Origin of the sequence: Rhodococcus sp. NPDC056743 (assembly GCF_042790355.1) — a bacterium.
In the GTDB taxonomy this organism is placed as follows: Bacteria; Actinomycetota; Actinomycetes; order Mycobacteriales; family Mycobacteriaceae; genus Rhodococcus_F.
On sequence record NZ_JBHTZI010000004.1, the window covers coordinates 113,648 to 170,810 of the forward strand.

52 protein-coding genes (2 of these 52 cut by a window edge) are annotated in these 57,163 nt (G+C 61.7%); 20 read left to right on the forward strand and 32 right to left on the reverse strand.

Annotated elements, in window-relative coordinates:
- Positions 1–287 carry the 5' portion of a mycobilin-forming heme oxygenase MhuD gene (gene mhuD, locus ACFRFQ_RS10565; RefSeq protein WP_138871712.1) on the reverse strand. The gene continues 22 nt to the left of window position 1, outside the view, so the window shows 287 of its 309 coding nt (coding positions 1–287); its start codon is at positions 285–287; the stop codon falls past the left edge of the window.
- A 44-nt stretch (positions 288–331) separates the two neighbouring features.
- Here mhuD and ACFRFQ_RS10570 point away from each other — a divergent pair, with 44 nt between their 5' ends.
- Positions 332–1,069 (forward strand): alpha/beta fold hydrolase, encoded by a 738-nt coding sequence (locus ACFRFQ_RS10570; protein ID WP_378656605.1) that lies wholly within the window; start codon positions 332–334, stop codon positions 1,067–1,069.
- On the opposite strand, the gene ACFRFQ_RS10575 is transcribed toward ACFRFQ_RS10570, so the two are convergent.
- The 7 genes from ACFRFQ_RS10575 to ACFRFQ_RS10605 form a co-directional block, all read right to left on the reverse strand.
- Positions 1,060–1,476, reverse strand: coding sequence for an HIT family protein (locus tag ACFRFQ_RS10575; RefSeq protein ID WP_378656608.1), 417 nt, complete (start codon positions 1,474–1,476; stop codon positions 1,060–1,062). The genes ACFRFQ_RS10570 and ACFRFQ_RS10575 overlap by 10 nt on opposite strands.
- A 69-nt stretch (positions 1,477–1,545) precedes the next feature.
- Positions 1,546–4,146, reverse strand: a complete 2,601-nt coding sequence (locus tag ACFRFQ_RS10580) for a LuxR C-terminal-related transcriptional regulator (protein WP_378656611.1) — start codon at positions 4,144–4,146, stop codon at positions 1,546–1,548.
- A 285-nt stretch (positions 4,147–4,431) separates the two neighbouring features.
- Positions 4,432–5,313 carry an A/G-specific adenine glycosylase gene (locus ACFRFQ_RS10585; RefSeq protein ID WP_378656613.1) on the reverse strand — a complete coding sequence of 294 codons (882 nt, stop codon included), beginning with the start codon at positions 5,311–5,313 and terminating at the stop codon, positions 4,432–4,434.
- A 189-nt stretch (positions 5,314–5,502) separates the two neighbouring features.
- Positions 5,503–6,861: an MFS transporter gene (locus ACFRFQ_RS10590; protein WP_378656616.1), complete on the reverse strand. Its 1,359-nt coding sequence runs from the start codon at positions 6,859–6,861 to the stop codon at positions 5,503–5,505.
- 25 nt (positions 6,862–6,886) lie between these two features.
- Positions 6,887–8,113 carry an acyl-CoA dehydrogenase family protein gene (locus ACFRFQ_RS10595; protein WP_378656619.1) on the reverse strand — a complete coding sequence of 409 codons (1,227 nt, stop codon included), beginning with the start codon at positions 8,111–8,113 and terminating at the stop codon, positions 6,887–6,889.
- Positions 8,114–8,152: 39 nt separating this feature from the next.
- Positions 8,153–9,232, reverse strand: a complete 1,080-nt coding sequence (locus ACFRFQ_RS10600; RefSeq protein WP_378656622.1) for a phosphotransferase family protein — start codon at positions 9,230–9,232, stop codon at positions 8,153–8,155.
- A 260-nt stretch (positions 9,233–9,492) separates the two neighbouring features.
- Positions 9,493–10,080, reverse strand: coding sequence for a TetR/AcrR family transcriptional regulator (locus ACFRFQ_RS10605; protein WP_138871719.1), 588 nt, complete (start codon positions 10,078–10,080; stop codon positions 9,493–9,495).
- 156 nt (positions 10,081–10,236) lie between these two features.
- Here ACFRFQ_RS10605 and ACFRFQ_RS10610 point away from each other — a divergent pair, with 156 nt between their 5' ends.
- Positions 10,237–11,103, forward strand: coding sequence for a crotonase/enoyl-CoA hydratase family protein (locus ACFRFQ_RS10610; protein WP_378656624.1), 867 nt, complete (start codon positions 10,237–10,239; stop codon positions 11,101–11,103).
- 56 nt (positions 11,104–11,159) lie between these two features.
- Here ACFRFQ_RS10610 and ACFRFQ_RS10615 read toward each other — a convergent pair whose 3' ends face one another.
- Complete coding sequence (locus ACFRFQ_RS10615) at positions 11,160–11,966, reverse strand: crotonase/enoyl-CoA hydratase family protein (RefSeq protein ID WP_378656627.1); 807 nt, start codon at positions 11,964–11,966, stop codon at positions 11,160–11,162.
- 104 nt (positions 11,967–12,070) lie between these two features.
- Here ACFRFQ_RS10615 and ACFRFQ_RS10620 point away from each other — a divergent pair, with 104 nt between their 5' ends.
- The 3 genes from ACFRFQ_RS10620 to ACFRFQ_RS10630 are packed head-to-tail and all read left to right on the forward strand — an operon-like array spanning position 12,071 to position 15,738.
- Positions 12,071–13,039 carry an NADPH:quinone oxidoreductase family protein gene (locus ACFRFQ_RS10620; protein WP_378656630.1) on the forward strand — a complete coding sequence of 323 codons (969 nt, stop codon included), beginning with the start codon at positions 12,071–12,073 and terminating at the stop codon, positions 13,037–13,039.
- 45 nt (positions 13,040–13,084) lie between these two features.
- Positions 13,085–14,647 (forward strand): acyl-CoA synthetase, encoded by a 1,563-nt coding sequence (locus ACFRFQ_RS10625; protein WP_378656633.1) that lies wholly within the window; start codon positions 13,085–13,087, stop codon positions 14,645–14,647.
- A complete protein-coding gene (locus ACFRFQ_RS10630) occupies positions 14,644–15,738 on the forward strand; it encodes a CaiB/BaiF CoA transferase family protein (RefSeq protein ID WP_378656636.1) in 1,095 nt (364 codons plus the stop codon). The genes ACFRFQ_RS10625 and ACFRFQ_RS10630 overlap by 4 nt, the downstream gene beginning before the upstream one ends.
- A gap of 349 nt (positions 15,739–16,087) precedes the next feature.
- Here the strand turns inward: ACFRFQ_RS10630 and ACFRFQ_RS10635 are convergent, their stop codons facing one another.
- The gene (locus ACFRFQ_RS10635) at positions 16,088–17,098 is read right to left on the reverse strand and encodes an NADP-dependent oxidoreductase (protein WP_378656638.1); all 1,011 of its coding nucleotides are present in this window, start codon (positions 17,096–17,098) and stop codon (positions 16,088–16,090) included.
- 174 nt (positions 17,099–17,272) lie between these two features.
- On the opposite strand from ACFRFQ_RS10635, the gene ACFRFQ_RS10640 reads away from it, so the two are divergent.
- A complete protein-coding gene (locus ACFRFQ_RS10640) occupies positions 17,273–18,835 on the forward strand; it encodes an MFS transporter (RefSeq protein WP_378656640.1) in 1,563 nt (520 codons plus the stop codon).
- Between the two features lie 74 nt (positions 18,836–18,909).
- Here ACFRFQ_RS10640 and ACFRFQ_RS10645 read toward each other — a convergent pair whose 3' ends face one another.
- Positions 18,910–19,698 carry an SDR family NAD(P)-dependent oxidoreductase gene (locus ACFRFQ_RS10645; RefSeq protein WP_378656642.1) on the reverse strand — a complete coding sequence of 263 codons (789 nt, stop codon included), beginning with the start codon at positions 19,696–19,698 and terminating at the stop codon, positions 18,910–18,912.
- An 88-nt stretch (positions 19,699–19,786) separates the two neighbouring features.
- Positions 19,787–20,821 carry an ABC transporter substrate-binding protein gene (locus ACFRFQ_RS10650; protein ID WP_378656645.1) on the reverse strand — a complete coding sequence of 345 codons (1,035 nt, stop codon included), beginning with the start codon at positions 20,819–20,821 and terminating at the stop codon, positions 19,787–19,789.
- Positions 20,822–21,025: 204 nt separating this feature from the next.
- On the opposite strand from ACFRFQ_RS10650, the gene ACFRFQ_RS10655 reads away from it, so the two are divergent.
- The 6 genes from ACFRFQ_RS10655 (at position 21,026) to ACFRFQ_RS10680 (ending at position 28,175) form a co-directional block, all read left to right on the forward strand.
- On the forward strand, positions 21,026–22,348 hold the full coding sequence (locus ACFRFQ_RS10655) for an FAD-binding protein (protein ID WP_378656648.1): 1,323 nt from the start codon (positions 21,026–21,028) through the stop codon (positions 22,346–22,348).
- Between the two features lie 290 nt (positions 22,349–22,638).
- A complete protein-coding gene (locus ACFRFQ_RS10660) occupies positions 22,639–23,673 on the forward strand; it encodes an ABC transporter substrate-binding protein (protein WP_378656650.1) in 1,035 nt (344 codons plus the stop codon).
- Between the two features lie 77 nt (positions 23,674–23,750).
- Positions 23,751–24,512, forward strand: a complete 762-nt coding sequence (locus ACFRFQ_RS10665) for an SDR family NAD(P)-dependent oxidoreductase (protein WP_378657402.1) — start codon at positions 23,751–23,753, stop codon at positions 24,510–24,512.
- A 2-nt stretch (positions 24,513–24,514) separates the two neighbouring features.
- Positions 24,515–25,678 carry an ABC transporter ATP-binding protein gene (locus tag ACFRFQ_RS10670; RefSeq protein ID WP_378656653.1) on the forward strand — a complete coding sequence of 388 codons (1,164 nt, stop codon included), beginning with the start codon at positions 24,515–24,517 and terminating at the stop codon, positions 25,676–25,678.
- A complete protein-coding gene (locus ACFRFQ_RS10675; protein WP_378656655.1) occupies positions 25,678–27,390 on the forward strand; it encodes an ABC transporter permease in 1,713 nt (570 codons plus the stop codon). The genes ACFRFQ_RS10670 and ACFRFQ_RS10675 overlap by 1 nt, the downstream gene beginning before the upstream one ends.
- Before the next feature lie 20 nt (positions 27,391–27,410).
- On the forward strand, positions 27,411–28,175 hold the full coding sequence (locus tag ACFRFQ_RS10680) for an SDR family NAD(P)-dependent oxidoreductase (protein WP_378656657.1): 765 nt from the start codon (positions 27,411–27,413) through the stop codon (positions 28,173–28,175).
- A gap of 27 nt (positions 28,176–28,202) precedes the next feature.
- Here the strand turns inward: ACFRFQ_RS10680 and ACFRFQ_RS10685 are convergent, their stop codons facing one another.
- The 14 genes from ACFRFQ_RS10685 to ACFRFQ_RS10750 all read right to left on the reverse strand — a co-directional run bounded on the left by ACFRFQ_RS10685 (position 28,203) and on the right by ACFRFQ_RS10750 (position 41,528).
- Positions 28,203–29,219, reverse strand: coding sequence for an MBL fold metallo-hydrolase (locus ACFRFQ_RS10685; RefSeq protein ID WP_378656660.1), 1,017 nt, complete (start codon positions 29,217–29,219; stop codon positions 28,203–28,205).
- Positions 29,216–29,551, reverse strand: a complete 336-nt coding sequence (locus ACFRFQ_RS10690; RefSeq protein ID WP_045064307.1) for an EthD family reductase — start codon at positions 29,549–29,551, stop codon at positions 29,216–29,218. The genes ACFRFQ_RS10685 and ACFRFQ_RS10690 overlap by 4 nt, the downstream gene beginning before the upstream one ends.
- Positions 29,552–29,623: 72 nt before the next feature.
- The gene (locus tag ACFRFQ_RS10695) at positions 29,624–30,247 is read right to left on the reverse strand and encodes a TetR/AcrR family transcriptional regulator (RefSeq protein WP_045064306.1); all 624 of its coding nucleotides are present in this window, start codon (positions 30,245–30,247) and stop codon (positions 29,624–29,626) included.
- A gap of 41 nt (positions 30,248–30,288) precedes the next feature.
- Positions 30,289–31,785: a class I adenylate-forming enzyme family protein gene (locus ACFRFQ_RS10700; RefSeq protein WP_378657405.1), complete on the reverse strand. Its 1,497-nt coding sequence runs from the start codon at positions 31,783–31,785 to the stop codon at positions 30,289–30,291.
- Between the two features lie 67 nt (positions 31,786–31,852).
- Positions 31,853–32,914 carry an NAD(P)-dependent alcohol dehydrogenase gene (locus ACFRFQ_RS10705; protein WP_378656665.1) on the reverse strand — a complete coding sequence of 354 codons (1,062 nt, stop codon included), beginning with the start codon at positions 32,912–32,914 and terminating at the stop codon, positions 31,853–31,855.
- Complete coding sequence (locus ACFRFQ_RS10710) at positions 32,914–33,702, reverse strand: SDR family NAD(P)-dependent oxidoreductase (protein ID WP_021333770.1); 789 nt, start codon at positions 33,700–33,702, stop codon at positions 32,914–32,916. Before ACFRFQ_RS10710 ends, ACFRFQ_RS10705 begins: the two co-directional genes overlap by 1 nt.
- 31 nt (positions 33,703–33,733) lie before the next feature.
- The gene (locus ACFRFQ_RS10715; RefSeq protein WP_378656668.1) at positions 33,734–34,492 is read right to left on the reverse strand and encodes an SDR family NAD(P)-dependent oxidoreductase; all 759 of its coding nucleotides are present in this window, start codon (positions 34,490–34,492) and stop codon (positions 33,734–33,736) included.
- Positions 34,489–35,691 (reverse strand): acyl-CoA dehydrogenase family protein, encoded by a 1,203-nt coding sequence (locus ACFRFQ_RS10720; RefSeq protein ID WP_021333772.1) that lies wholly within the window; start codon positions 35,689–35,691, stop codon positions 34,489–34,491. Before ACFRFQ_RS10720 ends, ACFRFQ_RS10715 begins: the two co-directional genes overlap by 4 nt.
- 55 nt (positions 35,692–35,746) lie before the next feature.
- Positions 35,747–36,706: a phosphotransferase family protein gene (locus ACFRFQ_RS10725; protein ID WP_378656671.1), complete on the reverse strand. Its 960-nt coding sequence runs from the start codon at positions 36,704–36,706 to the stop codon at positions 35,747–35,749.
- Complete coding sequence (locus tag ACFRFQ_RS10730; protein ID WP_378657408.1) at positions 36,703–37,896, reverse strand: acyl-CoA dehydrogenase family protein; 1,194 nt, start codon at positions 37,894–37,896, stop codon at positions 36,703–36,705. The genes ACFRFQ_RS10725 and ACFRFQ_RS10730 overlap by 4 nt, the downstream gene beginning before the upstream one ends.
- A 43-nt stretch (positions 37,897–37,939) precedes the next feature.
- Positions 37,940–39,091 carry a thiolase family protein gene (locus ACFRFQ_RS10735; RefSeq protein ID WP_021333775.1) on the reverse strand — a complete coding sequence of 384 codons (1,152 nt, stop codon included), beginning with the start codon at positions 39,089–39,091 and terminating at the stop codon, positions 37,940–37,942.
- Positions 39,088–39,465, reverse strand: a complete 378-nt coding sequence (locus ACFRFQ_RS10740) for a Zn-ribbon domain-containing OB-fold protein (RefSeq protein ID WP_378656674.1) — start codon at positions 39,463–39,465, stop codon at positions 39,088–39,090. Before ACFRFQ_RS10740 ends, ACFRFQ_RS10735 begins: the two co-directional genes overlap by 4 nt.
- A gap of 32 nt (positions 39,466–39,497) precedes the next feature.
- Positions 39,498–40,286, reverse strand: a complete 789-nt coding sequence (locus ACFRFQ_RS10745; RefSeq protein ID WP_212633806.1) for an enoyl-CoA hydratase/isomerase family protein — start codon at positions 40,284–40,286, stop codon at positions 39,498–39,500.
- A gap of 102 nt (positions 40,287–40,388) precedes the next feature.
- Positions 40,389–41,528: an acyl-CoA dehydrogenase family protein gene (locus ACFRFQ_RS10750; protein ID WP_378656676.1), complete on the reverse strand. Its 1,140-nt coding sequence runs from the start codon at positions 41,526–41,528 to the stop codon at positions 40,389–40,391.
- 95 nt (positions 41,529–41,623) lie between these two features.
- On the opposite strand from ACFRFQ_RS10750, the gene ACFRFQ_RS10755 reads away from it, so the two are divergent.
- The 4 genes from ACFRFQ_RS10755 (at position 41,624) to ACFRFQ_RS10770 (ending at position 46,012) form a co-directional block, all read left to right on the forward strand.
- Positions 41,624–42,004, forward strand: a complete 381-nt coding sequence (locus ACFRFQ_RS10755; RefSeq protein WP_045064290.1) for a nuclear transport factor 2 family protein — start codon at positions 41,624–41,626, stop codon at positions 42,002–42,004.
- Positions 42,004–42,378 (forward strand): hypothetical protein, encoded by a 375-nt coding sequence (locus tag ACFRFQ_RS10760; RefSeq protein ID WP_021333780.1) that lies wholly within the window; start codon positions 42,004–42,006, stop codon positions 42,376–42,378. The genes ACFRFQ_RS10755 and ACFRFQ_RS10760 overlap by 1 nt, the downstream gene beginning before the upstream one ends.
- Positions 42,379–42,567: 189 nt before the next feature.
- The gene (locus ACFRFQ_RS10765; RefSeq protein WP_378656680.1) at positions 42,568–43,779 is read left to right on the forward strand and encodes an acetyl-CoA C-acetyltransferase; all 1,212 of its coding nucleotides are present in this window, start codon (positions 42,568–42,570) and stop codon (positions 43,777–43,779) included.
- Positions 43,780–43,834: 55 nt separating this feature from the next.
- On the forward strand, positions 43,835–46,012 hold the full coding sequence (locus ACFRFQ_RS10770) for a 3-hydroxyacyl-CoA dehydrogenase NAD-binding domain-containing protein (RefSeq protein ID WP_378656683.1): 2,178 nt from the start codon (positions 43,835–43,837) through the stop codon (positions 46,010–46,012).
- Between the two features lie 55 nt (positions 46,013–46,067).
- On the opposite strand, the gene ACFRFQ_RS10775 is transcribed toward ACFRFQ_RS10770, so the two are convergent.
- Complete coding sequence (locus ACFRFQ_RS10775; protein ID WP_378656686.1) at positions 46,068–47,108, reverse strand: ABC transporter substrate-binding protein; 1,041 nt, start codon at positions 47,106–47,108, stop codon at positions 46,068–46,070.
- Positions 47,109–47,384: 276 nt separating this feature from the next.
- On the opposite strand from ACFRFQ_RS10775, the gene ACFRFQ_RS10780 reads away from it, so the two are divergent.
- Entirely contained in the window at positions 47,385–49,319 is a 1,935-nt protein-coding gene (locus ACFRFQ_RS10780; protein WP_378656689.1) for an FAD-dependent oxidoreductase, read from the forward strand.
- Positions 49,320–49,757: 438 nt separating this feature from the next.
- Here the strand turns inward: ACFRFQ_RS10780 and ACFRFQ_RS10785 are convergent, their stop codons facing one another.
- Entirely contained in the window at positions 49,758–50,564 is an 807-nt protein-coding gene (locus tag ACFRFQ_RS10785) for an enoyl-CoA hydratase/isomerase family protein (RefSeq protein WP_378656692.1), read from the reverse strand.
- A gap of 106 nt (positions 50,565–50,670) precedes the next feature.
- Here ACFRFQ_RS10785 and ACFRFQ_RS10790 point away from each other — a divergent pair, with 106 nt between their 5' ends.
- The 3 genes from ACFRFQ_RS10790 (at position 50,671) to ACFRFQ_RS10800 (ending at position 52,637) form a co-directional block, all read left to right on the forward strand.
- Positions 50,671–51,450, forward strand: a complete 780-nt coding sequence (locus ACFRFQ_RS10790; protein WP_378656694.1) for an enoyl-CoA hydratase — start codon at positions 50,671–50,673, stop codon at positions 51,448–51,450.
- 373 nt (positions 51,451–51,823) lie between these two features.
- Complete coding sequence (locus tag ACFRFQ_RS10795; RefSeq protein WP_378656697.1) at positions 51,824–52,363, forward strand: HNH endonuclease; 540 nt, start codon at positions 51,824–51,826, stop codon at positions 52,361–52,363.
- 25 nt (positions 52,364–52,388) lie between these two features.
- Positions 52,389–52,637: a WhiB family transcriptional regulator gene (locus ACFRFQ_RS10800; RefSeq protein ID WP_378656700.1), complete on the forward strand. Its 249-nt coding sequence runs from the start codon at positions 52,389–52,391 to the stop codon at positions 52,635–52,637.
- A 73-nt stretch (positions 52,638–52,710) separates the two neighbouring features.
- Here the strand turns inward: ACFRFQ_RS10800 and ACFRFQ_RS10805 are convergent, their stop codons facing one another.
- From ACFRFQ_RS10805 to ACFRFQ_RS10820, 4 genes are all read right to left on the reverse strand, one after another.
- Positions 52,711–53,862, reverse strand: coding sequence for an acyl-CoA dehydrogenase family protein (locus tag ACFRFQ_RS10805; RefSeq protein WP_378656702.1), 1,152 nt, complete (start codon positions 53,860–53,862; stop codon positions 52,711–52,713).
- A gap of 16 nt (positions 53,863–53,878) precedes the next feature.
- Positions 53,879–54,862, reverse strand: coding sequence for a nitronate monooxygenase family protein (locus ACFRFQ_RS10810; protein ID WP_138871730.1), 984 nt, complete (start codon positions 54,860–54,862; stop codon positions 53,879–53,881).
- Between the two features lie 33 nt (positions 54,863–54,895).
- A complete protein-coding gene (locus ACFRFQ_RS10815) occupies positions 54,896–56,302 on the reverse strand; it encodes a 4-hydroxyphenylacetate 3-hydroxylase N-terminal domain-containing protein (RefSeq protein WP_378656705.1) in 1,407 nt (468 codons plus the stop codon).
- 66 nt (positions 56,303–56,368) lie between these two features.
- Positions 56,369–57,163, reverse strand: partial view of an IclR family transcriptional regulator gene (locus tag ACFRFQ_RS10820; RefSeq protein WP_378656708.1) — the 3' portion only. The gene runs 141 nt beyond the window's last position; the window shows 795 of its 936 coding nt (coding positions 142–936); its start codon lies off the right edge, out of view — the gene reads right to left on this strand; the stop codon is at positions 56,369–56,371.

Sequence of the window (57,163 nt, forward strand, 5' to 3'; positions counted from 1 at the left end):
AGAACTACTTCGAACTCGAGCAGCGACGCACCTGAGGCGACGGGCTTGGCGCGCTCACCGGAGTGCGCTGCGCGGGCCGGGCCGTCACGCCAGTCGGCGAACGCCTCTTCGGTTTCCCACTGCGTGACCACGAAGTAGCGGTTCTCGCCGGCGGTGGGGCGCAGGAGCTGGAATCCGAGGAATCCGGGAGAGTTCTCCACGGCATGAGCGCGTGCTGCGAAGCGCTTTTCCAGTTCGGGGCCGGCGCCCTCGGGGATTTCGATTGCATTGATCTTCACGACTGCCATGTAGCCGACATTACCGCGCCGCTCCACCGCGTACGGTGACATTCGTGTTGCATGACGAAGGTGGTACCGGCCGGCCGATTCTGCTGTTGCACGGCCTCATGGGCAGTGCCAGGACGTGGCGACGGCACGTGCCCTGGCTTCGGGAGTTCGGCCATGTCTACACGTTCGACGCGGCCGGTCACGGACGCCCGGCGCCCGCAGAATTGACGACCGAGGCATTTGTCGAGGACCTTGCGTCGGCTGTGGCAGGGATCGACGCGCCGATGATTGTGATCGGTCACTCGATGGGTGCCCTTCACGCGTGGTGTTTTGCCGCCGCACATCCGGACCGAGTGCGCGCGTTGGTTCTCGAGGACATGGCACCGGATTTCCGCGGGCGCACTGCGGAGAACTGGGCTCAGATGGTGTCGTCGTGGCCGAGGCCGTTTGTCACCGAGGACGCCGTGAAGGAGTTTTTCGGTCCGGTTGCGGGACAATACTTTCTGGATTCCTTCGACCGCCGCGACGACGGGTGGTACCTGCACGGCGACGTGTCGACCTTCCGCGATATCTCGGAAGAATGGGGCACACGACATTTCTGGGATCAGTGGGGAGCGATCAAGGTGCCCGCCCTGCTCATCGAGGGTGAGTTCACGATTACCCCGCAAGGCCAGATGCTCGACATGGCAGAGCGTCCGGGGACTCGGTATGTGCGTATTGCCGACGCCGGTCACCTTGTCCACGACGATCAGCCGGAGCGGTACCGCGACGAGGTGACTGCGTTCCTCGTTGATCAGAGTTGACTACGGATCGACGCTCCCACTTCCTCGAGTTCGACGGCCCGCCTCGCCAGGAGTCCGGCCGCAAATTTGGCTTTGTCCCCGCTGTGCCGCGGCACGACGTGCAGATGTGAGTGAAAGACGGTTTGACCGGCGGCGCGGCCGTCGTTGACCAGAATGTTGACGCCGTCTGCGGCGATGTCGCACCGCCGTAGCGCGCCGGCGATGAGTGTGCCAACCCGGAACATCTCTGCGCCCTCGTGGTTTTCGAGTCCCCCCAAGTCGGTGGCGTGGCGTTTGGGCACGACAAGGGTGTGTCCGCGGCTGACCGGGCGCGCGTCGAGAAAGGCGAGGACGGTTTCGGTTTCGAAGACACGAATGGCGGGCTCGTCTGCCGTGATGATGTTGCAGAAGACGCAGGTATGGCTCATGACTACAGAATGTATCGCGACAGTGAATCAAAGCGGACGGATCGAAGCGGTCGGATCCAAGCAGACGGATCAGAGTAGACGTAGCTCCCGGGCACGCGCGAGTGCTTCGCGTCGATTGTGGACCTCGAGTTTTCGGTACAGCGTGCGTACCTGCGTCTTGACCGTGTTGACGGAGGTGAAGAGTGCGTGTGCCATCTCGGTCACACTGGCGTTGGATGCGATCAGATCAAGGACCTGTCTTTCTCTCTCAGTCAGAGTGACCAGGTTCAATTCGTGCGGAAACATCTCGCCTGGAGCAAGTTTCAGAAATCGGGCGAGCGCGCTCGATCCGGTGTCTGCGAGGGATTCGAGGTGCTCGACATCGCGTAGAGAGATGGTCGAGAACGATCGCAGATTGCCGGTCTGGTCAGCGATGCTGCACGCATTGGACCAGGCCTCGGCGGCGCGACGCGGCTCGTCCCCCCGAGAATGCGCGACGGCTTGAATCAGGAGGGCTTCCATCTGCGGACGTGGGTACGACTGAGCCGCCCAATCGAATTGGTGGCACAGAGCGATAGCGGACTCGTTCTGACCAGCCCGTTGATACAGGCGAGCGACGGAAACCAGCGTCCAGGGGTTGGCGGCTGGTTCGGTGATGGACGAGGACAAAGACATTGCCAAGTTTCCGTCCCCGAGTGCGAGGGCGAGATCGATTTTGGTGGAGCGCAACAACGGTAGCGCAAACGAACCGGGTTTCAACTTTGTAGGGTTGTCGGAAATTGCTTTGCGCAGCAATGCGATAGCCGTTGCTTCTTCCCGGCAGGCGAGTGCGTACTGGCAGTGCGTGTAGAGAACAAATGCCCACAGTTCGTCGTTGGCGTTGGGTTCTCCGAGGGCTGCGACGGCCTCATGTGCGTCGTCGAGGTCGAGGGTGCAGAGTGCAGTCAACGCGCGGGCGATCAGGCCTGGCGTTCGCACCATCGAGTGGAGCCACCCAAATGTATTCGGATGCTTGCGCTCGAGCCGCGACCATCCCTGGGACAAGGTAGGTTCCCCGACGATCGCCCAGTTCATTGCCACACCTCCCGCGGCATTGCGGGCGATGAAGTCGATGTTCTGCGATTCACCGCCCCAGTACGCCATGCGCATCTCGGTGGTGGATTCTGCGAACTGTCCGCTCAGTTGAAACGTGATTCCCCATTGCACACGCATCACCGGGAGTTGTGGGCTGACGTCGTCGGGGTTGGTCTCGAGAGCGCTTCTGCTGATCTGAGCCAGGCGGCGGGTCGTTTCGGCTGCCAGTCCGTAGTTTCCGGCGACGCGCAGCATGATCGAGTGAACGCAGCCGACATTGAGGACGTCTCGTGCGTCTCGGCTTGCTCCGATCGCTCGAAGTTCTTCGGCTGAGCGCGGCAGTGAGGTGATGGGCTTGGGGTTCTCACCCGGATGCATTGTGAACAGATCACGCCCGGCCAATGCGACCGAACTCGTCTTCGCCGCTGCGGCCGGGATCTGTTGCAATGAGCGGCGTACGGTGTCGAAACTTTCGGAAAGCATTGCAATCCAGTGGTTTTCGATAATGCTGATGGCAAGTTCCCAATCGCGGCTTTCGGTAGCGTACTTCAATGCCGACGCGTGGTGGCCGGAATCGAGCCGAAAGTGCGCCAGTGATGACAATTGCCGTGTCGAATCAAGGCCGAGCTGTGGCTGAGTTGCCATCAGTGACATGCGAACTGCCGATGGAAGTTCCCAGGTTCCGTCGGCTCCGGTCTCGGTGCGCGAGAGTATCCCGGCCGACTCCAGCGCCAGTAGGCGTTCACGAATCCGATCGTGGGGTTCGGGCGGTGTGGAAAGGTGGGCTGCCGTGCTCACGTCGATGGTTCGTGCAGTCGAGCAGGAGACGAGGAAGTTGCGATGGTCGGCGATGTCTGTGTTGTCGAGGATCGTGCGCCGGGTGTAGTCGTCGACCGCGTGTTGCAGGTTCCGTTCGAGGAGTTGCTCTCGATCATTCTGTGCGGGAAGCGCTTTGACGACCTTGATTGCGGAGCGTACGAGAGCGGGTAGACCGCCGGTCATAGTGATGATCTTGTCGGCGTCGCCGGGAAGTGGGTTCGCCGCGGCGAGCGTCAGAAGGTTGGTGGTGTCGACCGAACTGAAGAGTAGTTCCTCGGCGCGGATCAGTTCATGATCTATTTCGAGGAAGTACGGCTCGGCGAACAGGGAGAGTCCCGACAACGTCACGACTATGTCCAACTGGTGGCAACGGGTCACCAGTTCGACAAGTTGATCTTCGAGATCGAGATTCGAGATGAGATCCGGCCGAATCAGTACCAGGAGAACCGGATTCGTGACGGCGGAGAATGTGTCGACAAGGTCGGCGAACGGATCGGCGGACGAGCCTGGGACAGCCAGGCCGGACTTCGTGCACTGATGGAGGATGGTGTTGAGGTATTCCGAGGCGCTCGAAGTCAGCTGTGGCGGGGGTACCCACACGAGGTCGTGGTCCGAGGTGTCGGAAGCATCGCGCCAGGATGTCAGGAGATCGGATTTACCGTATCCGCTCGGGGCGCGCACGATTGTCAGTGGGGTTCGGCGATCCAACTTCGCAAAGAGTGCTTGGCGGGGGAGCGGTGTGGCAATCGCAGAGTGATCGCCGTCGTCGACAGTTACGTCCCCCTCCCGCCCCAACATCCGTGTGTCTCAATCCCCGCTGTGTTCGTGCTTGCAATCTTCGGACCGACAGGCACGGAGAAATTGGGCGAAATGTCCAATTTGCCGTGCGCTTCCGAAATAGTAACTGGTGTGGAGCATTGATGCCCGAATTGGGGCAATTCAGGCAGAACTTCTCTCGGGAGATGCAAACACGACGCCGACAATTCGGTCTCGACATGGGGTTTTGTGCCGAAGCGTGAAGACGTTGGACCATAGCTCGAGATTCGCCGGCGCTGTCGCCGTGAGTGAGCGTCCAATCTGCCGTCAGCGGTTGCCTTCGCCTGCCAGCGCAAATAGGCCGTCGTCGGTTTGTTCCACCAACCCGTCGACCAGCAGCGAATGCAGTGCGCGGTCGCGTTGACCAGGGTCGGTGAGCCAGACGATGTCGAGGCGCGCACGTTCCACGGGGTGGTGACTCTCTCGGAGTACGGCCATCAACTTGCCGCGGACCTGGCGATCGGTGCCGGCGAATTTCTGCACCTTCTTCGGCGGACCGGTATGCGCAGGTTTTCCGGAGGCGACCCACGCGCAGTTGGGTAGCGGACAGCTGTCGCAGCTGGGCGTCCGTGCTGTGCAGATCACAGCGCCGAGTTCCATGAGCGCAGCACTGTAGGTTGCCGCACGGGCGCGCGTACGAGGCAACAGTGCTGCGACGTCTGCAAGGTCGCGAGTGTTGGACGGATTGCCTGGCTCTGCATTGCCGTGCACAGCACGGGCAACGACGCGGCGAACGTTGGTGTCGACGACGGGAACTCGCTGTCCGTAAGCAAAGCACGCCACAGCGCGCGCGGTGTAGGAGCCGATACCCGGCAGCGACAGCAAAGTATCGACGTCGTTCGGGACCACGTCGCCGTGTTCCGTGGCCAGGACGCCGGCGCACTCGTGCAGGCGCAGAGCGCGTCGTGGGTAACCGAGCTTGCCCCACGCCCGCAGTACCTCGGCCTGGCTCGACGCAGCCATCGCCGACGGAACCGGCCAGCGCCTGACCCACTCCTCCCAGATCGGCGCAACGCGCACCACTGGCGTCTGCTGGAGCATGATTTCGCTCATCAGGATCTGCCAGGCACTGACCCCGTCGCGTCGCCACGGAAGATCACGGGCCGTATCGGCATACCACTTCAGCAGCACCGAAGATTCCACTGCCACTTGACCGACACACTCCTCGAACCTGGATTATCTGGTCGACGACCGCGCGCCGATCAATTCCTGGTCGGCGACTGCGCGCCGACACTCGACATGACCTTATCGCTACACCCCGACATCCACGACGCGCACCGGTCACAGAAAAAGGTGGGTGAACGGTATCAAGAACCGTCCACCCACCTTTGCTGTCGATCAGGACGCGTACTGTGCATCCGTTCGCGTTGCGGTCGACGCGGGCGTCGACGTTCCCGAGTATCGACGAACAATGACGTAGAGGCAGATCAGTCCGATCGCTCCGGCAGCGGCAAGGAATGAACCGACTTTCCACGCATTGTCCGGATTGCCGTTGATGAGCATCACCATGATCATCGGAGCAAAGCCACCGATGATCGCCGAGATCTGATAGCCGAGCGAGGCTCCCGAGAATCGGATCTCCGGCGGGAACAGTTCTGCGAAGAGTGTTCCCTGAGTGCCGGTTTGGAGCGACATTGCGATGACGCCGACAATCACGGCTACCGCGAACGGCCAGATCGTGTCCGGACTGGAACCGGCGATCATCAGCCACATCGGGATGCCCCACAGCATCATCGCAGCGGTACCGAGACCGAAGACGAGCTTGCGGCCGTACAGATCGGAGAGGTAACCGGCCAGCGGAACCAGAGGAATCTGAATGGCGCAGGCAATCAGGATGTACGTCAGTACCGTTGATCGGGGAATATCCAGATACGTCGTCGCGAACTGTACCGACCCGGTGATCATCGTGTAGAAGAAGATCACACCGATGGCATTGGCGCCTGCCGCGGCGAGAACCGTGCCCGGGTTCTTCTTGAGGACCTCGAGAATGGGGGACTTGCGGACTACCGGTGATTCTGCGAGCTTCTCGGCAATCGCCTTGAATTCAGGTGTCTCCTCGAGATAGCGGTGAATGAGGAAGGCGACCGGGAGCATCACCAAACTGATCCAGAACGGGATGCGCCAGCCCCAGGCGAGGAATGAATCCGCGGCGAGAGTAGCTGTGAGAATGAGGAATACGATATTTCCGAGTACAACGCCGATCGGAACACCCAGTTGCGCAAAGCTTCCGAACAGTCCACGGCGGTCGGCCGGGGCGTTCTCGGTTGCCAGCAGCACCGCACCGCCCCACTGCGCGCCAACGGCCAAGCCCTGGCAGATTCGCAGAGTGACCAGTATGGCGGGGGCTAGCCAGATCACGTTGGTGTTGGGGACGAAGCCGACAAGTGACGTGGCGATAGCCATCAGGACAACCGCGGCCACCAATACCGGCTTGCGGCCGTAGCGGTCACCGAAATGTCCGGCGAGGACACCGCCGATGGGACGGGCGATGAAGCCGACTGCGACGGTGGCAAACGAACTCATTGCCGCAACCACCTCGCTGTCGGTGGCGAAGAACGTCGAGTTGAACACGAGTGCCGCAGCAGTCGCGTAGATGAAGAAGTCGTACCACTCCAGCGACGTGGAGATAGCGGCTGCGAAGGACGCGCGCCGAGACCTACCCTTGCGCTGCACCACGGATTCGGTGTTGTTGGTCATCACGATTCACTCTCTGTGGGATCGTTCATTTGGGTTCGTTGAGGACTGGAGTTGCGGCGAATTCGGCGCGAGCGAGTGAGCGACGGTGAACCTCGTCGGGGCCGTCCGCGATCTGCAGGAAGCGTGCCTGCGCATACAGGACGGGAAGAATGGTGTCCTGCGACAGACCGGCGCCGCCGAACACCTGAATGGCGTTGTCGATGATGTCCTTGACTGTCAGAGGAACCAGAACCTTGGCTGCTGCAATGTCATGGCGCGCAGCCTTGTTTCCTTCGACGTCCATCCGCCACGCGGCACGCAGAACGAGCAGTCGGGCGGCGTCCAGCTTGATCCTGGAATCCGCAAGGTTGGCCTGCACAACTCCGAGATCGGCGAGTGGAGACCCGAAAGCAACTCTGGTCCTTGCTCGTTCGGTCAGCAATGCGATTGCGCGCTCTGCCATGCCGATCAAACGCATGCAGTGATGAATGCGTCCTGGACCCAAGCGCGCCTGAGCGACTGCAAAACCCCGGCCGCGGGGGCCGAGGAGGTTTTCCTTGGGCACCCGAACACCGTCGAACACAATTTCGCCGTGTCCGCCCTCATGGCGATCGTCGAAGCCGAGAACCGTTGTGGAACGGACGATGTCAAGGCCTGGGGTGTCCATGGGAACCAGTACGATGCTGTGGCGGCTACCGATCGGAGCATGCGGGTCGGTGACGCCCATGACCATGGCAACCTGGCAGTCTCCGCGCAGAGCGGCGGTGGACCACCATTTGCGTCCCGTCAGGACCCACTGGTCGCCGTCCTCTGCGATGTCGAGACACACGTTGTTGGCGTCGGAACTTGCGACCTCGGGTTCGGTCATCGAGAAGCACGATCGGAAGTCGCCGTTGAGAAGTGGGGTCAGCCATTCGGCTTTCTGTTGCTCGGTGCCGTAGAGATGGAGCAGTTCCATGTTCCCGGTGTCCGGGGGATTGCAGTTGACGGCTTCGGGACCGATCAACGGACTCCACCCCGTCAATTCCGCCAATGGCGCGTATTCGAGGTTACTCAGACCGGCGCCCTCGCGGGCCGGAAGGAAGAGATTCCACAGGCCTGATTCCTTGGCCGTGGCCTTGAGTTCGGCCATGACCGGTGGCGCGCCCCAGTGACTGGGATCGGCTGCCAGTTGCTGCGCTGCAACAGCTTCGGCGGGCAGGACGTGCTCTTGCATGAAAGCTGTCAGCTTTTGTTGCAGCTCTTTGACTTTCGGGCTGTATTCGAAATCCACGTCGGTGGTTCCAATCTGGGGACGCGTCGCGCAGGAAGGTCAGCGACGCAGTTCGTGAACAGAGGAGGTGCAGGTCAGGTCGAGCGCACGCTGTAGGAGCGGGCCGACCATGTCGGCGACGTCGTCGAATCCTTCGCCGACAGTGTCGCCTTGCGCGTGCCTGGCGTTGATGCCTTCGAGGATGACGGCAATCTTGAAGTCGGCGAACACCGTGTACCAGTCGATATCCGGGAGATCAGTGCCTCGACGTTCGGCATATCGTTCGAGTAGCGCAGCGCGGCTGGGGAATCCGTCCAACCGGGCGAGTCCGCGAGTGATCGGGTTGTCGACGGTTCCGGGTTGGTCCCAGAAGCTGAGCATGATGCCGACGTCGGCGAGTGTGTCTCCGAGCGTTGCCATCTCCCAGTCGAGGACGGCAACGATCTTGCCGGGGTCGGAACGGGAGTAGAGAACGTTGTCGAGTTTGACGTCGCCGTGAACGATCCCGGGCAGGCGCGTGGTGGGAACGGCCCGGCGAAGCTTGTCGAGGAGTACCGCGACTTCGGGGCGGTCGGTGGTCCGAGAAGCGTCCCATTGCCTCGACCATCTGCCGAGTTGCCGCTCGAGGTATCCGTTGGTTCTTCCGAAGGCGTTGAGACCCACGGAATTCGGATTCACCGAGTGGAGGTCTGCGAGAGTATCGGCAAAGGCGAGGCCGGCGCGTTCTCGATCGGCGGGAGGCAGTACGGCGGCAGATTCCGGGGTCCCGATGGAAGTGCCGTCGATCAGCTCCATGAGGTAGAACGGCGCGCCGAGTACATCTTCGTCCTGGCAGAGGAGAACTGCCTCCGGTACCGGAACTGACGTGGACGCGAGAGCATCGATGACGGTGAATTCCCGGACCATGTCATGAGCGCTCGGAAGAACGTGCCCGAATGGGGGACGGCGAAGTACCCAGGTGTTCGAGCCGTCGTCGACGCGGTAGGTGGGGTTGGATCGCCCACCGCTGATGAGCGAAGCTGCGAGCTCGCCGTCGATCCCACCTTCGAGATGCGTCGACAGGTATGTGGAGAGTGCGCCGAGGTCGAGTCCGGAGACGATGCGGCCTGTGTCGGCAGTGGTCGATGAGGCAGCGGACATTCGATGCACGCTCCTTCCAGTTGAAACACAGCCGAACGATCGTTCGGCTGCGAATCATCATCAACCGAACGATTGCCAAATGTCAACCACGAAAAAATACGGAACTTACTGCGAACATGCGCGAAATGGAGAGGGTGAGGAAGCTGCTTGCCAAACGATTGTTCGCCTGACAAGATAGGCCTGTCGTGACGCAGGTCTCACAAGTGGCGGAGGAGTGGATTCCGGTGAAACGCGCGCAGAGGCAGGATTGTTCGCGCTGGTCAGGCCGGTTCGACCATCGCGGTGGCCAAAGTGCAATAGCGATCCGCAAGGTCCTGCGCACTCAGCGGGCCGTCAGCACGCCACCACACACAGACCTGTTGCCCCATGTTGATGATGGCGCGAACGGCGTCTCGTGGGTATTCGGTGCGGAAGGCGCCTTCTTCCACTCCGCGCTCGATAACGTCCCGGAAGATGTTTTCCTGCTCGTCGCGCAGTGCGACAACCAAGCGATGCCCCGACTCGTCGAGGCTACGCAGCTCGGTTGCTCCGACCAGTGCGTCTTCGCGCCGCGTCGTGTGAAACATGACCCACGCGCGAACCAGTGCTTGCAGTTGGTCTTTCGGCTCTCCACCCGAGCGCAGCAGTGCACCACGCGTCATGCCGTGCGCATCTCGCAGTGCCTGGAGCATTATTTCCTGCAGAATTTCCTGCTTGGATTTGAAGTGGTGGTAGATGGATGCGACTGTCAGATCGGCACCGGCGGCGATGTCGCGCATGGATGTGCCGTGATAGCCGCGTTCGTTCATGTTTCGGACGGCAGAATCGAGAATGAGCTGCCGGACTGCGGCAGTTTTTGCCACGCTCATTTTTCGATGCCCTCTCGTTCTGCGCGCTTGTCGGTATCCGGACACAGCGTAGTAGCCGAACGATCAAGAGGTTCGACGGGCAGCAAATCTGAGCCGTGAACAGTGAAAATCCGAATTTCGTGAGCTTATCGTTCGTTAATAAGAGGAGAATTGCCTGTGCAGCACATATCGCTAACCGTGGACGACGGCATCGCTGTCATCACGCTTGACAGACCCGACAAACTCAACGCTTTCACCACGATCATGGAAAACGAGCTGATCGAGGCGTTCGACCGCACCGACGCGGACGATTCAGTACGTGCCGTGATTCTGACCGGAGCAGGACGAGCGTTCTGTGCGGGCGCGGATCTGTCCTCCGGGCCGGACACCTTTACCGACTGGAGCGCCGAGCAGAACGGCGCGGAGGGGGACGGCGGCAGCGAACGCCGAGACGGCGGTGGTCGCGTTGTTCTGCGGATGTTCGATTCGCTGAAGCCGATTATCGCGGCGATCAACGGGCCTGCGGTCGGAGTCGGCATCACCATGACTCTCGCTGCGGACTTCCGACTGGCGGCTGACGACGCCCGGATGGGGTTTGTCTTCAATCGACGTGGTCTTGTGCCGGAATCGTGTTCCTCGTGGTTGCTGCCGAAATTGGTCCCGCTGCAGCGGGCTCTCGACTGGATTTACTCCGGACGGATCTTCCCGGCCACCGAGGCGCACGCCGCAGGATTGGTCTATCAGCTCTACCCCGCCGAGGATCTACACGCTGAGGCAATTACTCTCGCGCGCAGCCTTACTCGACACAGTGCTCCGGTTTCCGTTGCGCTCTCGCGTCAGATGGTCTGGCGACTGCTTGGCGCCCCACACCCCATGGTCGCCCATCGGATCGAGAGTCTCGGAATCAATGCCAGAGGGGCGCAGGACGACGTTCGGGAGGGCATCAGCGCCTTTCTCGAAAAGCGCGACGCGAATTTCCCGGATCGGTGCAACGACGTGATGCCGGACTTGTTCTCGGAACATCTCCCGCGACCACAGTGGTGACGGAAATCCCTACCCGCCACCGGAACCGAGGGTTCCGGTGGCGCAAAGGATCCGGCTCAGCGGCCGGTCCACACCGCCGGGCGCTTCTGGGCGAAGGCCAATGGCCCTTCCTGGGCGTCGGCGCTGGTGAAGACCACCTTCATGGCGTCGGCGTTGGCCGCCCACACATCCGGCTCCCAATCCGATGCCGTTGCGGTGCGATGAATCATCGACTTCGACTCCTGCACCGACAGCGGTGCGTTTGCCGCAATCTGCTCCGCCAATTCGAGCGCGATGTCCAATGCAGTTCCGGCCGGTGCCACGCGGTTTACCAGGCCGAGTTCTTTGCCCTGGGCGGCGGTGATCGGTTCACCGGTCAGCGCGATTTCGAGTGCCACCTTCCGCGGGACTTGTTGCTGCAGACGAATTACGCCGCCGGCAGCGGCGAACAGTCCGCGCTTGACTTCGGGGAGTCCGAGCTGCGCATTCTCGTCGACAACCGCAAGATCGCTGGCGAGCACCAGTTCGGTGCCACCGCCCAGGGCAAATCCGTTGACCGCAGCAATGGTCGGCTTGCTGATCCAATGCTGCACGTAGCCGGCGAAACCCCATTCCGGGTGTCCGTCTGCGTCGGTACTTTCTCCCGCCGACAGAGCTTTGAGGTCTGCGCCGGCGCAGAACGCGCGGCCGGACCCGGTGATCACGACGACGCGCACGTCGGCGTCGGCTTCGGCCTGCTCGAGCAAGGTGCCGACCGCGGTCGACAGGGCTGCGTTCACCGCGTTCAGGGCTCGTGGTCGATTCAGGGTGATGATCGCAACCTGCCCACGAATCTCGTACAGTGCTGCCGCTTCGGATGTCTCGTGCTCCGGCGTGATTGCCATGGACTGCCTCTCGTCGTAAAGTCTTACCTAGCGCTCGTTAAACTGTTACCACGGGCGCACCCGAGCAGTCAACGAAGGCAACCGGTTCACCAGGAGGAGCGCGAATGCACGCAGTCCAGCTAGCCGAGCTGATCGGACCCGAAGGTCTGCGTTTGGTGGATATCGCCGAACCGGCCGACCCGACGCGGGTGACGGTCGATCTGCATGCCGCCGGAGTGTGTTTTCCGGACCTTCTTCAGACCACTGGCAGCTACCAGATGGCGCGTGAGTTGCCGTGTGTTCTCGGGCTGGAAGGCGCCGGAGTGGTTCGTAGTGTGCCGGCTGGGTCGGATCTGTCTCCAGGTGATCGTGTCGCAGTGTTGTCCACGGCGGACGGATCCTGGCAGCGTACTGTAGCCGTGCCGACGTCCTCGGTCTTCCCACTCCCTGATTCTGTTTCTCTCACAGCGGGATCCGGATTTCTCGTCAACTACCTGACGGTGCACTTTGCACTGGACGAAAGAGCTCGGTATCGAGCTGGTGAGACGGTGCTGATTCACGGCGCAGCAGGTGGCGTCGGTATTGCCGGATTGCATGTCGCCGCCGCGCTTGGACTCGAAACCATTGCGGTGGTGAGCACGTCGGAGAAAGCTGCACTGGCTGCCGAGTCGGGAGCATCGCACGTTGTTCTCGTCGACGGCTGGAAGGATCAAGTCCGGGAGATCACGAACGGTCGCGGCGTCGACATCATTCTCGACCCCGTCGGTGGTGATCGTTTCACGGACAGCTTGCGCAGTCTGGCTCCCAACGGTCGTCTGATCGTCTTGGGTTTCACCGGCGGTGAGATACCGACTGTCAAGGTCAATCGACTTCTGCTGAACAATATTTCGGTGATGGGTGCAGGATGGGGCGAGTATCTGCGAACCGATCCCGGATACCTTGCACGCCAATGGAATGTGCTTTACCCTTTGCTCGAGACCGGTGCGCTGCGAGTGCCCGAACCAACTCTGTATCCGTCAGAACGCGCAGTGGATGCTGTGACATCCCTGAAAGACCGCTCTGCTATCGGAAAAGTGGCTCTGTCCTTCGGATGAGCTGGAACCATCTATCTTTCGTGAACGAAACCTTGGAGTGAACCCATGTACCCCGGAGCCTATGCCACAACAACCCCGGACAAAGCTGCTGTCATTGTCGCGGAGACCGGTGCGGTGGTGACGTTTGCGGAGTTGGAAGCGAATTCGATTCGTGTCGCGCGTGTTCTGCACGAATTGGGTTTGCGGCGCGGCGACAATCTGGCGGTGCTCGCGACCAACAATGTTCAGGTTTTCGACATCTACTGGGCTGCGATGCGATCAGGTGTCTATCTCACGATGGTGAACTGGCATTTGACTGCCCCCGAGGGGGCGTACATTGTCGAGGATTGTGACGCGAAGGTGGTCATTGTAGATTCGGCGTTGCCGGAATTGGCGGCGGCACTGGCCGATCTCATTCCGGCGGAGGTGATTCGGTTGTCCTTCGATGGCGAGCTCGACGGGTATGCCTCGCTCGACGCGGCGGCGGCGTCGGAGTCCGATGTGCCGTTGCCGGATCAGCCGCGCGGTGCCGACATGCTGTACTCGTCGGGAACCACGGGTCGGCCCAAGGGGATCAAGCCGGTGTTGCCGGATCGGCAGATTCAGGATGCCGGTGATCAGATGACTGTGATGAACCAGAGCGCGTGGGGCGTTACCGACACCGACGTGTATCTCTCACCTGCTCCGCTGTATCACGCTGCGCCGCTTCGTACCTGTGCGTCGGTGCAGGCGTTGGGCGGAACCGTCGTGGTGATGGATCGGTTCAACGAGGAGAAGGCGCTCGAATACATCGAGAAGTATCGTGTCACCTACAGCCAGTGGGTTCCGACGATGTTCGTTCGCATGCTCAAACTTCCGCAGGAGACGCGGGATCGTTACGATATTTCGTCGTTGCGACTGGCGGTGCATGCTGCGGCGCCGTGTCCGGTTGACGTGAAGCGTCGGATGATCGAGTGGTGGGGCCCGATTCTGGACGAGTACTACTCGTCAACGGAGTTGAACGGTATGACCATCGTTCATTCGGACGAATGGTTGCGTAAGCCGGGAACGGTGGGCCGGGCAGCTTTGGGTGTTCTGCATATTTGCGGTGAGAACGGTGAGGATCTGCCTGCGGGAGAGGTGGGTACGCTGTACTTCGAACGTGATGTGTTGCCGTTCAATTATCACAATGCTCCCGAAAAGACCCGTGAGGCGCAGCATCGCGCGCATCCGACGTGGACGACGACGGGTGATGTCGGGTACGTCGACGAGGACGGATATCTGTTCCTGACGGATCGTAAGTCGTTCATGATTATTTCCGGTGGGGTGAACATCTATCCGCAGGAAATCGAGAATGCGCTGATCGAGCATCCGTCGGTGTTGGATGCGGCGGTGATCGGTGTTCCGGACGACGAGATGGGCGAGATCGTGATGGCGGTGGTGGAGCCTGTTCCCGGTGTGGAAGCCGGTGATGCGCTTCGTGACGAACTTCTTGATCATCTGCGTGGGCAGATTGCGAAGTACAAGTTGCCGAAGCGACTTGTCTTCAGTACCGATCTTCCGCGTACTCCTACCGGAAAACTTGTCAAAGGCAAACTACGCGACCGCTATTCGGATGCGCGCCTCTCGGACAAGGCTGTCACTCGATGAGCGGCCCGTTGGACGGCGTGCGTGTGCTCGAGTTTGCCGGTCTCGGACCGGGACCGCACGCTGCGATGATGCTGGCCGATCTCGGAGCCGACGTCGTGCGCATCGAACGGCCGTCGGGCGGGCTGGAAATCTCGCCCAAGGACCAGGACCAATTGCTGCGTGGTCGACGCTCGATCGAGGCTGATCTCAAGACCGAAGCCGGGCGCGAACTCGTCAGAGCGCTTGTTGCGAAAACTGATGTGCTGGTAGAAGGTTTCCGTCCCGGTGTCACGGAACGGCTGGGGTTCGGGCCCGCCGACTGTTTGGAGATCAACGACCGACTGGTGTACGCGCGCATGACGGGGTGGGGTCAGGACGGCCCCCTTGCTCAGCGCGCGGGACACGACATCACCTATCTTGCGTTGACCGGTGTCCTCCATACGATCGGGCCGGCCGAGAAGCCCGTGGTCCCGTTGAATCTCGTGGGCGACTTCGGTGGTGGCTCGATGTTCTTGATCCTGGGAATCGTCTCCGCGCTGTACGAGCGCGAGAAGTCGGGTAAAGGCCAGGTGATCGACGCAGCCATCGTCGACGGAACATCGGTACTGGCACAGATGGTCTGGTCGCTGCGCGGCAGCGGGCAGTGGAGTGATTCTCGCGCAACCAATCTGCTGGACGGATCGACTCCGTTCTACGACACGTATCGTTGCTCGGACGACAAGTTCGTTGCTGTCGGTGCACTCGAGCCACAGTTCTACCGAGAGCTACTGGGCGGTCTGGGATTCGATCCCGAGTCCTTGCCTGAACAGATGGATCAAAAGGGTTGGCCGGAACTGCGCGAGCGATTCACGGAAGCTTTCCTCACGCGTACACGTGACGAGTGGGCGACGCTCTTCGAGTCGACCGATGCATGCGTTGCACCGGTTTTGAGTCCGGCGGAAGCTGCAACTCATCCGCACCTGGCGCACCGTGGAACTCTGGTCGAAGCCGACGGAATCGTCCAGTCGGCACCGGCGCCGCGATTTTCTCGGACAGTAACGACTCAGCCCGCAGGTGCACCCAAACCCGGCGTGGACACTGCCGCTGTGATGCGGGACTGGCTGGGATCCTGAAGTCGGATACTCCAGATCGTCAGCGCCGCCGGTAGGTCGGAGATTCGCGGGCAACCGGCATCTCATGGGCACGCCGGCTTGCACGGTTTAGTGTGCGGTCGTAATCTGCATGAACGCCAGCACAGTTCAGATCACCGATGGCAGTCGTCCCTTGCGTGCACGAGATCAGGTGCCGCTTCCTGGTTGGCAGCCGACCGACGCAGACATGAATTTCGTCGAGCAGCAGTAGTTCGCCAAGATGCATCGACTTGCGAGACCTTGACCAGATTCCCGGGCGGCCACTAGCGCTTAATGGTGGCCGGCGGCACCGCCCGACTGTATGCCGTTTTAGGTGCGCGGGCCGAAGGACCTACAGTCGGCACAGGGTCTTTCCGGTGTTATTGCCATTGAGCATTCCAACGAGCGCGGCGGGAGCTAGGTCGAGCCCCTCGAATACTGTCTCCTGGTACGTCATCATGCCTTTGGCGAGGTAGCCGCCGACCTCCTTGCGTAAGTCCGCATACAGTCCGTTATACGCCCCGGCTCGGAACCCTTTTATTTGCAGACTCTTTGCGGTGATCTGGAAGAGATTGGTTGGCCCGGGCGCGGGGGAAGATGTGTCGTAGGTCGAGACGGCCCCACACATCGCGATGCGCCCGCCTGGCCGGAGGTGATCGAGGGCCGCGCCCAGATGATCGCCACCGACGTTGTCGAAGTAGGCGTCGATACCGCCGGGGACGGCTTCGGTCAGTTGCGTCTTCAAATCGCCCGCGCGGTAATCGATTGCATGGGAGACGCCTAGTACATTCCTGAGGTATTCGACTTTCTCCGGGCCCCCTGAGGAAGCTACAACCGTGTTACCTCGTAGCACTGCCAATTGCACCGCAATACTTCCGACGGCGCCGGCTGCTGCGGAAACCCAGAGTACATCATTGTTTTTGAGCTCGAGGATCTCGAAAAGCCCTACGTAGGCGGTCAAGCCAGCACTGCCTAATGGCCCAAGGTACCACTGCGGGGGAAAGTCGCCCGGAGTGATCTTCGTCAGCCCGCCTGCACCACCGAGCGTTTCGCCGTCTGCGGTAACCACCGCGTAATTGCGATATCCGAACATGTGGGAAACCATCTCGCCAGCAGTGAATCCCGGACTTCGAGATTCGACGACAGTGCCGATGGCCAGGCCGACCAGTGGATCTCCGGGAGCCAGGGGTCGTAGATATCCCGAAGGCGTTGTGGCGCTGAGCCGCAATCGAATCGACGGATCTATCGAAAGCCAGGTGTTTCGGATCAGGACCTCACCCGGCGACAAGGTAGGCACGTCGGCATCGATGATCGTGAAATGTTCCGGTGCTAGAGGGCCGGACGGACGTGTGGTCAGGCACACAACTCGATTGTGAATGGCGATGATCCTTCCGGATAGCTGGGATCTTGTACGGACCGGCAAGGGAACCCAGTGCAAGGCAAATATTGCGGAAACTTTCACGGCGGATTCTAAACTGAATTAAGTTCAGTATAGCATTTGTTGATCGAGAGGAACGCTATGGATAGCGATCGGCCAGTGAGTATCTTTGCGCCACTGCGCATCAGGCGACTCCGCATGATGCTTGGCTTTCAACTGTGCGCAAGCGTCGGAGTATGGATTCTGGTACTTGCAGTGCAGTGGACGTTCACCGAAACCGGGGAGTCTGCGACGACTGTGTCGATGGTTCAGTTCGCCGCCAGCTTGCCGTTCTTCCTGTTGGCGTTGCCGATCGGCGCGATGGCCGAGTTCGTCAGCCATCGGCTACTGCTCGTCGGTACCGCAATGGTGTTGACTGCATCGACGACCGTGCTGGCGCTACTGCAGCAATTGGGCTTGGCGAAAACTCCGATTTTGATGCTCGCGGTCTTCGTCGCCGGGGCAGGTCTGGCGTCCGTCGCTATTGTCTGGCAGGCGTTGTTGCCCAACATGGTCAGCCGCGAAATGATGGCGGTGGTTCCCGCGATCGACGGCGCCGTCTTCAATGGCGCTCGCGCGGTCGGGCCGGTTATCGGCGGTGCCGTTCTCGCCGGCTGGGGATCGACTTCGGCTTTCGCCTTGACTGCCGCTCTGTTCGCCGTCTGCGTCTTCGTCGCGGCGCGGACGGTACCCGCATCGACCGGGCGGGTCGAAGCGCACAATTCGATTGGCCAGGCGGTGGCAGGAAGCGTGCGCTTCATTCGCCATTCCCGCTGGACCAGGCGATTGCTGCTGCGACTGACCATGTTCGGGATCCCGGCGAGTTGTCTGTGGGGGCTTCTGCCGCTGGTCGCGCATGCTCGGTTGCAGGTGAGTACGTTCGGGTTCGGAATCCTCTCCGGCGCAATCGGAATCGGCGCCGTGCTCGGTACGATCCTGCTGATGCCGCTGCGCGCGCGGATGAGTTGGAATCACTTCGTGGCGCTAGGCTCGGGTGCATATGCGCTCGTTCTGGTCGGTTTGGTCGTGATCCCGTGGGTCAGCGCGATGTTTGCCGTTCTTGTAGTGGTTGGCGCCGCGTGGGTTGGGGTTCAGAGCACCTGGATGATCGCCGCTCATGCCGTGGTTCCCCGATGGATCAAGGCGCGTGTTATCGCCTTCGTCATGTTGATGTTTCAGGGGAGCCAGGCGATCGGCGCCCTGTTGTGGGGCGTCCTTGCCGACTCGCTCGGCCTCGTTCCCGCCGTGCTACTGGCCGCGCTGTTGATGTTCGTCTCGGTGTTCGAGACACTTCGCCGCGGGATCATGCCGAGTGAGGCGATTGCCCCCGAACTGACCGGGGCACCGGATCCCTTGGCCCCTAATGCCGAATACTCCGGTCTGCGCGTGATCGTCGAGACCACCTATCACGTGCTCCCGGGCCGTACGGAAGAATTTCTCGACAACGTGCACGAACTCAAACTCTCCCGGCGGCGTCTTGGTGCACTGCGCTGGAGCGTGTCGCGATCGGCAAACGAGCCCGACATCTACGTTGAACACTGCACGTTCCGTGATTGGTCTGAGTACCTCGCTCAGGAGACCGAGCGACTGACCGTTCCCGAGAACCGGGTGCGGACGAAATTGGCCGAATATCTTGTCTTAGCGCCGCAAACCCGAGTACTTGTCGAGCCGAAGCTATTTTGACAAAGCACGATGCCCGGTTTTGCACGTCTTCGGAAGACGTGCAAAACCGGGCATTTCTACGGAACTGACCCCGATCAGACGGTGAATCTACCACCGTTGCTCAGTAGTACGGCCCCGACGACGTTGGCGGCACCCGGCGACGCCAGGTACAGGATGTTATCTGCCAATTCCTCGGCGGTTGCGTAACCGCGGAATCCGTCCTGTGTCATCGCAGCGCGAAGGTTGGCCGGAGTGCGACTGGCCATTCCCGTGTCGACCGGTCCCGGAGCGATCGTGTTAACCCGGATGCCAAAGGGTGCAACCTCTTTAGCTACAGCCTGGCTTACCGCGTGAACTCCGGCCTTCGAAGCTGAGTAGTGTGGGTAGCCGACAAGCGTGTCGAACGCCGAGGACGAGCCGACCGTCACGATGGCGCCGCTGCGGGCTGGTTTCATCGTCCGGACTGCTTCGCGGAGTATGAAGAACGTACCGTCGAGGTTGATCGACATGACGCGTCGCCAATCTTCGTCCTCGAGGTGAGTGAGAATGTCTACCGGTTCATTACGCTCAGCTGCCTCGTAGATGCGCTGTTTACTCTTCGGGTCGTCGACGCCGGCGGCATGGACGACGACGTCAACCCGCCCCTGCTCGGCGATCACTCTCGTGAAAGCCTGGGTCACCTGCGCCGAATTGCCGACATCCAAACCGATGGCCTGGCCACCGACCACAGACGCTGCTACCTCGGTTACCGCAGCTTCGTTGACGTCGCACAGATACACCGCCACGGCGCCACGGTCAGCGAGCAGACGCGCTGTGGCAGCGCCGATTCCGGAACCTGCGCCGGTTACCACTGCGACCTGGCCCTCGAACTGCCGATCAGACATCGAATACACCTTTCAGTCCCGTCGATCCGCTTGGCGGCCGCGGGTATTACGAGTAGAACACGTGCACATGGAACGGTTGTCAAGCAGTTCAGTTGAACAGGGCTTCGAGCTCGTCGCGGTAACGCGCGGCGCCGTCACCCGTGGTCACCTCGGTGTTCTGATCGGGAACCTCTTGAGCATTCGCGATCGAACCTTCGATGTCGGGCAACACCGAGCTGTAACCGACCGACGTGGCCTCCTGGCCGGGTCGGGTGACCATGAAGTCGGCCAATACCTGCGCGGCATTGGGATGCGGCGACGAGCCGAGAGTCAGACCGTACCAACGCGCTCCCCAGATATGTTCTCCGGCAGACCATTCAACCGGTGCCCCGGACTCCTTGGATGCCAACATCGGATCGGCCATTAAACCGGCGGCGATCTCACCGGAAGCGAGTGCCTGAGCGAGCGGCTGATTGCTCGGGTAGATGCGCGGGTTCTGGTCGGCAAGCTTCTTTAGATACTCCCCGCCGCCGTAGTACTTCTCGATGTGGGAGTAGAAGTCCAGGTATGTCGGTGACGTTGACGGACTGACGATTCCGACCTTGCCTTTAAGCTCAGGAGCGAGAAGATCTGCCGGGGAAGAGACACCGCCGGGCAGCTGGTCGGTGTTCCAGCCGAATCCCAGGATCACTGCCCCTTCGAGGAAGTACTTGTCCGAGACGATGCTTGTATCCCGGCGATAGTCCGGGTTGTCGAAACTCGGCCCGATCGGCTTGGTCGCCTTGTCTGTATCCTTAACAGTATTCATCCACGACACGTCGGTGATCACCGCGAGGTCTCCGATTCCCTTGCCGGACTTGCTTTCGGCATCGATCTTGGAAAGCAGATCCGAATCGACTCCGCGGACCACCTCGAGATCGATTGCGGGGTAGGCGCTTTCGAAGGCAGTTTCCAGGGCCGCGAGTCGGGGCGCCGCCTGGGTCGAGTAAATCGTGACCTTTCCCTCGTTGTTGGCCGCAGAAACGACGTCGTCCCACGAACCTGAAACCGGCTCTGACGGGGCAGCGGGAGCGTTGCTACACGCCGTCAACGCGAGCGCCACCGCGGCGAGTGCCACGGTTGTTCTGAAAACCTGAGGGATCATGCGAGCTGCTCCGTTTCTGGTACTTGCCGACACAAAATCAAACCTAATTCAGTTCATATTAGAGTGACTCAGCCCACAACGCAAGCGTCATGTCGGCAGTGACACCGATTGACTCACTCCTCGCTACGCTTCTACTGTAATCAAATTGAGGTCAGTTCAATTAGAACGGAAGGCGCTCACCGGCGCCGGACAATTGGAGTCAAGTTGAGTAGCAATGAATACGATCTGCTGGTAATCGGTGCGGGAATGGCCGGATTGACTGCTGGGGCAAAAGCTTCCGCAGCAGGCAGGCGAGTGTGCTTGATCGAGATCAGCACCGACGTCGGAGGTTCCGCGCGATTCGCTGGATACGCCTGGACTGCACCCAATCACGACGTCATGGCCGAACAGAACCCGAGGGGTGACGAAGCGCTCAAGCGCCACCTCGTCGACAGCTTTGATGTCGGCGTCGAGTGGATCCGCTCGATTGGCATTGATGTCGACCCGGCGCAGCCCATTCTAAGCTTCGGCAGCGGGCACAAATTCGACACCAACCACTACGTCGACACCTGCAAGCGGATCGTCCTCGACGCCGGCGGATCGGTCGTGTTCGATACTGCGACCGAAGCGCTCCTGTACGAGGACGGTGCCGTCCGCGGCGCCGTGGTACGTACGGGTACCGAGCCTACGCGCGAGATTCGCGCCGGCCAGATTCTCCTGGCAACCGGCGGATTCCAAGGCAACAAGGAATTGCTCGCTCAGCACATCCACCCGGACGCAGGCCGGATGGCCTTGCGCTCGAACCCCCACAGTTGCGGCGAAGGTTACCGCCTCGCGGTCGAGGTCGGCGCGTCGACCGGCGTCGAGAACGCCGGCTTCTACGGGCATCTGATTCCGAGCGGTGTGGATCTCGCCGATCCCGCAGACTTTGTCGACATGTCGCTGTACTACAGCGAGCATGCTCTTCTCTTCAGTCTTGACAACGAACGGTTCGTCGACGAAACGCTCGGCGATCACCTCACCACGATGGCTCTCCTCGATCAGCCGCTGGGCCGAGGCCTGCTGATAGCCGACGCGCGCGTGCACCGTGACTGGATGGTCGCATCGTACGTCGAAGGTGCTGTGGCCGTTGATAAATTCGAACTTGCCAGCAAGCGTGGCGGCAGGGTTGGTCTGGCTGAGGACCTCGAGGAACTCGAGTATTTACCGGAGGAATGGGGATACGATGGAGCGGCGATCGCTGCGGCGATCGCGAAGTTCAACGAGGCGGCCACCCAGGGTGCAGAACTGGTCCCGGGTCGTAAACTCGATCACGCTCCCTTGCTCGAGGGGCCCTACTACGTGATCGAAGCGGTTCCCGCAATTACATTCCCGTTTCACGGGATTCGGATCGACACGCAAGCCCGAGTTCTGGACGCTGCCGGACTACCCATCCCGGGACTGCTTGCGGCCGGCTCCGACACCGGCGGGTTGTGGAACCGGGCGTACGCCGGTGGCCTCGCCTCGGCCCTGGTATTCGGTCTGTCTGCCGCGGCCGCCGTCATCTGAACCGTTCAGCCTGACGATGTCGGCAGTTGCCAGCTTGCTCAAAACATTTTCCGGGTCTGACGTGTTCGTGATTGACATCACAAGAGTTGAGTACTACCTTCGAACTGACATCAGTTCAGTTTGCAGGCGTGGCGGCTCCCGATTCGGCAACCGTTCCGCCCGAGACCAAGACGCGATGACATACCGCGCGCAGGGTCAGCTGCAGAACTGTCGACGCGAGAACATCTCTCACTGGAGTGCCAACGACATGTCGATCCGTCGACGCCCGACGGCAGGCCCGAAAGGAAGTCATGAAGTCATTCGTCCGCACCCTGGTAGCGCTGAGCGCCGCCGCAGTCATGGTCGGCATCTCGGGATGTGGCGGTAGTGAACCCGCATCCGCTGCCGTCGACGGCAGTTGGGAAGATGTAGTCGCTGCAGCGAACGAAGAGGGCAAGGTGATGCTCTACTCGAGCCAGAAGCCGGCCAACCTCGACGCACTCAAGGCTGCATTCCACGCCGAGTATCCGCAAATCGAACTGGAATACGTCCGCGGCACCGATCCGGACATCAATCCCCGGGTCGAGACCGAACACAAGATCGGCAAGGGCACCGCCGACGTCCACATGCTCACCGACTCGGCATGGATTCAGAATGCCGCCAAGTCCGGTACCTATTCCGCCGAACTGGTCGGGCCCGCACTCGACGCCCCCGAATTCGATCCAGCGGCAAGCGTGCTCGACAACCGGTTCTTCCTCACCAGCGCGGCCGTCTTCTCGCTCGGCTGGAATACCGACGCGGTACCGAACGGCTTGACGACACCGCAGGACATCCTCAATCCGGCGTACCGGGGCAAGATCGGCATCGTCAACCCGGTGGGCATCGCCTCGTACGTCGACATGTACCGGCACTTCGCGAGCACGTACGGCGAGGACTACTGGAACAAGCTTGCCGAGCTGCAGCCCCGCATCTACCCAAGCGCACTCGGTGTGGCTCAGGCCCTGACGTCCGGCGAGATCGTCGTCAGCCCTTCGGTACAGCCGCTGGTGACCGAAGTGAACTCTGGCGCGCCCGTCGACTGGGCGCTGCCGCAGCAGCCGTGGGGAACTCCCTGGTACTCCCACGTTTTGAATACCGCGCCGCATCCGAACGCAGCTCAGGTGTTGGCCAACTTCATGGTAACTGTCGCAGGTCAGACCGCCCTCAACGACGGATACGCCGCCGCACTCCCGAATATCCCCGGGGCTGTCGCCCGGGCCCAGGACATCGCGCTGCCCAATCCCGAAGATCTGACACCGGAGAAGGTCGAGCAGTACTCCCAGCAGTGGCAGAAGCTCTTCCAGTAACACCGAAAGATGGCTCCGCAGAACATAAGCGCCAATCAACAAGTGGAAGGCTGACCTTGAACTACCTCACAGATTCGATGCGGGGAACGAACGTTCTCGTCACGGGAGCATCCGGAGGCATTGGCGGAGCCTGCGCCGAACTGTTCGCCACACACGGCGCGACCGTGTACCTCACCGATGTCAACGACGACACCGGGCGCGCATTCACGGCGACGTTGGGCGCGAACGCGTACTACCGCCATCTCGACGTGACGAGCGAAACTGACTGGGCCGAAGCAACAGCCGCGATGGCGGCGGCCGGCCACGACATCACGGTACTGGTCAACAGCGCCGGAGCTGCGATGAAGGCAACTCTGGCAGATACGACGCTCGACCAGTTTCGCCGGATGATCGACCTGAATCTCGTCGGTACTTTCCTCGGGCTGAAGGCCGCGGCCGCATCGATGGCGGATGGCGGGTCCGTCATCAATCTCGCGTCATTGCGTGGCGTGCTGGCAACGGCCGAGTTGGGTGCATACGGCGCAGCGAAATTCGGTGTCCGTGCACTGACCAAGGTGGCAGCACTCGAGCTTGCCGACCGCGGTATCCGAGTCAACTCCGTCTGCCCGGGCAGCATCGAAACCGAAATCACGTCGGTATCGGACTTCGCAAACGACGACGTCGAGGCGTACGTACGGAGTATCCCGATGCAACGCCGTGGCGCGCCGGAAGAGGTTGCCAAGGTCATTCGCTTCCTCGCGGCCGACGACAGCAGCTACGTAACCGGAACGGATCTCCTCGTGGACGGCGGCCAGGCAGCCGGCGTCCGCACCCCCAAAATTTCGAACGAGAAAGTATAGAGATGGCATCACAATTCGCAGTTACAGGTCTCACGAAGACCTACGGATCGAACGTGGTGGTCGATCAACTCGATCTCGAAATCGAGCAGGGCGAGTTCCTTGTCCTGCTCGGTCCGAGTGGTTGCGGCAAGACCACGACGCTGCGGTGCCTGGCAGGATTGGAAACCCCTCAGGGCGGCTCGATCTCCTTCGGGGGGAGACAGGTATTCGACGCCTCCACCAAAACCGATGTCCCCGCACACAAGCGGAACATCGGCATGGTGTTCCAGTCGTATGCGCTCTGGCCGCACATGACGGTCCGGGACAACATCCGATACCCGCTCAAGGTCCGCAAGCTCAAACAGGCCATCGCCGACGGTGCGGTGGAGAAGGCTGCCGAGATGGTCGATTGCGGCGCGCTGCTCGATCGGTACCCGTCGCAGCTCAGTGGTGGGCAGCAACAGCGAGTTGCTGTGGCCCGTGGCCTCGTTGCGCAACCGGATCTGGTCTTGTTCGACGAACCCCTGAGCAACTTGGACGCACGCCTTCGAGACCAGGTGCGCTCCCAGATCCATCAGCTGCATCAAAGCCTCGGTTTCACCGCCGTTTTCGTCACGCACGATCAGGCCGAGGCTTTCGCTCTTGCCGATCGGATCGCAATCATGAAGTCCGGCAAGATCGAACAGTACGACGCGCCGGAACACGTGTTCGAGAATCCGGTGTCCGAGTACGTCGCCGCATTCATCGGCATGGGTAATCGGCTGGAGCTGCGCCGCGGCCACGACGGTTGGATCACCAGCGCCAACGACGTCATCGATCTCAGCAACGCCGTCGTACGCGATCGGGCCGATGAAGGCAACGCCGCAGTGGCACGATTCCGCCCGGACGACGTGCAGATGCACTCATCGATGGACGAGGTGCCGGCCGGAAACGTTGCACTGCACGCCGAACTGGTGACGTACGAGTACGCCGGACGACACTTCGACGTATTGGTCAAGACCGGTAGCGAGGAACTGTCGTTGCGCGCCGGTGCCGCTAAGCACAGCGCCACGTTGCGCAGCAGTGCGCCCGGAATGCCGATGGTGATCAGTTTCTCGCCCTCGAGCCTGAGGGTGTACACGCATCCAGACGGAGCTGAAGCGGTGATTCCCGAGTTGGTCGCGCAGGGTGCAGGAGAGCGATCCTGATGGCCACCGCAACCGCAACCGCCACGGCCGGCGGATCCGTCAAGTCGTTCTCGATTTCACGGCAGTGGCAGGCGCGCATCGGCTACGCGATTCTGATCGCGGTTCTTGCGTATCTCGTAGTGCTGCCGATGATTCGGCTTCAGGTGCTGGCGTTCGAGGACGGTGCCGCGGGTTACCGTACTCAGTACGGACGGTACGACGTTGCCGAGGCCATCTGGACGACGATCGCCCTGGCACTCGGCTCACTGGTGATCGCGATGGTCCTCGGTACCGTCCTGGCCTTCGCCGCCAGCCGACTCCCGGAGAAACTGGGATGGCTTCGCATCGTCCCCATTCTCCCGATCGTCATGCCTGCCGTCGCAAACATCGTCGGCTGGGCATTTCTGCTCTCGCCCGGTCCCGGCTACCTCAATGTGCTCCTGCGCAAGCTCCCCTGGTGGAGCGGGACCGACACCGGACCCATCGACGTGTACACCATTCCGTGGATCGTGATCCTCACCGGTTTCGGACTCACCTCGTTCGTCTACCTGTTCGTCAGCTCCGGCATGCAGAACATCAGCTCGGAACATCTCGAAGCCGCTCAGGTGAGCGGATCGTCAACGGTCGGAATCTTCTTCAAGATCGTGCTGCCGTTGCTGCGGCCTTCACTCATCTACGGCGGCGGAATCGCATTGCTGCTCGGCCTGGGACAGTTCACCGGTCCGTTACTGCTGGGCCAGAATTCGGGCGTCAAGGTCCTGACCACGGAGATGTACCGCCGAGTGTCCGAGTCCCCTTCGGATTTCGCTGCCGCGGCAGCTGCCGGTTCACCACTGGTGATCTTCGGTTTGGTGCTCGTCCTGGTACAGAAGGTCCTGCTGGGCAACCAGACTCGGTTTGTCACGCACGGCGGTAAGGCATTTGCCTCGTCCACCGGGCGGGCCACCTGGGCGACGGCCACCGTGGTGATCTTTTCGATGTTCGCACTGGTCATTCCGCTGATCGGGCTGATCATCGTCTCGCTGACGCCGTACTGGTCCGGATCGCTGTCGTGGGGTCTACTGACCCTGGATAACTTCCGGGAACTGTGGTCGACCAATGCGATCACCGAATCCGTTGTTACCAGCGTACTTACCTCACTGGGTGCGGTGATCATCTGTATTCCGATCGGGTACGCGCTGGCCAACCTCCTGGTCCGCGGGCGCCGCTTCAAGATCCTGGCCTTGCTGGCCGATCTGATGACCGCCTTGCCGCTCGGCATCCCCGCGGTGATCTTCGGCGTCGGCTTCCTGCTGACGTACACCGAACCGCCGCTCATCCTGTACGGCACCCGCACGGTCATCATCCTGGTCTACATCGTTCTGATGTTGCCGTTCGCTACACGAATGCAGATGACAGCCATGCTCGCGCTCGGAAACACATACAACGAGGCTTCGGCCACCAGTGGCGCGTCCCCCTTCGTCACTACGCTGCGAATCATGTTGCCGCTCATGCGCCCGACGATTCTCAGTGCCGTCGCGTTGATGTTCATTCTCCTGACGCACGAGTTCGCTGCTTCGCTGCTGGTGCGCGCTTCCACCACTCAGGTTATGGGAACACTGCTGTTCGACATGTGGCAGAACGGTTCGTATCCGATGGTGGCGGCTATGGCGTTGCTGATGACCGCGGTGACCACGATCGGCGTTGCCATCGCCATGCTTGTCGGCGGTCGTAACGTCCTGAGCAAGCTGTGACAGAAAGAGAAGCTGAAACGATGTCGGTAGGCAATACGCGTTTGCGCGAGAAGGTAGTACTGGTGACCGGAGCCACAGGTGGTATCGGCGTCGATATCGTCGGCCGACTCGCGGCCGAAGGTGCTTCGGTGATCGTCACCGACATCAGTGGTGACGCGTGCGCCGAACTGGTCGCGAAGCAGGATCAGCCCGATGGACATCAGGCGCTCGCTCTCGACATCGCTCGAGAAGAGCAATGGCAGAGCGTCATCGAGGCCGTCGCCGAGCGGTATTCGCGACTCGACGCCGTGGTGAACAACGGTGCAATCGGTAGTCTGGCTTCCGTTGTCGACGAAGACCTCGATCGGTACAAGAAAGTCATCGAGGTCAGTCAGACCGGAACCTGGCTCGGCATGAAGTACGCCGGGGCCTACATCGAAAGCACCGGTGGCGGTTCGGTCGTCAACATCTGTTCGATCCTCGGCACGGTCGGCGGGCTGGGTAACAGCTTCGCCTACGCGGCCGCCAAGGGTGCGGTCCGCACGATGACAAAGAACGCCGCATTGCATTGGGCTACAAAAGGTGTGCGCGTGAATTCGGTGCATCCTGGATTTATCGAGACCCAGCAACTGCTGCAGCGCTACGAGGGTAGTGAGCGGCATCAGGCAATGATTGCGAATACGCCGATGGGCCGACTCGGCACGGCCTCAGAAGTTGCTGCCGCCGTTGCTTTCCTGGCGGGCGACGACTCGACGTTCATCACCGGCACCGAGCTTTATGTCGACGGCGGTTGGACCTGCGCCTGAGACCCGCGACAATGGTGGTGGATCTCTTCAGTTCGAACTGAAGAGATCCACCCCGTTCTTGTTCTGCACGGACAACTGCCCACGGTCGACGAGCACGTCGAGGTGGGCAAGCGTCTCGCACGTGGCTACCATCTGGTTGAACGTATCGAGAGAATCGAAGCCGCGTTCGCGCCGGGTCCAGGTCAGCACCTGCGCCACTTGCAGACCTGAGGCCTCGCGCAGTTCGACTACCGCAGAAGCGGTCTGATTTAGCCGATAAGCGTGGTGCGCCAACAACTCCCGGCACCGCGCGTGCAGACTGGCGCCTGTGCCGCCATGCGCCGGCATCATGATCCGGTCCCGGTCGTCGAGCATCATCTCCAGCGAGCGGAGGTACGCTCCGAGTGGCAGTTCCCAATCGCCGAGCTCGAATCCGATCGACGGCGTGATCGTCGGCAATACGTGGTCTCCGGTGAAAGAGACGTCGCGTTCGAGGTCATGAAAAACCATGTGCCCCTTGGTGTGTCCGGGAGTGTGTACCGCGAAGAAACGATGGCCCGGAATATCGAGGGCGCCGGGGGAGAGCCAGTGATCGGGAGCCTCCCAGTCCGAGGGCTCGAACGGTTCGTCGACCGAGTCCCGGTAGACCTGCTCGGCGATTGTCACCGCGCCGGATCGGTGCAGCTGAAGAATTGAGCTCTCCGGAACATTGTTGCCCAGCTTGGTGATTGCGGCAATCCCGGGAGATTCGGCTGCGCCGAGGTGGATTCGCGAACCATGCCGTCGACGCAGCTCAACGGCAAACGTGTAGTGGTCACGGTGGACATGCGTGACATAGATGTCGTGAATCTCCGCCGGGCTACGACCGATCAGCGCCAGGGCGTCGGACAGCTCGGCGTGCGTGCTGTTGCGATGCCAACCGCCGTCGACCAGCGCCAGTCCGTGCGTGGTCTCGAGCGCGTAGACGTTTATTGCACGCAGGCCGTCCTGCGGCATCTGCAGTGGGATCCGGAAAACACCGTCGGCGACGCGATAGCAACCGGGTTGATCCCAAGAATCGGTCATTCTCCGCTGTCGACGAGCGGCACCATGGTCTTTTCGTCGCCGTACCACATCATCCGGCGGCCACCCATGGTGCCGACGTGATCAACGGCGGCCTGCCATTGTGGACTCGCCAGCGCGGCTTCGAGTGCCTCCCGCGATTCGAAACTCAAGACGGACAGGCCATCCCACCCCTCCGACTTGCTGCCGAAGGCTTCGAGCAATTCGGTGTGCTGCCATCGCAGCAGACCGGGAAGGGGATAGGTGACGTCCGCGTGTTCGCCGCGCCACCATGTGATGAACTGCTCATGGGTCCAGTCGGCGGGCCGGGATGCGACGAGAACGAGATTGTACATGTCAACTCCTAATTGAATTCACTTTGGTTTAGATGGGCAGGCCGAACGGCTACGCACCGCGCTCGGAGCGACCTACGCGCGCACCATCCGCAGAGCCGCATCGGTGACTCGCTCGGCGATCTCGGTCAGGCTGAGTTTGCCGTCCGGCCGGTACCAACGCCAAACACTGATCACGAGGGCCAATACGAGTCGGCCCATCAAGCGAGGATCGGAATCGGCGAAGACGCCTTCCTTGATTCCGCTCGCGATCAGATCCGTCCACTGCTGCTCAATTTCTTGGACGAGTTCGCGTGACTTGAGACGCTCGGCTTCTTCGTTCGCGGACTGGCGCTCAGTGGCCAGGAGATCCATATGATTTTGCAGGATCCGACGCTGCAGCGCGTCGCGCGGCGAGGCTGCGAGCGAGGCCATCACGGCGGTACGCAACGCTTCCTCCGGCGGAGATACACCCTCGGTAGCGTCGACGAACCGCTCGAGCGAGTCGGCAAGCTCCAGCCGCATGATAGTGAGCAAGCAGTGTGCCTTGGACTCGAAATAGTGATAGAGCGCAGTCTGGCCGATACCGACCTCGTCCGCTATCGACGCCCATTTGGTGTGCTCGTATCCAACCTTGCCGAATTGATCGACGGCGACAGAAAGGATGAGCGTCCGCTTCGACCGCGGGCCTTCGCGGCGCGCCTGGGCATCTGTAGTCATGAAGGTCCTCTATGGTACGACAACTGTTAGTTCGTCAAACCTTACCCGGCTTGAGGTGAATTCGGATCAGTTTGCGTGGCCAAACCGGACGCGATCCGCACCGCATCGAGCCGCGACAACTTCCCTACACGATTTTGTGGAAGGTCATCGACGGAGAAGAGGTACTCAGGCCACTTGAACTTCGGGAAGCCTTTTTCTCCAAGTTGAGTAGTCGCCTCCGCCAGCGTCAGCGGCGCACCACCCGTGACGACGAGGGCCGCCGCCCGTTCGCCCAGAAGGTCGTCCGGCACCGGCACCACGCAAACCTGAACCACTGCGGGCAACGACGCGATCGCCGATTCCATTTCGTTGATGTCGATATTGCGGCCGCCGCGGATGATGATTTGCTTCTGGCGTCCCATGACGCAGATCGATCCGTCTTCACCGACTTCGACCAGATCGCCCGTCGGCAGGAAGCCGTCCGCGGTGAGCTCGGCCAGTACCGGAGCACCGCCGCGCGCATAACCGACGAACAGCGACGGTCCCTTCACCTGGGCGTCACCGATCTCGCCTGCGGTGAGCGGCGCCCCGGCGGTGTCGACCGCTCGAACGACGGTGCCGGGGAACGGACGTCCGTCCCGCCCCAGTCGGACTGCCGGCGGATCGTCCAGACGTGGGGTCGTGTGGCCCAGGCATTCGGACATGCCGAATACTCGAAGAAAGGTGGTACCCAGGACGGTTTCGGCGTTCCCGAGTGTGCGCTCGTTCATCGGACCGCCACCAACCGTCAGGGCGCGCATCGCCGAGAGCTTACCGTCAGCCCTTTCGGTAACCGAGAGCTGCAGGGCCATGGTCGGTACCAACATCGTCCAGGCGACCCGGTGCTTCGCCATCGCCTCCAGTGCTACCGCAGGCGACCACTTGGCGATCGAAACCATCTGTCCGCCAAGGTAAGCAGGCAGATACATCCCGAAACAGAAAGCTGCGACGGACGACAGCGGCACAAAAGCGCCGACCGCCTCACCCTGTTGCAATCCGACAGTATCGATGGTGCTCCGGCACGCGTAGCGGATTGCCTCCTCGGACTGGACGACACACTTCGGGCGACCGGTCGAACCGGAAGTCATCGCGATCGCGGTGCCGCCGCGCCAGCGCTCGACCGAGGCGAAATCCCCCTGCCGAGACCGGAGCACTCGGGTTCCGAAAGCGGCTACCGAACCGGCAAACTGGTCGTCCTTGATCCCCCAGCGGGTCAGTGCGTCGGCATCGGCCACCACGAGATCCGGGTCGATGTCGTCGATCGCCATCTCGAACTCGGATTCGGTGGCGTGTGGACTGAAGACCGCCACTACGCCGCCGCGAAGTCCGATCGCGAGGGCGGTAGCCACCGTCTGCCACGTATTGTCGGCCTGAATGAGCGCAGTCGGCGCCCCGCCGTCGAGCGAAGCGATGGTATCGGCCAGCGAGCGAGCCGCCTCGACGATCGAACCGATTGTGTGAGAACCTAACTCGTCGATCACCGCAATCTCGGCCGGATTGCCTTCCGCCCGGACGAGCATCTCCTGTGCCAGCAACTTCACTGCGGCGTCCCTCTTCCGTCTTCGAGTTCGATTGTTTGTTGGATGTTTACAGCGATGAAGGGGCTGTGGGAACCAGTACGGCGCGGCCGGACAGATCGCCTGAACGCAGGCGATCGTATGCCTTCAGTGCGCTGTCGAACGGGAACGCGGTCACCTCGGCATGCAGCTTTCCTGCACCGGCGAGCGCGACAACCTGACGCAGGTCCTCGATCGTGCCCCAGAACGGCGCCCGAACCTGCCAGCCGTTGACCAAACCAAGGCTTTTGCCGACGGTCAGTTGCCCGCCCGCACTTCCCACGACGACAACTCGGCCGCCGGGAGCGAGAAGCGCCGGAGCGGGTTCGACCGTTGCCTGAGCCCCGACAAAGTCGAAGACCACGTCGGCACCGCCGAGGCTCGCCACAGCCTCTGCCGCTTCTGCGAGCGTCGCAAAACACGCGAGTGCTCCCGATTCGAGCGCGAGAGCGTGTGTCTGGGTTCTTGTCTCGACGGCGATGATGTCTGTGACGCCGAAAGAGCGCAGGATCTGCACCGCCAGATGGCCGAGACCGCCGATTCCTATCACCAAAGCCACAGTGTCCGAGTCGATGAGGTCGCTGTTGGTCCGGATCGCATGATATGCGGTCAGGCCGGCGTCGGCGAGCGGAGCGGCCTGTTCGGGGCTCAGTGAACCGACGCGAACGAGAACCGCTTCCGAGGGCACCAGCAGGTATTCGGCCAGCCCGCCCGGATGGCCCAACCCGTTTCCGATCGGACTGAGTCGGCCGTCCCCGCGCGGGACCTTCTCCAAGCAGTAGTTCTCGCGCTCGCGCCGGCAGTTACGGCACCGGCCACATGGCCAAACACCATGAATGACAACATTTTCACCGATCCACGCGTGATCGGCCAGCGGTCCCGCACCGACGACGGTACCGGCAACCTCATGGCCGAGTGTGAGCGGCAACGGGTAATCGAAACGTCCGGCGGGCGAATCCATGACGTGCAGATCCGAGCGGCACAGACCAGCGGCGCCGACTTTGATCAACAGTTGCCCCTCAGCGGGCTCGGGTACGGGGATCTCACGCACCTGCGGAGGCTGACCCCACGCCGTCAGCTGGACTGCCAACATCAGCGCGCCGTCCAACCGCCGTCGACAACCAGCGCCTGGCCGGTCATGTACGAGGAGGCATCCGAGGCCAGGAACAGCACTGCGCCGTTTATCTCACCTTCGACGCCGCCGCGGCCGAGCATGGTGTTCTTACGCACCCACCCCGCCGATTTGTCATTGCTGAACAGTCCGTCGGTCATCTCCGTATCGAACCACCCAGGCACGACGGAGTTCACGCGGATCCCCCTGCGTCCCCACTGACCGGCCAATTCCCGGGTCAAGCCGAGTGCTCCGGCCTTGGAGGCCGCATAGCTCGCGCCACCGATCGGGGCCGTGGACACCAGCCCGATCACCGAGGAGATGTTGATGTACGACGCGCGTTCGTTCTCCGGAAGTCGGGTCGAGGCGTAGGTCGCCAGGTGAAATCCGGATACCAGATTGAGCTCGAGTACCGAATTGAATCCCGCGATGGTTTCGTCCTCGGCGTTCGGCGGTCCGGGCATGCCGGCATTGTTGACGAGTACGTCCAGCCGTCCGGACTGTTCGTAACACCCGTCGATCAGGGCGCGCCGATCAGCGTCGTCAGTGATGTCGCAACGTACCGGAACAATTCCCGGTACCTCGGCTGCCAAGTCCTGCAGGCGGTCGAGCCGGCGGGCCGCGGCGTACACCGTGGCCCCGGCGCTGGCCAGTGTGCGCGCAAATCCCATTCCGAGACCAGACGACGCGCCCGTCACGATCGCGACCCGTCCGGCCAGTCCGAACATCTCGGTCAGCATCTGTCCACCTTCGAATCCGTTGTCTGTCATAGCTTTACTGCGATATCAGGACATCGCAGCGTCAGTACACGGCGGTTCGGCCGCCGTCGACCGGGATGAGCGCGCCGGTCGTGTAGCCGGCCGCATCCGAGGCCAGGTGCGTCACCAGACCGGCGATCTCCTCAGGCCGGCCCAGTCGCCCGGCAGGCAGACGGTCCACGATCTTTCCGATGAACTCGTCGTCCCAGTTCTCGGCCATGTCGGTAGCGAAACCGCCTGGCATCACACAGTTCACCCGCACCGTCGGTGCATACTCCTGAGCAAACGCCCGGGTGAGCGCATTGAGGCCGTTCTTGGCCGCGGCGTACATCGCTTCCGGCGGGCTCGGGCGCTCCGCACCGATACTGGAGATGTTGATGATTGAGCCGCCGCCGGCCGCCCGCATCCGGTCTCCCGCGACGGCCATCAGCCGGAAAGGTCCCTTGACGTTGACCTCGATAGTCTTGTCCCAGAGTCCTTCCGAGACGGAGAGTAAGTTGTCGGCCAGCGGTGCGATGCCGGCATTGTTGACAACGATGTCGAGGCTGCCGAATTCGGCAATGATCTTCTCGACCGCGGGCTCGATACTGTCCCAGTGCCCGACGTGCAGGGCGAACGGGTGAGCGGTTCCCGGACCGGTGTCACCGAGCGACGCCACCGCTTCGCGGCAGGACTCGAGCTTTCGGCTGGACACGATCACGGTCGCGCCCGCGTCCCGGAGTCCGCGCGCGATGGCCAGTCCCAAACCGCGGCTCGCGCCGGTCACGAGCGCGACCTTACCGGTCAATTCTGGTGTACTCATTTGTGCTTCTTCACCTCGAGGCGGGCAATGGTGCGCAGATGAACCTCGCTGGGTCCGTCTGCAATCTGCAGGGCGCGGGTAATCGCATACAGCCGAGCCAGGATCGTGTCGTTGCTGACTCCGGCGGCGCCGTAGGTCTGCACCGCGCGGTCGACAACCTTGTGCGCAACTTCCATTGCTGCCACCTTTATGGCGGCCACTTCCGAGCGCGCAGACGCGTTGCCCTGGGTATCCATCAACCAAGCCGACTTGAGTACGAGCAACCTGATTTGGTCGATCTCGATGCGGCTGCGGGCAATCCATTCACGCACTACGCCGCGGTCGGCAAGGGGGCCACCGAACGCTTCCCTTTCGAGCGCGCGCTTACACATCATGTCCAGTGCCCGTTCTGCCATCCCGACTGCGCGCATCGCGTAGTGCATCCGGCCGGGGCCCAGACGTCCCTGTGCGATGGCGAATCCGTCGCCCTCGGCGCCGAGCATGTTTGCAGCCGGTACCCGAACATCGGTGAATTGAACTTCGCCGTGGCCGAGTCGGTCTTGGAAGCCGAACATCGGCAGATCTCGAATGACCTCTACGCCGGGCGCGTCGGCCGGTACCAGGATCATGCTCTGCTGTCGGTAGGTCGGGCCTTCGGGATCCGACTTGCCCATGAAGATCATGAGCTTGCAGTCAGGATCGAGGATGCCGGAGGTGTACCACTTACGGCCGTTGAGCACGTATTCGTCACCGTCACGTTGGATAGTCGATCGAATGTTTGTCGCATCCGAACTTGCCACGGCCGGTTCGGTCATCGCAAAAGCCGAACGAATACTGCAGTCCAGCAACGGCTTCAACCACTGCGCCTTCTGTTCGTCGGTGCCGAACATGGCGAGGATCTCCATGTTTCCGGTATCGGGAGCCGAGCAGTTGATCGTCTCGTTACCGATGATGGAGCGGCCGACGATCTCAGCCAGCGGAGCGTATTCGAGATTGGTGAGTCCGGCACCGAGTCCGTCGTGCGTCATGAACAGATTCCACAGACCCAATTCGCGTGCCTTCGCCTGCAGATCGCGCATGATCTGGGGCTGTTCGTGCGGGTTGTCGTTGGCAGCGACCTGGGCGTCGTACACCGATTCCGCCGGATAGACGTAATCGGCCATGAAAGATTCGAGCTTGCCGAGCAGTTCCTCGGTCCGCGGGGAATAGGCGAAATCCACGGTAGGTCTCCTTAGGTGATTATCAGCGACGCAAAAGACCAGCGGCCTGGAAGATCTAGGGACGCAGGAGAGCGGTACCGGTCTCGATCAACCGGTTGATGGTGTCGGGCAGCTTCTCCTGGTCCGGATCATGATGGCGACCCTCGCGGTGCCGACGCAGGTTGTGGCCCATGATCGCCGCCATCTTCAACCGGCCGAGTGCGTCGAACCAGTTGAGTTCGGGGAGTGCGGGACCCGCTCCGGTGTACAGCGCGACCAACTCTTCGGCGCTCGGCAGTCCGGTGACTTCCCGACCGACACCGGGGAAGTTCGAACCGTCGGCGAATACCAGAAACCAGCCCAATTCGACTCGTGGATCTCCGGCAGACCAGATTTCCCAGTCGATGAGTGCAACTGGCTCCAGTCCGTCGGAGATGATGTTGCCGAGACGGTAATCACCGTGCACCAGTGTGGGTTCGATAGGTTCGGGAATGTCGGAGCGCAACAGTTCCAACAGACGATCGGCGCCGACAACCAATTCCGGTGGCACTGCGCCCAGCGTCTTGGCCCAGCGCTCGAGCTCGTCTGCCGGTGCCAGGGGATCTGCGAGCCCTGCAATGGTGGCCAGGTCCACCTCATGCAGTCGCGGTAGGACTGCAGCGGCACGACGCATTCGATTGGCAGCGAGCACCGGATCGACGGCCGGGTCGTCGAGCACGGGCTCGAGTGACTCGCCTGCAACAAATTCCATGGCAAACCACGCGGGCTCGATCTCGTCGACGACAACTACGCGCGGCACCGGAACTTCGGTGCCGGCCAGCGCCTGCAGAATATGCGCCTGTCGCAGCATGTCGTGCCTGCCGATGGATCGCTGGCCTTCCGGCACCGCCTTGATCACCACGTCACCGGTCGAGGTGGTGGCGCGGTACGTCAGTCCGGAGTGTCCACCGAGTAGCGGCTGGAAGTCGGTTAACGTCGCGCCGCAGTCCGCCAGTAGTTTGGCGGCGACCCGTTCTTGCAGAGACGAACTGGTCACGGTCGCGGCTCCCTTGGTAGACCGAGCACGCGCTCGGAGATGATGTTGTGCTGAATCTCGTCGGTGCCGCCCGCAATTCGGTATCCGGGGGCGCCGAGTGCGTGTTCGGACCACGCGAACGTTCCCCATCGACCGGAATCGGCGGTAAGTTCACGGCCGAGCAGCAAACGGGCAACTTCAGACGTTCTGGCCATGGTGTCGGTAGCCAACAACTTTCCGAGTGAGGCTTCAGGACCCGGCTCGTTGCCGGCAAGCATGGCCCCGGCCACCCGCATATTGCTCACGCGCTGTAGATAGCTCCTGGCGACCAGGTCGGCCACCTTGTCCTTCTCGATCTCGGTCAGCTCGCGTTCGAGGTTCTGTGCGAGTGCAATTGCCTGATCTGCGTTGGCCAGACCGAGATTTCCGCCGTCCAGACGTTCGGCCGCCAGCACGGTAAGAGCAACCTGCCAACCCTTGCCGACCGGACCGAGTCGATACGTGTCTTCGAGTTCGACGCCGTCGAGGTACACCTCGTTGAACGAGCTGCCGCCGGTCATCTGCCGGATCGGGCGTATGGTCACGCCAGGTGCGTTCATCGGGACCAGGAACATGGTGAGCCCGGCATGTTTCGCGACGGTGGCGTCGGTACGGCACACCGCAACTCCGTAGTCCGCCACCAGCGCGCCGGAGGTCCATACCTTGTGCCCGTCGAGAGTCCACGTGCCGGCTTTGCTGCGCACCGCCTTGGTGCGGACGGCAGCCAGGTCCGATCCGGCCTCGGTCTCGGAGAACAGTTGGCAGGCAATGATGTCCGTGCGAAGCATCGCGCGCACGTAGCGTTCCTTCTGCTCGTCGGTGCCCCACTGCTCTATGGTCGGCGCGATCAATTGCTGTGTAACCGAGAACATCTCGGTCCGCCGCGGCACGTCGAACGATTCCTCAGCCCGGCGGAAAGCCAGCACGTATGACAGCGGCAGGCTGCGACCGCCGCGTTCGGGCGGCCAGCTCAGTGCTCCCCAGCCGGCATCGAACTTCGCCTGTTCGTAGCGCGAGATTTCGTCGGTGTGCTCGCGCTCTTGCTCGGCGGTCCAATTCTCGAATACCGCCACCGAATCCGAACCAACGCCCCACACCGATTCGGTGCGAGGTGCGGCGACGCCACGCAACCAGGCGATGGCTTCCTCGGTGAACGCGTCGAGACCTGGAATCGTTTGTGGTGTCACTGATCTGCCCTCAGTCGTCTTCGCAAACTCATACGGACAATACGGTGCAGGCACTGATGCCCGGTGCGCCGTATACGTGGGTGAACCCGATCCGGGGAGTACCGGGAACCTGACGGGCACCCGCCTCACCACGAAGTTGGGTGACTATCTCGTGCACCTGCCGCAGGCCCGACGCACCGATCGGCTCACCGTTGGCGATGCATCCACCGTCGGTGTTGATCGGAATGCGGCCGCCAATCTCTGTCTCGCCGGCCGCAATCATCGATTCCTGTTCGCCGGGTTCACAGAAGCCGCACTCGGCCATGTGCATAATTTCGGCACCGCTCTCGGTGTCCTGCAGCTGAGCCACGTCGACTTGGCCGGGGGAGATGCCTGCCTGCTCGAAGGCTGCCCGCGCGGCGTCCGCACTGACACTGGTCGGTTCACCGTTACCTTGCACGGCCGGGCTGAAAACCTCGAAGGAGCCGAACCTTCGGGTGCGATGGGTGATTGCCCGAAGTGTGACCGCTCGCGCGGCGAGCGCTTTGGTTGCGCTCTCGCTGGCGACCACGATCGCGGCGGCGCCTTCTCCGGGTGAGCAGAACATGTAACGGGTGAGCGGGTCGTTGACCATGTCGGCTGTCGCGATGGTCTCGGCGGACATCGCCTCCCGGCGCCAGGCGTTCGGATTGAGAACGCCGTTTCGATAAGCCTTCTCGGCCACGCGGGCCAGGGTGTCGGCCGAGATGTTGTGCTGGCGCATATAGCGCGAGATCTTGGCTCCGAAGAATTGTGTGGTGACCATCAGACCGGCCTCGCCGTATCCGTCCGGCAGGCCCCACTCTTCCGGTCGGGGATCGAATGCCCCGCGTGGGTGCTTGTCGAAGCCGACCGCCAGTGCGATCTCGGCTGCACCCGAGCGAACTGCATTGACCGCCGAGAAGAGTGCGCTACCGCCGGTTGCGCAACCGTTCTTGACGTTGGTGAAAGGTATTCCGGTGAAACCGAGTTCGGCCACCAAGGTGTCGGCCAGCCCGGATCCGTCACTGCCGCCGAAGGCGACCTGGACGTCGGGCCATGAAAGTCCGGCATCATCGAGCGCAGCGCCGATCGCGGTGACGGCCATGGCACGCCCACTCACTCCCGGTTGCCGGCCGAACTTCGAGAGCCCGGCTCCGACGATCGAAATAGGCTGCGTCACTTGGTTTCTCCTTGCTTCGCGTCACGATCGACGGCGAACCGGGGCACCGGTGAGGTGGCGACCAACGTCACCGGTGCCTGATCCAGTCCGTCGAAGTCTTCACAGTCGATGATTGCCTCGACCTTGATTCCTTCAGGGAGTTCGATGTAACCGACCGCGAACGGAGTGAACCCTCCGGCGGGCGGTACATATGGCGGCGATTTCGGAGGAAAACGTTGAATCGTATACGCCCACAGCACACCTCGGGTACTCAAATCGAGAGGTGCTGCCGTTGGCGTTGCGCACTTGCTGCACATGACGGCGGCCGGAAAGGCCACCGTGGCGCACACCGTGCACCGGCTGCCTTCGAGCACGATTGCTGTCTTCTCTGCCATGCCTATCCCTTCAGGTCTCGGGGTGAATCAGATCAGCGGCCGACCCACACCGGATTACGCTTCTCGAGGAATGCGGTGACGCCTTCCTTGCCGTCTTCCGACTGCAGTGCGTTGCCGACGGCCAAGTGCTCCATGACCATGAGCGACTGGATGTCGGCGTCGAGGCCCTTGTCGATGCACATCTTGGTGAGCTTCATCATGAACGGGCTCTTGTCGGTCAGAGTCGCGGCGAAGTCTGCCACGGTCTGATCGAGCTGATCGGCCGGTGCCGAAGCATTGATCAGGTCGAATGCAGCGGCCTCGGTGCCCGAGAGCAGCTTGCCGGTGAGCATGAGCTCCTTGGTCTTGCGAACCCCGATCATGCGGGGAAGGCGGTAGATCGGGCCGGCGCCACCGAAGAGTGCGCGACGGATGTGGAAGTCGCCGATCTTGGCGTCATCCGATGCGATCGCGAAGTCGCACGAGATCATCAGTTCGAAACCACCTGCGGTGACGTAGCCTTCGAGGACTGCGATCGAGGGTGTGTTCATCGAGTAGAGACGGTCGCAGACCTTGGCCGAAAGCACGGCGACGTCCATCGCTGTGGTGCTGCCGATGAAGTCGGAGAGCAGCTCGTCCAGGTCGAAACCTGAGCAGAACGTGTTGTTGACGCCACGTAGCACCAGAACCTTGAGGTTCGGATCGTTGTCGACCTCGACAATGATCTCGTCGAGGCGGTGCAGCAGTTCAACGGTGACCGCGTTCTTCTTGTGCGGGCGGTTGAGCCAAACCCGTGCGATGTCTCCGTCTTTCTCCAACAGGATGTGGTCGGTCTCGATCATCATGAGCCTTTCGTGTGGATGTAAATTGAACTGGATTCACTTCAGTATGCAGATCGGGTGACGTTGCGTCAATACCAGGCGTCGGTGGCATTTTCCGAACAGTCAAATACCGATCAGTTCTGCGATGCGTGCGCGATGAGTGCGCGAATCGCCCTGTACTGCTTCGTTTCCCAATGCGCGGCGGAAATAGGAGTGTGCCGGGTGTTCCCACGTGAAGCCGACGCCGCCATGCAATTGCACGGCCTCGGCCGCGGCGTCGATGGCCGCGTCGGTGCAGACGGCGCCGGCCACCGCGATCGCCAATCGGGCAGTGTCCGGGGCCTCGTCGTATACGGCTGCGGCATATTTGCTTGCCGATCGAGCGCGCTCGAGCAGCACGAGTACGTCGGCCAGTCGGTGCTTGACGGCTTGAAACGAGCCGATCGGGCGCCCGAATTGATGTCGGGTTTTCACGTATTCGACGGTCATCTCGAGCAGGGCGTCGACGATTCCGGTGTTCTCGAAAGCGATTGCGAGCGTCCGTAAATCATGAACCCGAGTACAGACCCGGGCATAATCGTCGGCACCGACCACGGGAACTGCCGGCACTTCCGCTACGGTCAGGTCGGCCTGTCTGCGGGTGGGGTCGACGACTTCGCGCTCGCGCCAGTGCACCTGACCGGCTGTCTTAATTGCGAATATCTGCCGTCCGGCGGCGGTGTCGGCGGAGACGATGATGATGTCGGCAGCAGCACCACCTACGACGGCCGAGACCTCACCGCTGAGCAGCCAGGAGGATTCACTTTCGACACCGCTGAGTCGATCGGTCGCGGCAGTCAGTGGACTGACGCTTGCCACCGAGGATCCCTCGAGGACGTTGACCAGTAGTTCGTCGACGGGATACGTGGCCGCCAATAGTGCCTGGGCGCCCAGGACCGCCGAGGAAAACACGGGCTCACAGGCCAGACTCCGACCGCACTCTTCGAGAATGATGCCGAGTTCGACCATGCCGTAACCCAGCCCGCCGCGATCTTCTGGCGCAGCGAGCGAAGTGACCGACATATTCTCGATCAATTGCTGCCAGAGGTCCGGCGAGTATCCCTCGGCCGTGTGCGAAGCCGACCGAGCCTGCTCTACGCCGCCGTGTTTCCCGAGCAGCGCTCGAATCGCATCACGAAGCTCCAACTGTTCGGGGCCAGGATTGAGAGCAGCGGGCTCGGAGAGTGGCCAGGGGGGCTCTACCTGGGAAGTAGACGATTTCATATCACTCCACTTGACTTGAGTTCAGTTTGGTTATGGATCGAGACTAGCGCGTCAAGGCCTCGACAAGAAGGGGTGAACCGAACTAAGTTCATCTCATGAGCTCAGTGATCGAAACTTATTACGCGACCGTGGACAGCGGTCGACTCGAAGATGCTGTGGCCTTGTTGGCCGAGAACGTGGAGTTCGCCATGGTCTTGCCCACCGGGGCTAACTACGGGAGTGGTCGTGCGTCAATGCTCGACTACCTGTCGGGTCGCCCTCCGGTGGATCGCAAACACAAGGTCCTGCGCGTTGCAGCCGAAGGAGATCTGCATTTCCTGCATGGGTCGGTGACTGAAAACGGGACCAAGACCACGGGCTATTTCGTCGGTGTCATGCACGTCGATTCCGCCGGTCTCGTCGATCGCTATCAGGTGACCTTCGACGCTGAGTTCAGTTTGATTCCCCCCGATTCGTCCGCCGAAGGAGTTCGCTGATGAGCGAGACCAACCAGACGCCAGTGCTCATCCAGTGGTTCGAGTACATGGATTCCGACGATCCGGACCGCGTGCTGACGATGATCAGCAAAGACTTCGTGATGTCCGTTCAGTTCTCGAAGGGTGATGGTCAGTCTGCCGAGTTCGTCGGCGATCGCGACGGTCTCGTCGCCTACCTGGCGCAACGCGAGAAGAGTGTTCTGATCCACCACATCGACGCCGGGGCATTCGTCGACGGTGTCGAGTTGTCACTCGGGCGCACCACTCGAGGCGGCGATTTCGAGGCTTCGTTCAACGCCACTGCGCAGCTCGACAGCGAGGGCAAGGTGCGGCGCCTACTGATCGCCCGCACCCCCGAACTGTCCTTCTCCTGATTCCAGCTCCATCCAGGCCGACCTCGGGTACAACGCAGCCTTGCCGCGCTACCCGGGGACGCCGTAATTCTCCCGCGCTCTCGCACTCCTCCGCGATCTCTATCGCAGGCGCGCGCCGCCAATGCGGCCGGCGACCCTCACTCTTGTCCGGCCGAAACAACTGAGCCGTCATGACCAAAAGGAATCCCTGTGAGTGAACAAGCATTTATCTACGAGGCCATTCGCACGCCGAGAGGCAAGCTGCGAAAAGGCTCATTGAACAGTGTCAAGCCCGTCGACCTTGTAGTCGGGCTGATCCAGGAACTCGGAACCCGTTTTACCGCAATGGATCCTGCAGAAATCGACGACGTAGTACTGGGCGTCGTCTCCCCGGTGGGCGAGCAGGGTGCAGTCATCGCGCGCACCGCGGCACTGCTCGCGGGATTGCCGGATTCGGTGCCAGGCACGCAGGTCAATCGCTTCTGTGCGTCAGGTCTCGAGGCCACAAACCTGGCGGCGCAGAAAGTTGCATCCGGCTGGGACGACCTGGTGATCGCCGGCGGCGTCGAGTCGATGTCGCGTGTCCCGATGGGTAGCGACGGCGGCGCCATCTTCACCGACCCGTCGACCGCATACGACCTGTACATCGCCCCGCAGGGAATCGGCGCCGACCTCATCGCCACGGTCGAAGGATTCACCCGCGAGGACATCGACGGTTACGCCGCACAGTCACAGGGGCGCGCGGAAAATGCTTGGAATGCAGGCTATTTCTCCAAATCCGTGGTTCCGGTGCGGGACTTCAACGGGGTCGTCCTGCTCGATCACGACGAGCATCGCCGTCCGGGAAGCACCGTCGAGAGTCTGGGCAAGCTCACACCGGCGTTCGAAAAACTCGCGGCTACAACCGGTTTCGACGAGGTTGCGCTGCAGAAGTACGTCAACATAGAAAAGATCAACCACATCCACACCGGCGGTAACTCTTCGGGCATCGTCGACGGTGCCGCACTGGTACTCGTCGGCAGCGAAGCCGCGGGTAAGCGCGGCGGCCTGACGCCGCGCGGCCGCGTCGTGGCCACCGCCCAAACCGGTAGTGAACCGACGATCATGCTGACCGGACCTACTTCCGCCACCGAACTCGCTCTGAAGCGGGCCGGACTGACCGTGGACGATATCGACGTCTTCGAACTCAACGAGGCCTTTGCCTCCGTGGTCATGAAGTGGATGAAGGATCTGAAGATCCCGCACGAGAAGACCAACGTCAACGGCGGGGCCATCGCGATGGGCCACCCACTCGGCGCTACCGGAGCCATGCTGGTCGGCACCGTGCTCGACGAACTCGAACGTACCGGCGGACGCTACGGCCTGATCACGCTGTGCATCGGCGGCGGCATGGGTATAGCCACCGTCATCGAACGCGTCTGAGTTTGCACCCCGGTCCGCTCCTCCCTCTGTTGAAGAGAAAGAACATACAGAATCAATGACTGACAACATGATCGGCTGGGCGCTCGATACCGATGGCGTCCTCGTGCTCACGATGGACGACCCGAATCAGGGCGCCAACACGATGAACGCCCTGTACACGTCGTCAATGGCCGCGACAGTCGACCGACTCGAAGCCGAGAAGGACAGTTTCGTCGGCGTTGTGCTCACCTCGGCAAAGCGAACATTCTTTGCCGGTGGTGACCTCAGGGACATGCAGGCTTGGGGACCGCAGGCGAAGAACCCGGTTTCTGCCACCGAGGTCACCACCCACCTCGACGAACTCAAGAAGGTGCTGCGGCGACTCGAGGTGCTGGGCAAGCCCGTAGTGTCCGCCATCAACGGCGTCGCGCTCGGTGGCGGGATGGAAATCGTGCTGCACACCCACCACCGCATCGCGGCCGACGTCAAGGGCAACCAACTCGGCTTACCCGAGGTCACCCTGGGTCTGTTGCCCGGCGGCGGCGGAATCTCCCGTGTCGTACGGCTGCTCGGCATCCAGGGGGCGCTGGCAAACGTGCTGCTGCAGGGCCCGCGTTTGAGCCCGACACGCGCGCTGGAGTTGGGCCTGATCGACCAGGTCGTTGGTTCGGTGGCGGAATTGCTACCGGCGGCCAAGGCTTGGATTCACGACCACGCCGATGCCATACAGCCTTGGGACACCAAGGGATTCAAGATTCCCGGCGGCGGGCCGGCTGACGTGAAGATGGCCCAGGTCCTGCCGGTTATCCCGAGTCTCCTGCGTAAGCAACTTAAGGGTGCACCGATACCGGCACCACGCGCGATCATGGCTGCCGCGATCGAAGGCGCGTACGTCGACATCGACACTGCCGACGAGATCGAGACCCGCTACTTCGTCTCGCTCGTGACCGGCCAAGTGGCCCAGAACATGATCAACGCCTTCTTCTTCGACCTGCAGGCGATCAACGGTGGAGCGTCAAGGCCAGACGGCTACGACAAGTTCACCGCTAAGAAGGTGGGTGTCATCGGAGCCGGAATGATGGGTGCCGCAATCGCATACGTCTCCGCCCAGGCCGGAATCGACGTGGTGCTCAAGGACGTTTCGCTCGACGCAGCGGCGAAAGGCAAGCAGTACGCGGTAGCGCTGGAGGCCAAAGCGCTCGCCCGTGGTAAGACCACGGCGGAGAAGTCCGAACAACTCCTCGCCCGAATCACACCGACCACCTACGCCGCCGATTTCGCGGGCGTCGACCTGGTAATCGAAGCCGCATTCGAATCGGTCGAAGTCAAACACCAGGTGTTCCAGGAGATCGAGAACATCGTCGAACCCGACGCGGTGCTCGGCTCCAACACCTCCACCCTGCCGATCACCATCCTGGCCGAAGGTGTCGCGCGCTCGGAAGACTTCATCGGAATCCACTTTTTCTCCCCGGTGGACAAGATGCCCCTGGTCGAGATCATCAAAGGCGCCAAGACGTCGGATGCTGTGTTGGCCAAGGTCATCGACTACACCCAGCAGATCCGTAAGACCCCCATCGTGGTCAATGACAGTCGTGGCTTCTTCACCTCGCGCGTCATCGGCAAGTTCCTCGACGAGGCGATGGCCGCCGTCGGCGAGGGCGTAAACCCCACGTTCATCGAGCAAGCAGGCGCACAGGCCGGATACCCGGCACCGCCACTGCAGCTCATGGACGAACTGACACTCACACTGCCGCAGAAGATCCGCAAGGAAACCGAGCGGGCACTGCTCGCCGCAGGCGAGACCGTTCCATTCCACGGTTCCAACGCCGTCATGGATCGGATGGTCGGTGAACTCGAGCGCACCGGACGATCCGGCGGCGGCGGTTTCTACTCGTACGACGAGAGCGGCAAGCGCGTCGGCATCTGGCCAGGTCTGCGTGAAGCGTTCAAGTCCGGGTCCACGGAAATTCCGTTCGAGGACATGAAGGAACGAATGCTGTTCGCTGAAGCGCTCGAGACCGTGCGCTGCTTCGACGAGGGCGTGCTGGAATCGGTCGCGGACGCTAACATCGGCTCGATCTACGGTATCGGCTTTCCAGCCTGGACCGGCGGCGTGATCCAGTACATCAACCAGTACGACGGCGGGCTGCCAGGTTTCGTCGACCGCGCCCGAGATCTGGCGTCGAAGTACGGCAGTCATTTCGAACCACCGCAGTCGTTGGTCGAGAAGGCCGAGGTGGGTGAAAAGTACTGAAGTAGTAAAGCACTGAGGTGGCCCGCCTCGATCCGAGGCGGGCCAGATCGCACCACTAACGTTGAAAGCTCCGCTCCCATTTTTCTTGGAACTTGCCGGTCAGCTCGGGAGTGAGCGCAGCGGTGTCCGGTAGAGGGATATCCTGCGCATGTCCGACCGAACCCGAGATGTCCGGCAGAGCACTACCGTATCCGTACGAGAGTGCCTTCTGCCCTGCTTCTGTGACCATGAAGTTGGCCAGTACCTGCGCGGCATTCGGATGCGGCGCGGACGCAAGTACCAAGGAATACCACGGCGTTCCCCAAGCCGGCTCCGGCAGTACCCAGTCCACCGGGGCACCTGTCGCCATCTCCCTCACCAGCGGTTGCACCATCGGGGTTGCGGCAATCTCACCCGAGCTCAATGCTTGGGCGATACCCAGCGAACTCGGGTAGATCCGAGGATTCAGGGCCGCCAGCTGTTCGTTGAAATCGCCGTTGCCCCAATTTTTTTCGAAGAACTGGTACTCGTCGACCACGGCCGCGAATCCGCCGGGGTTCACAACCCCGATCTTCCCCTTCAGTGCGGGATCAAGCAGGTCGTCCGGTGATCGAAGCCCTTGGGGCAGAGCGTCGGTGTTCCAGCCGAGCGCGAATATCGCCGCGCTGGTCAGAAAGAACCGGTCGTCGATCACACTTCGGTCGCGCTCGTACGCCGGATCGTCGAAGGCTGGACCCACAATCGGGGTGGAGAAGGCGCCGGAGGCGGCAGCATTTTTGATCCAGGACGGATCCGACGACATGTGAACGTCGCCTACGCCCTTGCCTGTTCGATTCTCCGTCTCGATCCGAGGGTTCATCTCGACATCCGTCCCTCGGGTGACTTCCAGGGTGATCTGCGGGTACTGCGCCGTGAACGCAATTCGCAGTGCCTCCAGATTCGCGGGATGTTGGGTCGAGTAAAGGCGTACGGAACCTTCGGCATTGGCTGCAGCGACAATGTCGTCCCAGTTGCCGGAAACCGTGCTTGTCGGAGTCTCGTTGCTGCCACACGCTGCAGCCATCATCAGCGTGGCGACCGCAGTCACCGCTATGGCCGACCGAGAGAGAATCTTCATGGACATGCCCTTCTGGCGCGCGTTTGTCGCCCGTGATCCTCATCGAGCTTCAGGGTGAATCTCGAAAAATGTTAGAGAGTAAGCGAATTCAGATTCCGGTGATAAATAACCTGAATTCGGTTTAGCTTGCGACGGCAGCATATAGTCATGTGGCTCGGGTCACAACAGGGATGATCGCAGGGCTGTTCCGCGCCGGTTCGATCAGCTAAACTGAATTCAATACAGGAAGGCTTGGACTGCCATGTCAGTAGGCGCGAGCAAGGAAAGAGAGCGTTGATGGGTAACGATTTTCCCCACCTATTTTCACCGTTCACGCTCGGCGGGATGACCCTGAAGAATCGATTGGTGGCATTGCCTGCCGGTACGAGTATGGCCGCAAACGGTGTGCCGACACACGGGGACACCGAGCATTTCGAGCGGCTCGCGGCCGGTGGAGTGGGCCTGATCATCGGTGGCGCAACCGTGGTACACCCGACCACGACGCTGCGCTCACGAAAGCTCGTCGAGGCGTACATCGACGAATTCGTTCCCGCCACAGTCGCGAAAGTCGAAGTGATACACCGTCACGGCGCGAAGTTCATCGGCCAGTTGTGCCACCTCGGTCGCGAGTTCATCGGCGGCGAATCGGATGCGCCGCCGTCCGCCCCGTCCCCGATCAAGACAGCGCGCGATGCGTACCCGCCTCACGAACTCACGATTGCCGAGATCGAGGACATCGTCGAAGGCTGGCGGATCTCGACCGCGAATTTGGTCAAGGCAGGCGTAGACGGCGCGGAAATCCATGCCGCGCACGGTTATCTGCCTGCTCAATTCATGTCCCCGTTGACCAACCAGCGAACCGACAGCTTCGGTGGATCGTTCGAGAACCGAATGCGGTTTCCTCGCTTGGTGATCGAGGCAATGCGCTCCGTCATGCCGGCCGGATTCGTTCTCGGCGTGCGATTGAGCGGTGAAGAGGAAATCCCCGGCGGTATGCAGATCGACGACTGCGTGCGCATCGCGGAAAACATGTCCGAACTCGGGGTCGATTACTTCTCCATCACACACGGCACCCGCGGGAAATATGTCAAGGACTCCACCAACGAGGACGCTGTCGCAATTCCGTCCGCGTCAAAGGTGCGAGCTGCCACCGGAATTCCCACTCTCGTTGGCCAGCGTATTCGCGATGCCGCCACCGCCGATCACGCGATCAAGTCCGGTCACGTCGACATTGTGGGGATGGCTCGGGCGCTGATCGCCGATCCCGACCTGCCGATCAAGTCGCAGACCGGCCGCCTGGGTGAGATCCGTGGCTGTCTCGGCATCAATCAGGATTGCCGCGCCTTCGACCCGCATCTGCACTGCGCGGTCAATGCCGAAGTCGGGCGGGGCCGGCATCCGGGTATCGGTGCCGTCTCCCCGCGCATCAAGGAAGTTTTTGTCATCGGCGGCGGGCCGGCCGGACTCGAGGCCGCACGCGTCGCCGCCGGCCGTGGGCACCGTGTCACATTGTTCGAGCAGGACACCGTTCTCGGTGGCGCCGTCCGCGTGGCCGCGGCTGCGCCGCATCGTGCCACCTTGATCGATATCATCGATTACCTTGGGAGAGAACTCAAACGGCTCAAGGTCGACGTTAACCTCGCTGCCGGAATTGCCGTCGACGATCTCGTAGACATTCACGCATCGGCCGACCACGTCATCGTAGCCACCGGATCAAGGCCGGCAGCATTGCCGATCGGGTTGTCCAGTCGCGCCGCAGCGACGGTGGAAGATGTACTACTCGGGCGGGTGCCGGACGTCGGCAGTCGTCGCGCTGTAATCTTCGACGAGGCGGACGGATTCTGGCCGGCATATAGCGCGGCTGAGGCGCTCGTCTTACAGGGCTGGCACGTCACCTTTGTCACTGCTCTGCCTGCGCTGGTCTCGAGAATTCCCGCCGAAAGTGCGAGCCCGCTTCTCGGTAGACTCGGTGACGCCGGAGTGGAGTTCAAGGTGAATCATGCTTTGGTGATCCCTGACGATTCCTCGTCGCCGATGATCCTGCGCCCCGTCTTCGGGCGAGGGGAAGCCACATTTGACGATGCGCTGATCGTCTGGCATCAGCCGCGTCTGCCTGTGTCAGCCTTGGGCTTGGAACCCGGCGGGAAGGTCAGCATCATCGGTGACTGCGTAGCTCCGCGACGATTGAGTCATGCTATTTCGGAGGGATACCGTACGGGTGCCGAATTGTGAGGGCAATTCCTCGGTGTCTCCGACATCATGGTTTTTTCGAGGTAAGCGTGATCGCGCAGCCGGCAATGGCATATTCGGGCGTGGTTCCACAGCCCGAATCGGTGTTTCGGTCTGGCGACGCCTGTGCCATCCGATCGAGCCTGATTATCCTCGGCGCGAAATTTTTTCATCTCGCGACAGCAGAATTCGCGATGACTGCGGTCAGGTTCTGGTCGCTCCTAGACCCCGCCACTGCTGTGACAAGCTCGGCCGCAACACCATCACGCCTGGCGCATAATGGAACTCTGGTCGAAGCCGACGGAATCGTGCAGTCGGCACCGGCACCGCGGTTTTCCCGGACAGTAACGACTCAGCCCGCGGGCGCACCCAAACCCGGTGCGGACACAGCTGCTGTGATGCGGGACTGGCTGGAGTCCTGAAGTCGGATACTCCAGATCGTCAGCGCCGCCGGTAGGTCGGAGTCCGCTTCTCGAGAAATGCCGCGGTTGCCTCTGCAGCATCCTCGGTGAGGGCGGTAATGACCTGCTGGCGGTTCTCGAACTCGACTGTCGCGTGCAGGGTCGGGGTTTCCAGTGCCAGCCACATGCCCTTCTTTGTCATCTCGACCGAGATCGGTGGATTATTCAGGATCTCGCCGGCGATCCGAAGTGACTCGGCCAGAAGGTTTTCAGAGTCCACGACTTGGGAGATCAGCCCGATGGATCGTGCATGTGAGGCGTCGAATCGACGACCGGTCAACATCAATTCGTGTGCATTTCCGGCGCCGACAATGCGTGGCAGCAGCCAGGAGACTCCGATGTCGCACGCCGAGTACCCGGCGGTGATGAACGAGACGGCAAACACGGCCTCGGGCGCGGCAATTCGGATGTCACTGGCACAGACGAGTGCAAGTCCGCCGCCTGCGGCGGGCCCGTTCACCGCGGCGATTACGGGTTGGGGGAGGGAGTTGATTCGTTCGGTCAGGTGAGCGATGTCCTGTTGTCTTCCGAAGGTTGCGAGGGGGCGGCCCTCTTCTGCCTCGCGTTCGGGGTCTCCGTACCCGTTGAGATCCAGCCCGGCACAGAACGCTCGCCCGGCGCCGGTGATGATGACGACGCGGCACGATTTGTCCGCCGCGATGTCATCCAGTGCTGCGGTCAAAGCGGCGACAAGGCGGACGTTGAGCGTGTTGAGACGATCGGGCCGAGTGAGCGTGAGTACGACCACGCCCGGTGCCGGGGTGCTGATGTCGAGTAGGTCGGACATGGTCCACTTCTCCTTGTTACTTATCGTTCGCTAAGATATGAATATCAGTGAATCACTCACTTCGGCAAGGCCCTTCCCGCAATGACCGCAATGACAAGGATTTGACATGACCACACCTCGCCCCGACGTCTACTCGACTCTTGAGAACGGCGTGCTCCGCGTTGTGATCAACAGACCTCACCGGATGAATGCGCTGACCACGGAGTCGCTGCGGGATATCGTCACTGCCTTCGACGATCACGCGCACGGCGGACCAGTACGGGTGGCAGTGCTCGAGGGTGCGGGCAGGGCGTTCTGCACCGGAGCCGATTTGGCGGATGCGGTGTTGTCCGGTCCGCCCTCCGCGGACACGATCGATGCGGCAAACGACGTTGCCCGCGCGATCCGGTCGTTTCCCGCCCCTGTGATCGCGGCGGTGCGAGGTCCCGCTGCCGGAGTAGGTGTTTCACTGGCTTTGGCATGTGATCTCACGGTTGCTGCGGAGTCGAGCTACTTCCTGCTCGCCTTCACCAAGGTGGGCTTGATGCCTGACGGCGGTGCAACCGCACTCGTCGCGGCGTCGATCGGTCGTGCCCGGGCCATGCGGATGGCACTTCTTGCGGAAAAGTTGCCCGCGCGAGATGCTTTCGACAGCGGCTTGATCTCGCAGGTCTGCCCGGACGACACATTCGACGACGAGCTTGCGGTGCTGATTCAGAGTCTGAGTGGCGGTCCGGGTAAGGCTTTCCACCAGACGAAGGACGCCATCAACGACGCCACCCTGACGGAACTCGAGTCAGCCTTCGAGCGTGAGCGCGCTGGACAGATTTCGCTACTCGTCAGCGCCGATTTCGCCGAAGGTGTTGCGGCGTTCCAGGGAAAGCGTGCAGCCGTGTTCAGCCGGTAACAGTAAGGCACAGTTGAACTGAGCGACCACGCGTGGGCTACCGTCCGCGAATATTCGCAATACATCTGCGCCCCGACGTGGCACACTGGGCAACCTGTAGCCGCCGCACACAATCAGGAAGGACTCTCGAATGCTCCCCAGCTTGTATTCACAGCGCAAGTCGCAGTCGATGATCCATCATGTGGACCGGCTGGCGGAAAACTCCGGCGCGATCACCGGATTCCGCGTCTACTGAAGCCCCACCGCTCGGGGCGTGCGCGTCCCGATACCCGCTCATTCGACGGGTGACCTCACGGCGACCTCGGCCAACACTGGACGATCACACCTCGAGAACCGCCACTCCCGCTGCGAGAGAACAAGGTTGTCGATTGTCATGCGTCACCCACCCACCGCCATCACCGCCCGTACCTGGATGAACACCCGAGTGCGGGTCCTCAACGCCACCTACGAGGACTTCGACCTCGTACCCGCCGCTCGCGCGGTCGTGTTGCTTGCCGAACAGCTCGCGATGACTCTGGTGGAGCACACTCCGCGGTTCGTGGTGCGCTCCCAGTACGTGGCGATCCCACTGCCGCGGACCATTCAACTGCTCGAGTACGTGCACACCCCACCGCGTCCGACGATCGACGACGACACCAGGGCGAGCTTCTCCGGCGTTCTGGCGCGCGATCACTACCGGTGCGCGTATTGCGACGGCGCGGGGGCGACGACCGTCGATCACGTCTACCCGCAGAGTCGAGGCGGAGGCAACAACTGGTCGACTCTCGTCGCGTGCTGCCTGACCTGCAACAACATCAAATCTGATCGGACCCCGGAAGAGTCTGGTATGCCGCTCCTCTGGGTCCCCCGAGCACCTCGCATCGACCACAAGCGTCAGCACACCATCTGGCGCGAATTGGCCCATAGTGTCTGAATCGTTGTGGAAGGAGACACGTCCCATGACGGCGATGACCTTGGCTGACCTGCTTCCCAACTCGATGGACACCGCAGACTGGGCCGTCGCGGCCTGCCGCGGCGATCGGTACCCGGACCGGTGGTTCCCCGACCCGAGTGAGGCAGTTGATTACGCAGCCGCGGTCTGTGCCCGGTGTCCCATCATCACCGCGTGTGGTGCGTATGCAGTCGATACCGAGCAGACCGGTGTATGGGGTGGCCATGAGTACCGACGGGGCAGGATCATCCGCTGAGTGAACGTCTGACCCGCACCAGTAGTGTTGCGGGTCAGACGTTCTCGATTTCTTCAGTGCCTGTTAGGGCCCGTCAGTTCTTGGCGATGTCCCGACCGATGATCTCTTTCATGATTTCGGTGGTTCCGCCGTAGATCGTCTGAATTCGGCTGTCGACGTAGGCTCGCCCGATCGGGTATTCCATCATGTAGCCGTACCCGCCGTGCAGTTGCACGCAACGGTCCACGACACGTTTCTGCAGTTCGCTTGCCCACCATTTTGCCTGTGCAGCTTCGACGGCGGACAGCTCGCCGTCGTTGATCGCCAGGACTGCATTGTCGACGTACGCCTGTGTCACGTCGATTTCGGTGAGCATTTCGGCGAGCGCAAAACGCGTGTTCTGGAAGTCGCCGATGGGCTTTCCGAATGCACTGCGGTCGAAGGCGTAGGCCTTGGTCCATTCGTAGGCTGCCCGTGCGACGCAGATTGCGCTGACGGCAATCGAGAGTCGTTCGCGGGGAAGTCGTTCCATCAAGTGGATGAGGCCGCCGCCCTCGGTACCGAGAAGGTTGCCGGCCGGAACCCGGACGTTGTCGAAGGACAACTCGGCTGTGTCCTGGGCTGCAAGACCTACTTTGTGGAGCTTGCGACCGCGGGTGAATCCTTCCATCCCGCGTTCTACGACCAGGAGACTGAAACCGCGCGATCCGGCGCTGGGGTCTGTTCGGGCAGCGACGATCACGATGTCGGCATGGATGCCGCTGGTGATGAATGTCTTCTGACCGTTCAAGATCCAGTGGTCTCCGTCGCGAACGGCGGTGGTCTTGATGCCCTGCAGATCGCTGCCGGTTCCCGGTTCGGTCATCGCGATGGCGCAGATGATCTCTCCGGCAGCCATTCCCGGAAGCCAGCGCTGCTTCTGCTCGTCGGTGCCGAGATCGGCGATGTACGGGATGACGATGTCGTCATGGAGTCCGAGTCCGGCGCCGAACGACGTGGTGGCGCTGCGGGCGATTTCCTCGGCAACGATGTAGCGGTATCGGTAGTCGAGTTCGCCTGCCCCGCCGAACTGTTCGGGTACGGCCAGACCGATGATGCCCATCTTGCCGGCGGCAAGCCAGGCCGATCGGTCTACGAGACGATTTTCTTCCCAGTCGTCGTAGTGCGGGGTCACCTCACGGGCGATGAACTCGCGTACGGAATCTCGATAGGCTTCGTGATCTCGAGTGAAGAGTGTGCGACGCATGATTGACTCTCCGGTCCTAGACGGAAACGCGTTCGGTCATCGAGCGCAGTCGCGCTCCGATGATGTCTTCGGCTTCGGACACCATGCGCTGCACCAGTTCGTCGACGGTGGGGATGTCGTGGATCAGTCCCTGCGAGGTTCCGACGGTCCAGATACCGGCATCGGGATCGCCCTTTTCGTAGACGGTGCGTCCGCGAGCGCCGGCAACGAGTTCGCGGACGTCCTCGAATTGTCCGCCGCGTGAGAGGATGTCGACAACCTCACGGCTGACCGTGTTGCTTGCGACGCGAGCGGTGTTGCGCAGTGGCCGGAAGATGAGTTCGGTCTGGGTTTCGTCGGCGGCGACGATGGCTTCCTTGATGTTCTGGTGAATCGGCGATTCCGCGGTGCACATGAAGCGTGTACCCATGTTGATGCCGTCGGCGCCGAGAGCCAGAGCGGCGACGAGTCCGCGGGCGTCGGCGAATCCGCCGGACGCGATCATGGGAATGGAAATCTTCTCTGCCGCTGCGGGAATCAGGACCAGTCCGGCGACATCGTCCTCGCCGGGGTGGCCGGCGCATTCGAAGCCGTCGATGCTGATGCCGTCGACGCCGAGATCCTGAGCCTTGACCGCGTGACGGACGGTGGTGCACTTGTGCAACACCTTGATTCCGGCGTCGTGGAACATCGGCAGGTGCGGTCCGGGGTTGGATCCGGCGGTCTCGACGATCTTGATTCCCGAGTCGACGATCACCTGGCGGTACTCGTCGTACGGCGGCGGTGTGATGGACGGCAGGATCGTGAGGTTGACACCGAACGGCTGATCGGTGAGGTCGCGGCAGCGGGCGATTTCGTTGGCCAGATCCGCGGGTGTCGGTTGCGTCAATGCGGTGATGAAGCCGAGTGCGCCGGCATTGGCAACGGCAGCAACGAGTTCCGCTCGTCCTACCCACTGCATGCCACCCTGGACGATGGGATGACGAACACCGAACGTTTCCGTGAATGCTGTTGAGATCATGAAAGTTTCCTTGCTGTTCTCTCGGGGAAGGGGTCAGAGGTGGGAGATGCCGGCGAGGTCGCTGACGTAGTCTCGTGCCTTCGTCGGATCGAAGGAGCGTGAGATCTGCAGTTTCTCGGCTTCGAGTGAGCCTTCCGCGTGGGTTGCGAGTACGGATTGGTACCCGCCGTAGTCGCGGGCGGTGAGGTCGGCGATGAAGTTGAGCAACCTCAGGCGTTTTTCGGCAGGAACTGCTGCAGCGTAATACTTTTCGAGTACGGCACGAATGTCGGGGTTGTCCCAGTCCTCGCCGCCGGGACCGGTGGCGAGCAGGCCGCCGGAGAGGTCGGTCAGTATCGCGACGGCGTTGTGGAATCCGTGGGCGAAGTGATATTTCGCCATGTTGACGGCGAGCGGATCGGGCTGCTGAACACCGTGTGCACCGGGCTTTGACCGAACGGCGGCCAGTTGCGCCAGGCCCCGGACCGTTTCGCTCCAGGTGATCAGTTCGGTGATCTTGCCCTTGACGTGTCCGGCTTTGCTGATGCCGTTCGCTTCGGCGATCAGAGATGCCGCGCCGACCATGATGTCGAGCAGGGGCAGTTTGTAGTTGATGGCGGTGAAGCGGTGGTAGTCGACGAAGGCCAATGCCAGGGGACCGGCCAGTTCTGGTTGGCGGTTGAGGAAGACCCGGTTCTTCGGTACGCGAACGTCGTTGAAGACGGTGAGCGATTCGAGCAGCTTGTGTTTTGTGGAGATCGGGAATTCGAACGAGTTGCGTTCCCCGGCTGCGTAGGGGGAGACGTAGAGCTCGAGGCCCGGTGTGTCGATGGGGATTGCGAAGGAGACGGCGTAGTCGGCGTCGTCGGGTCCCATGGCGCGGGTAGGCAGCACGATGAGTTCGTCGGCGTTCGCGGAGAACGAGGTGTGGCATTTGGCGCCGCGCACGGTGATGGAGTCGGCGTCTTCGTCGACGATGTGCAGGTAGAGGTCCGGGTCGGCTTGCTGACGCGGGCTCAGGGAGCGGTCGCCTTTGACGTCGGTCTGGGCGACGGCCAAGGAGAGGTCGCCCGCGCATACTCGCTGGTAGAAGGCGCGGGCGTTGTCGAGTCCTTCGCCGGTGGTGGCGCGGAGCAGTGCGAACAATGCGTCGCTGCCGACCTCTTTGAGGACGATGGTTCCGCCGCCGCGTCGTGATACTTCTTCGATGAGTGCGCCGCGGCGCACGAGATCCTCGGCGGAGTTCGGTGCGACGTAGAACGCGCTGACCGGTTTGCCGTCGACCTCGGTGATCGCGAGGTCGGGTCGGTCGTCGACGATGTCGTAACACAGTGCCGAGTGGTCCACTGCCAGAGTCAGTTCAGGCTCCGCGTAGACGTCGGATATTTTCTTGCCTCGGTAGAAGACCCGACGGTCGTCGTTGAGGCCCTTTCGGTACTGGTCACTGGTTCGTATGCCCACGAGATACTTCCTTGCTCTTCGGTCGCGGTTATTGCACTGAACATAGCTTAGCGATCGCTATATAAGCTATGTTGACCGGTCTTCGGATGTCAATGGGTGGGGCGAACGGCCATGCATCAGTGTCGTGACCTGTTGGGCGGCTGTACGCACGAGTGTGCCGAGTTCGGCAATGCGTTCTCCGGTTAACGGCGACGGTGGATCGACCAGGCAGAGAATGAGTGCAGGTGACGTGTCTTGATCGAACGCGGTCGCGTTCACGGACAGCAGTTGGTAGTGAGCGGTCGGGTCGATTGTTCCTACGGCAACGTCCGCGGAGAGTAGTCGCCGTGCTTCTCGCAGTGCAATTGCGGCCTTCTGTCCGCCGACTCCTGGTCCACGTAGCTGTGCGACGGCATCGGAGATCGAACGGTCTTGTTGCCACAGGCATTCCACGGCGAATCCGCGCTCCCGGATAGTGTCGAGGATCGGTTCGTACTCCGTCTTCAGCAGTTCGGTTTCCGCGCTCAGGACTTCTGTGCCAAGTAGGAACCATTCGTCGAGTTGATCCCGCCCGTACCACGCTGCCAGTCCGGCGCCCAGTGGTGGTGCCATCAATACCTTGTCGCCGATGCGTAGTCCGAGCGTTCCGCTGCGTTTGGAGATCGGTTGAACAACCTCTGCGACAACCAGATCGGCACCTGACCGGATGAATCCCAGGCATGCCAGTTGTGACGTGTCGGCTAGTTCGTGCATGACAGTACGGGCGAGGTCGACGACATCGGTTGCGCGAGAGGCGGCCTGGCCGATGGGGACGAGAGCCGGTCCGAGTTGGTATGTCTTCCGAACGGGATGACGTACGAGCCAACCGGACTCTGTCAGTGC

What these genes read in the sequence shown, in the direction of transcription:
- ACFRFQ_RS10575 (WP_378656608.1), bottom strand. Translation starts at nt 1,476, where the DNA reads ATGAGCCATACCTGCGTCTTCTGCAACATCATCACGGCAGACGAGCCC.
- ACFRFQ_RS10580 (WP_378656611.1), bottom strand. Translation starts at nt 4,146, where the DNA reads ATGTTGGGGCGGGAGGGGGACGTAACTGTCGACGACGGCGATCACTCT.
- ACFRFQ_RS10590 (WP_378656616.1), bottom strand. Translation starts at nt 6,861, where the DNA reads ATGACCAACAACACCGAATCCGTGGTGCAGCGCAAGGGTAGGTCTCGG.
- ACFRFQ_RS10600 (WP_378656622.1), bottom strand. Translation starts at nt 9,232, where the DNA reads ATGTCCGCTGCCTCATCGACCACTGCCGACACAGGCCGCATCGTCTCC.
- ACFRFQ_RS10605 (WP_138871719.1), bottom strand. Translation starts at nt 10,080, where the DNA reads ATGAGCGTGGCAAAAACTGCCGCAGTCCGGCAGCTCATTCTCGATTCT.
- ACFRFQ_RS10615 (WP_378656627.1), bottom strand. Translation starts at nt 11,966, where the DNA reads ATGGCAATCACGCCGGAGCACGAGACATCCGAAGCGGCAGCACTGTAC.
- ACFRFQ_RS10620 (WP_378656630.1), top strand. Translation starts at nt 12,071, where the DNA reads ATGCACGCAGTCCAGCTAGCCGAGCTGATCGGACCCGAAGGTCTGCGT.
- ACFRFQ_RS10625 (WP_378656633.1), top strand. Translation starts at nt 13,085, where the DNA reads ATGTACCCCGGAGCCTATGCCACAACAACCCCGGACAAAGCTGCTGTC.
- ACFRFQ_RS10630 (WP_378656636.1), top strand. Translation starts at nt 14,644, where the DNA reads ATGAGCGGCCCGTTGGACGGCGTGCGTGTGCTCGAGTTTGCCGGTCTC.
- ACFRFQ_RS10645 (WP_378656642.1), bottom strand. Translation starts at nt 19,698, where the DNA reads ATGTCTGATCGGCAGTTCGAGGGCCAGGTCGCAGTGGTAACCGGCGCA.
- ACFRFQ_RS10650 (WP_378656645.1), bottom strand. Translation starts at nt 20,821, where the DNA reads ATGATCCCTCAGGTTTTCAGAACAACCGTGGCACTCGCCGCGGTGGCG.
- ACFRFQ_RS10660 (WP_378656650.1), top strand. Translation starts at nt 22,639, where the DNA reads ATGAAGTCATTCGTCCGCACCCTGGTAGCGCTGAGCGCCGCCGCAGTC.
- ACFRFQ_RS10665 (WP_378657402.1), top strand. Translation starts at nt 23,751, where the DNA reads ATGCGGGGAACGAACGTTCTCGTCACGGGAGCATCCGGAGGCATTGGC.
- ACFRFQ_RS10670 (WP_378656653.1), top strand. Translation starts at nt 24,515, where the DNA reads ATGGCATCACAATTCGCAGTTACAGGTCTCACGAAGACCTACGGATCG.
- ACFRFQ_RS10675 (WP_378656655.1), top strand. Translation starts at nt 25,678, where the DNA reads ATGGCCACCGCAACCGCAACCGCCACGGCCGGCGGATCCGTCAAGTCG.
- ACFRFQ_RS10680 (WP_378656657.1), top strand. Translation starts at nt 27,411, where the DNA reads ATGTCGGTAGGCAATACGCGTTTGCGCGAGAAGGTAGTACTGGTGACC.
- ACFRFQ_RS10685 (WP_378656660.1), bottom strand. Translation starts at nt 29,219, where the DNA reads ATGACCGATTCTTGGGATCAACCCGGTTGCTATCGCGTCGCCGACGGT.
- ACFRFQ_RS10690 (WP_045064307.1), bottom strand. Translation starts at nt 29,551, where the DNA reads ATGTACAATCTCGTTCTCGTCGCATCCCGGCCCGCCGACTGGACCCAT.
- ACFRFQ_RS10695 (WP_045064306.1), bottom strand. Translation starts at nt 30,247, where the DNA reads ATGACTACAGATGCCCAGGCGCGCCGCGAAGGCCCGCGGTCGAAGCGG.
- ACFRFQ_RS10700 (WP_378657405.1), bottom strand. Translation starts at nt 31,785, where the DNA reads ATGCTCGTCCGGGCGGAAGGCAATCCGGCCGAGATTGCGGTGATCGAC.
- ACFRFQ_RS10705 (WP_378656665.1), bottom strand. Translation starts at nt 32,914, where the DNA reads ATGTTGGCAGTCCAGCTGACGGCGTGGGGTCAGCCTCCGCAGGTGCGT.
- ACFRFQ_RS10710 (WP_021333770.1), bottom strand. Translation starts at nt 33,702, where the DNA reads ATGACAGACAACGGATTCGAAGGTGGACAGATGCTGACCGAGATGTTC.
- ACFRFQ_RS10715 (WP_378656668.1), bottom strand. Translation starts at nt 34,492, where the DNA reads ATGAGTACACCAGAATTGACCGGTAAGGTCGCGCTCGTGACCGGCGCG.
- ACFRFQ_RS10740 (WP_378656674.1), bottom strand. Translation starts at nt 39,465, where the DNA reads ATGGCAGAGAAGACAGCAATCGTGCTCGAAGGCAGCCGGTGCACGGTG.
- ACFRFQ_RS10745 (WP_212633806.1), bottom strand. Translation starts at nt 40,286, where the DNA reads ATGATCGAGACCGACCACATCCTGTTGGAGAAAGACGGAGACATCGCA.
- ACFRFQ_RS10750 (WP_378656676.1), bottom strand. Translation starts at nt 41,528, where the DNA reads ATGAAATCGTCTACTTCCCAGGTAGAGCCCCCCTGGCCACTCTCCGAG.
- ACFRFQ_RS10755 (WP_045064290.1), top strand. Translation starts at nt 41,624, where the DNA reads ATGAGCTCAGTGATCGAAACTTATTACGCGACCGTGGACAGCGGTCGA.
- ACFRFQ_RS10760 (WP_021333780.1), top strand. Translation starts at nt 42,004, where the DNA reads ATGAGCGAGACCAACCAGACGCCAGTGCTCATCCAGTGGTTCGAGTAC.
- ACFRFQ_RS10770 (WP_378656683.1), top strand. Translation starts at nt 43,835, where the DNA reads ATGACTGACAACATGATCGGCTGGGCGCTCGATACCGATGGCGTCCTC.
- ACFRFQ_RS10775 (WP_378656686.1), bottom strand. Translation starts at nt 47,108, where the DNA reads ATGAAGATTCTCTCTCGGTCGGCCATAGCGGTGACTGCGGTCGCCACG.
- ACFRFQ_RS10780 (WP_378656689.1), top strand. Translation starts at nt 47,385, where the DNA reads ATGGGTAACGATTTTCCCCACCTATTTTCACCGTTCACGCTCGGCGGG.
- ACFRFQ_RS10785 (WP_378656692.1), bottom strand. Translation starts at nt 50,564, where the DNA reads ATGTCCGACCTACTCGACATCAGCACCCCGGCACCGGGCGTGGTCGTA.
- ACFRFQ_RS10790 (WP_378656694.1), top strand. Translation starts at nt 50,671, where the DNA reads ATGACCACACCTCGCCCCGACGTCTACTCGACTCTTGAGAACGGCGTG.
- ACFRFQ_RS10795 (WP_378656697.1), top strand. Translation starts at nt 51,824, where the DNA reads ATGCGTCACCCACCCACCGCCATCACCGCCCGTACCTGGATGAACACC.
- ACFRFQ_RS10800 (WP_378656700.1), top strand. Translation starts at nt 52,389, where the DNA reads ATGACGGCGATGACCTTGGCTGACCTGCTTCCCAACTCGATGGACACC.
- ACFRFQ_RS10805 (WP_378656702.1), bottom strand. Translation starts at nt 53,862, where the DNA reads ATGCGTCGCACACTCTTCACTCGAGATCACGAAGCCTATCGAGATTCC.
- ACFRFQ_RS10810 (WP_138871730.1), bottom strand. Translation starts at nt 54,862, where the DNA reads ATGATCTCAACAGCATTCACGGAAACGTTCGGTGTTCGTCATCCCATC.